We start from the raw sequence: 57,671 nt of genomic DNA on the forward strand, positions 1-57,671 counted from the left end.
ATTACCAAGTTCCTGCCCAAATGGGGAATTGAACATAGTTATTTCGATCTCACCAAACCCGAGACCGTAGAGGCGCTGATAAAGCCCAATACGAAAATGATCTTCGTGGAAACGCCTTCCAATCCCGGGCTGGACCTGGTGGACCTGGAGGTGCTGGCGCAGATCGCGAAAAAACACAAGGTGATCCTGAACGTGGACAACTGTTTTGCCACCCCGGCATTGCAGCGGCCCATCGAACTGGGTGTGGACCTGGTGACGCATTCCGCCACCAAGTGGATAGACGGCCAGGGCAGGGTACTCGGCGGCATCGTATTGGGCCGCAAGGAACTGGTGGACGAAGTGTATGCCTTTTGCCGCAGCACCGGCCCCAGCATGAGCCCTTTCAACGCCTGGGTGCTGAGCCGCAGCCTGGAAACCCTGCATGTGCGCATGGAGCGCCACTCCGCCAGCGCATTGAAGCTGGCGCAGGCACTGGAAACCAATGGCCACCTGGAATGGGTGAAATATCCCTTCCTGCCCAGCCACCCGCAGTATGCCATTGCGCAGAAACAAATGCTGGCGGGCGGCGGTATCGTATGTTTTGAGCTGAAAGGCGGATTGGAAAGAGGCCAGCGTTTCCTGGATAAACTGGAGCTGCTGAGCCTCACGGCGAACCTGGGGGACAGCCGCAGCATCGCTTCCCACCCGGCCAGCACCACCCACGCCAAACTGAGCGAGGCGGAAAGGGTGAAGGTAGGCATCACGCCCGGCCTGATCCGTATTTCCGTAGGGCTGGAGCATGTGGACGATATCATCCGGGATATCACGCAGGCGCTGGAAAACAGCAAATAATACGACGGGAACGTACACAATGATAACCAGCTACGGCTGAAACAATAATTCTCCGTGTTCTTCTGAAGTGATGCGGGTTAATTGCGAAGAATACCTTAATTTTCTTCCTGATTACCCTGCATCACTTTTTTAATTGGGCTTATGCGTTTTGTACTTGCTCTGATCCTCACTATTATACTCGGTTACATCCTCGGGCTCTTCCTGGACTGGTGGAGCATCTCCCTTGCGGCATTTATCGTAGCGCTTTTCTGGCAGCAGTCTCCCGGCCGCGCCTTTGGCAGCGGCTTCCTGGCGGTATTCCTGCTCTGGGGCACGCTGGCGCTGGTAATAGACGTGCGGAACGAACATATCCTGTCCGCCCGCATGAGCGAGCTCATCCTGAAAACCGGCCTTCCCGTGGTCATGATCCTCATCACAGGCGTGATAGGAGGCCTCGTAGGCGGTGTAAGCGCGCTTTCCGCCAGCGTCTTAAGACCGGCGAAAAGATCAAGATAAACAATGTTAAAATTGCCCTAAAACGGCACCGGGGGCCTATAACGTTTATAGGTATCCGTTACTTTTACCATATGACCAAATATCTACCCTTATCTATTTTAATCCTGTTTGTCTTACCAGCCCATGCCGCTTTGATCCGGGGCACCGTTACCAGCAACAAAGGCGAGCCGCTGCCGTTCGCCACCGTCATGATCAAAGGCACCACGCAGGGCACCACCGCCAACGCCGAAGGCGCTTACCAGCTTGATATACCGCAGGGCAGCCACGTGATCGTATGCCAGTACATGGGCTACCGCAAGGAAGAAAAAACCGTACGGGCCGGCGACGCCACGCAGGAGCTGAATTTCGTGCTGCAACCCCTCAGTATGCAGATCAAAGAAGTAGTGGTGAAATCCGGCGGGGAAGATCCTGCCTACGCCATTATCCGCCAGGCGATAAAAAAACGTTCCTTTTACCAGTCGCAGGTAAAGAATTACACCGTGGAATCTTACATCAAGATGCTCGCCAGGCTGCGGTCCGTGCCCAAACGCGTGTTTGGCCAGAAGATCGATAAAGAAGAGATTGGCGTGGATTCCACCGGCAAAGGCATCGTATCGCTTTCAGAATCCGTTACAAAAATATCCTACCGAGCGCCGGATATGAAGCTGGATGTGCTTTCCAGCAGGCAGAGCGGGGGAGGGCTGGGTTTCAGCATTCCCATGATGATCAGTTTTTATGACAACAATGTGGAAGCCGTAACCTCCCAGCTGGGGCCGCGCGGTTTTATCTCGCCCATATCGGAGAATGCATTGTTCTATTACAAATACAGGCTGGAAGGCACTTTTATGGACGACAACAAACTCGTCAATAAAATAAAAGTGATCCCCCGCCGCAAATATGAACCGGTATTCGCCGGGTATATCTTTATTACGGAAGATGACTGGCGGATCCACAGCACGGACCTGATGCTTACCAAGGAATACCAGCTGGAGCTGCTGGACACGCTGGTGATCAGGCAGACGCATGTGCCGGTGAACGCGGATGTGTGGCGTACGAAGGACCAGGTAGTGTATGTAGCCACCAAACTTTTCGGCTTCGATGTCGTGGCCAATTCCGTGAACGTATATTCCAATTATAACCTGAGCCCCGTTTTCCCGAAAGGATATTTTAACAAGGTGGTGATGAAGTATGAAAAAAACGCGGAGTTCAGGGGGATCAACTACTGGGACAGCATCCGCCCCGTGCCGCTGGAAGTGGAAGAGCAAAAGGATTTCAGGGTGAAAGACAGCACCGCGCAGGCCCGCAGGGATTCCGCCAAATCGAAATATCATCTTGATTCGCTCAGGGCAAAACCGCAGCCGGTAAAACCGACCGCGATACTGTTCGGCGGATGGGGCCATACCTGGTACTTCCAGCGGAACAGCGACTCCACTATTTCCTCCCACCGCTTTAATATGGGCTCGCTCATCAGGGGGCTGAGTTACAACACGGTAGAAGGCGTTTCTTTGTATATCACACCCAGCGTGGTATTCAGCCTTCCCAATAAAAGGACGCTGGGCTGGCATAACAATATCCGTTACGGTTTTAACAATACTCACCTGAATGCCTACACGTCACTGGTCTATGCCGGCAGCGGGGAAGGGGAGTACGGCACGCGCAACGTATGGAACCTTTCGGGCGGCAAACGTATCACGCAATTCAACAGAGGTGAGCCTATCGGCCCAATTATGAACTCGTTGTACACGCTGCTGCTGAAAGAGAATTATATGAAACTCTATGAGAGCTGGTTTGGCAGCCTGAACTTCAACCGCAACTTTGAAAGCACCTTTTCATTCGGCCTGGGTGTGACTTACGAAAACCGCCGGCCGGTGGAGAATACCACGGATTTTGTATTGTTCAAGAACGCGGATAAAACCTTTACGCCCAATCACCCGGAGGAGCTGGCAAACATCCCGTTCGTCCGGGAAGAGGTGTTGTCTATCGGCGGCAGCCTGAGTTACCAGCCAGGGCAGCGCTTTATCGAGTACCCGAACCGCAAGGTGGCCATGGGCTCCAAATACCCGACCTTCACCGCGTCCTACCGCAAGGGCCTGCTGGATGCGGACTTTGATAAATGGAACATCGGCATAACGGACAACATGAATTTCAAACTGTTCGGCGAGCTGCGTTATCATTTCACAGGAGGCGGTTTCCTGAACAATAAAAAAGTGAGCATTCCCGATATGCAGCACTTCAACGGCAACCAGACTTTCCTGAACATCCGTTACCTGAACAGCTTCCAGCTGGCGCCGTATTACCAGTACAGCACCACCGCGAATCTTTACGGCACCGCGAATGTGGAACATCACTTCAATGGTTTGCTCACCAACCGCATCCCGTTGTTCAACCGCCTGAAATGGCACCTGGTGGCTGGCTCTAATGCATTTTATGTGAACAGGGACAATAACTATGTGGAGGTGTTTGCGGGCCTGGAGAATATCTTCAAAGTGCTCCGGGTGGATGTAGTGGCCGGTTATCAAAGCCAGGCGGATACGCGTATCGGTGTAAGGCTGGGTTTTGGCGGGCTGCTGGGCAGTGCGTTCAGGTTCGAATAAGGAACTCGTCTTCAATCAAAATGCCGGAAGGGTTGGATAAACCACCTCCGGCATTTTTGTTTATTTCATCCGCTGAAATGCGGTGTGTATGTTATTCAGTTTGTTTATTTCCGTCTTCTTTTGAAGCAGAATTCCTCCTGCGTTTGCGTTTGTTGAACAGCATCAGGCCTTTATCAATTCCTTTGCGCAGCTCGGCCTGCTGCTCTTCCGGCAGCGCCAGCACTTCCGTGCAGGCATCGCTGCAGCATCCGTTATATTTCGCTGCGCATTTTTCACATTGGATAAACAAAAGGTGACAGCCTTCGTTCGCACAATTGGTATGGGTGTCGCAGGGCTCGCCGCATTGGTGGCACTGGCTGATGATCTCTTCGGAGATACGCTCGCCGAGGCGATCGTCGAATACGAAGTTTTTACCCTTGAACTTGTTGGGCAGGCCCATTTCCCGCGCTTTGTTCGTATACTCAATGATCCCGCCTTCCAGGTGGAACACATTTTTGAACCCCTGGTGGAGCATGTAAGCGGAGGCTTTTTCGCAGCGGATGCCGCCGGTGCAATACATGATGATGTTTTTGTCCTTCTGGTCCTTCATCATGTCCACGGCCATGGGCAGCTGCTCCCGGAAAGTGTCCGAGGGTACTTCCAGCGCCTGGTCGAAGTGGCCCACCTCAAATTCATAATGATTGCGCATGTCTATCACCACGGTGTCCGGGTCGTCCGTCAGGCGGTTAAATTCTTCCGCGTTTACGTATTTCCCCCGGTTATCCATGCCAAAAGCGGGGTCCGTGATGCCGTCCGCCACGATCTTTTCCCGCACTTTGATCTTTAAAACCCAGAAAGACCTGCCATTGTCATCCACGGCAACGTTCAGGCGGATATCTTTTAAGAAGGGAATGGTGTCCAGGTGTTGACGGAATGCTACAAAATGTTGTTCGGGGATGCTCACCTGGGCATTTATACCCTCATGCGCCACATAGATCCTTCCGAAAACGCCGAGTTGAAAGAGGGCCTCGTAAAGACTATCCCGGAAGGCCCGGGGGGCTGCTATTTTGGCGTACTGATAAAAGGAAACAGTAACGCGTTTGAATGTTTCTTCCGCCAGCTTTTGCTTAAGCTCTGTGGCAGACAATCTGTTATGTAAAACCATGTTTGAATTTTAAGGACCAACGCCGGTGGAACAAAATTCCTGACATAGCACATCCGTGTTATGACGCCGCAAATTTACGATAAATTTTTTTGAGTCAGTTTACCCCTCAGGCAAAAGTATTGGGAATCAAAACACATAAATCAATTAATTCATTTATAGCTGTTTCACATACGAACCGGCATTAACAAACATGGCACGCTTTTGGAAAATAGGGAAGTAGAGTAGGACAAGACCCCGTGAGGACAGTCACTTAAATACCCCTAAAAGCACCTATATGAATGTGTATACGTATTATTTCGTCGCCGCTATTGTTGCCCTTTGGTTATACCGGCTCGCGGCCTATCACTTCGGTGGAAATGATCAGAAGGCGAAAAGCTCAGAAGCAAGAAGCAATCGGAGAAGAGGAGGCCGGTATTGATCTGAAAATTTTTACATCTGGCAAGCAAAGATAAAAAGCTGTCCGGCAAGAGAAGCCGGGCGGCTTTTTGTCTTTTAAAGGGCGGCCCTCACCGTTTCAGGAACCTGTTGTGCAGGATCTTTTCCATGACTTCGTCCTTCAGGTTACGGCTGATAGGGATGTGATGGCCGCCGATGATCAGTTCATTGCCCTCGATGCTTTCTATTTTGTCCAGCGCCACAATAAATGACTTGTGTACTTTCAGGAAACGTTCCCCGGGCAGGTATTCCTCCACTCCGTTAAACGTCAGGTAGGTGATGTATTTCCGCGTAGGGGTATGGATGGCCACATAATTCTGCAGCGCTTCCGTGTACAACACTTCCGCTAAAGCTATCTTTTCCAGTTTATTATCGCATTTGATAAAAAAGTACTCCGCCGTTTCCTTTTTCAGCAGGGTTTTGGCTTTGTTCACGGCTTTGAGGAACCGTTCGAAAGACACTGGTTTCAGCAGGTAGTCGAACACGTCCAGCTCAAAACTTTCCACGGCATAATCCGCATAAGCGGTGGTGAGTATCACCAGGGGATGCTGCGGCAGGGTGCGCAGCAGTTCCAGCCCGGTCATGCGGGGCATTTGAATATCGAGGAACAGGATGTCCACCTGTTCTTTATGCAGGAAATCCACCGCTTTGATGGCGGAATCGCATTCGCCCGCCAGATCCAGGAAACTGACGTCCGCGATATATTCTTTGAGCCCTTTGCGGGCCAGTGGCTCATCGTCCACTACGAGGCACCGGAGGTTCATACCTGAAGCGTTAAGGTGACGGAATAGGTGTCCGGCTCGGTGCGGATCACCAGTGAATGTTTGCCATTATACAACAATTCCAGTCTTCTTTTCACATTGGCCAGGCCGATACCCCCGTTTCCCGCGGCGGGTTTGGGCTCGCGGGTATTGTGCACGCGGAAGCGGAACTCGCCGTCATGACGCTCCATTATAATATGGATTGAATTGGCGCCGTGATGGGATACGTGTTTGAAGGCGTTTTCCACGAAGGGGATGAGCAGCAGCGGTGCAATGGCAAAGTCTTTCACCCCCGGGGAATGTTCGAACACGATATCGTACTGTTCCCCGTGCCGCAGCCGCTGGATGGCCACGTAGCTGCGGAGGTACTGGATCTCCCTGGCAATGTCCACCCGTTCGGTATTACATTCATACAGCTGGTAACGCAGCAGCCCGGAGAACTGCATCAGCGTGTCCCGGGCTTCGCGGTTGTCTTTGTCTATCAGGAAATAAATGGTATTGAGGGAGTTGAACAGCGAGTGCGGGTTGATCTGGGAGCGGAGGAACTGCAGTTCCTGTTCGGCCCCGGCGCGGAGGGCGCCTTGCAGGCGGTGGAGCGTCCTGAGCTGGTCGATATAGAATTTGATGCCCGCGGCCGCGCCCACCATAAAAAAGAGGGGGATATACACATCGTAGAGCTGTGAATTCAGCGTGGCATTGGGCCAGTGGGTGATGGTGGAGGCGTAGGGCCGGAGTATCAGGTTCAGCACTTTGATTACGGCAAAGCCGGTAACGGCCACCAGGGCGGTAAAACTGAGAAAAAAGGCGATGTACCGCCTGGTGTAGAGGTATTTCGGGATCAGCACGTAATTGGTAAAATAGACCGCTCCCGCCAGGGACAGCACTTTGAGGAGACCAGCCAGCACGGTGGGCGTGAGGTCCGGGTAATCGTCTATCCGCAATGTGATCCACACCACAAAGAATGCGGCCCAGAACAGGATATGATGCAGCCGCCAGTTGTAGATCTTTTTCAGGAAGTTCATACCGTAATTTAAATGTACGGCATTTGGCGGATACCTGTATTACATGAAAAGTTGGATCGGCTTGACGAATGGGGGGCCTGACGGGACAAAAACAAAGGCAACCATTTTACTGATTGCCTTTCACAAGGATGACGGGTTACGGCCCGCCCTCTACAGTTAATTCATCATGACGGATTCAGAATTTTAATCAATATCCGGAGAACTGTGCCCAATCCTGAGACAGCCAGTAAGCGCCGGATGCATCAAGTGCACCACCTTTCCAGGTTACGGTGTCGAAAGAGAATACGCCGCTGCAGGCAACCGGAGACAGACCGCAGAAACGAACCGGGAGAGTAGCCGGTGTAGCTGACGGAGCCAGTGCTTCGATCAGCGGATCGAAATAATCCAGCATGCCGCTGGTCAGGAACGGTGAGTTCAGACCGATGTTTGACGGGTTGGCGGCAATAACAGCGCTGCTGTGACGGGGAGAAACGTTCAGGTACTCGATAGCGCCTGTAGTTTCAACAACGTCGTTAAAGATGTAGGTGCTGTCTGGGGCTGAACGGCAGGTATCTTTATCCAGGCCGGCGTTATTGGCGTGTCCACCTTCCAGGGTGATGCCAGCTAAGGGGTAACCGTAAATGATGCTGTTACGGAACACTACATGGCTGTTTCCCTTGATACGCGCACCATAAGGAGCGGGCTGGAAGTAGGAGTTTCAGCACCTACGATGGTCATGTTGGAGATCACAGGACGGGTGTGACAAACAGATTCAGGGATGATCACAGTACCGGTGCCACCGTCTGATTCGATACCGTTGGAGTTGTTGTTCGCATAAGCGACCGCAGGGTCGATGATAGACACCAGGAACTGCAGGGAACCGCGATAACCGAAGTCGAAATCGAACTGGTCATCGTGGTTGGCTACCGCCAGGAGGTATTTAGCATTTACGTTGCCACCGAAGAACTCGAAACCATCATCAGCCCCATAATAGGTCGCAATATGGTCCAGTTTGGTGCCGCAACCTACGCCACCCAGGGTCAGGCCGTTCAGCTCATTACCTTGGCTGATCACAGCGCCGGCGTACTCGATACGCACATAGCTGAATATACCAGAGGTGGCATCGGCAGTAGTACCACCATAAGTGTAAGTCACACCTGGAGGAGCAGCTGTAATACCTTCGATTTGTGCAGTACCTGTGGGAGTGCAAATTTTAGCATTACCTAAGATCACAACACCACCCCAATCGCCCGGTACGGGAGAAGTTTCGTTGGAAGTGAATACGATCGGGCAGGTTTCAGTACCCTGTGCGTTGATCTGTGCGCCGGTGGTGATGATCAGCCCAGAAGCCTGTGCAGGTGTGCTTTTTTTAACACCTTTAATAACGGTGCCGGGTTCAATGGTGAGGGTACCGTTTTTTACCCAGGTTTTACCATCCAGCAGGTAGATAGTATCGTTGGACAGGGTGCGGTTTCCGCTAATGATTTCCGGCAGGTCAACAGGGCCAAAGGCACCGGTGCAGGGAGTGTTGATGGTACCGGCAGTCAGTCCGCGGTCATCAGCACCTGCTACTTCTTTTTCTTTTTTACAAGCCGTTGCAAATACACCGGCTGCGAGGGCAATTAACAAAACATGTTTTTTCATAAAAGTGTTTTAAAAAGCAGTTAACTTATCGGTTTTATCATGATGAATGAACTGTGGATTTTCGCATTGCTACAAGGTCCACGTTGTTTGCCCTGCTGTATTCCAACCCTTTTAATAAGTGTTTAAGATGATGATATTGGGCGGTTGTCTCTTAGGCCGGTGCAGCATAGCAGCAGATACAAAAAACAAAGGCAACCATTTTACTGATTGCCTTTCACAAGGATGGCTAACATGGACAAAGAGGGTTTTTACTTACCAACGAGTTTGGAATAAGGGCTGGTCATGAAATTTGTTTCTTCGTGCGGCGGGAGCATCGGCTTCACCCCACTTGAGGATGGTAGTCACTATTTTAAAATTGGGGAGGCCGTTTGAAGCCTTGGTACTGGTGGCGCTCATGGTTTCTGTATAACCGATGGCATTGGCCAGTACGGTGCTGGTAATGGAGATATCCTGCACCATTTCGCCCGTTTGGGCATTGATGATCTGGAAAAGGAAATAAGTATTTCTGCCGTAGGTATCCATTTTCAGATCAAGATAGGAAGAGAATTCCGAGCGTTTTACAACCAGTTCGGCAACGGAAGGTTGTTCGTATGTAAAAGGCCTTACGTTTGGATTGCCACGGTAAAAGATCATCTTAATGGAATCGGGGAGTTTGGGATCAGAGTAATAGTATCTGATCTTTGTATTGCTCCTGTCGGCCGGGTCAGCTTCTTCGCTACCACCACTATTACCTTTCATTATCTGGGGCCTGTCTGTGGGGTCAATGGCCAGGAGTTGCAAGGTAGTTTTACCACTTATTTCAAAAGTAGTGTCCAGCACGGTGCTGTCCGTTTCATTTACCTTCAGCACCAGTCTTTTCATGCCTTTAGTGCTGCCGGAAAGTACTTTGGTAACCAGGTTGTAGGGGGCGCTGCCATACATCAGGCTGTCTGTCAGCTTCTCGCCTTCTACTTCAACGCGGTATGCGGTGAGGTTGTTCGGAGTGTAAAACCATTTGAGGGTGACTTCGAAATATTCAGGAGAAGTAAGCAACTCGCCTTTTTTCTGGCAGGAAGCAAATAAAATGATGGTTAGCAGTGTAAAAATCGTTTTGTTCATATTTGTATTTTATTTAAATAGAGGACGGGTTACGGCCCGCCCTCTTCAGTTAATTCATCATGACGGATTTAAATCTTATTAATATCCTGAGAATTGTAACCAGGAATCACTCAGCCAGTAGTTACCAGCTGCGTCAAGTGCACCACCTTTCCAGGATACGGTGTTGAATGAGAATACAGTGCTGCATGCAACAGGAGACAGGCCACAGAAACGACCCGGGAGCGTAGCCGGTGTAGTTGAGGGGGCCAGTAATTGAGAGAACGAATCAAAGTAGTCTGACATAGTGGTAGAGAAAGGACCATTCAGACCAATGTTACCCGGGTTAGCGGCGATTGCTGCGCTGCTGTGACGGGGTGATACGTTCAGATACTCGGTAGTGCCTGAAGTTTCTACGATATCATCGAAGATGTAAGTGCTATCTACAGCAGAGCGGCAGGTATCGTTTGCAGTACCGGCGTTGCTTGCTATTGAATGTGCAGATTCCAGGGTGATACCAGCTGCAGGATAGCCAGTAATGATGCTGTTACGGAATACGATATGGCTGTTTACTCTAACGCGAGCACCATACAGGAGCGGGCTGGTAGTAGAACCTTCAGCACCTACAATGGTCATGTTGGAAATAACAGGGCGTGTATGACAAATCCTTTCAGGATTTGTTACTACAGTGCCGCCATCTGATTCGATACCGTTTGAGTTGTTGGCTGCATATGCAGCAGCAGGGTCAATGATAGACACCAGGAACTGCAGGGAACCGCGATAACCGAAGTCGAAGTCGAACTGGTCATCGTTGTTGGCTACTGCCAGGAGGTATTTAGCATTTACGTTGCCACCGAAGAATTCGAAGCCATCGTCAGCACCGTAATAAGTAGCAACGTGGTCCAGTTTGGTGCCGCAACCTACGCCACCCAGGGTCAGGCCGTTCAGCTCATTACCTTCGATGATCACAGCGCCGGCATACTCGATACGCACATAGCTGAATACACCAGATGTCGCATCGGCAGTAGTACCTCCATAAGTGTAAGTCACACCTGCGGGAGCAGCGGTAATACCTTCGATTTGTGCAGTACCTGAGGGAGTGCAAATTTCAGCATTACCTAAGATCACAACACCACCCCAGTCGCCAGGGGCAGGTGTAGCTTCGTTAGAAGTGAATACGATCGGACAGGTTTCAGTACCCTGCGCGTTGATCAGTGCGCCAGTAGTAACGATCAGCGCAGACGCGTCGGCTGCGGTAGCTTTTTTTACACCTCTGATAACAGTACCGGGTTCAATGGTGAGGGTACCGTTTTTTACCCAGGTTTTACCATCCAGCAGGTAGATAGTATCGTTGGACAGGGTGCGGTTTCCGCTAATGATTTCCGGCAGGTCAACAGGGCCAAAGGCACCGGTGCAGGGAGTGTTGATGGTACCGGCAGTCAGTCCGCGGTCATCAGCACCTGATGCTTCTTTTTCTTTTTTACAAGCCGTTGCAAATACACCGGCTGCGAGGGCAATCAACAAAACATGTTTTTTCATAAAAGTGTTTTAAAAAGCAGTTAACTTGTCGGGTTTTATCATGATGAATGAACTGTGGGTTTTCGCATTGCTACAGGCGGTAGCTAATGGTGAATGTAAAAGCGGTACCTCTTTTCGTACGTTTCAATTTCCAGTCTGAATCCGGGTTATATCCCATGCCTTTCGGGTCATCTACATTACTGAGACCTGAAGGGGAAGTGGGTGGGTTAGCTTCAGGTACTTTATTGAAATAATCTATATAGTATTGGTTCAGCAGATCGCTTACATTAAAACGTATCTCCATTTTCTGCTTCAGCAGGCGCGCGCTCAGCTGAAGATCGATCACATCGCGCGGGTTTTCGTAGATATCGTCATAATCATCTATCCCGGCAAATAACACGCGGCGGCCGATGCGGTTGTACGTAACGTTTGCGCCGATGATATTACCCTGGTAAGAAAGCCCGCCGTTGATGATGTAAGGGGACAATCCCTGCAAAGGCCTGGTGCGTATGGTAGCAGCGGAATCCATGCTCGGATCGTAAGGGATGCTCTGCGCTTCCGCTCTCAGTTTCTTTTCATTGTAGCTCACCTTGCTCTCCATGATCGTGAAGTTCGCGCTCAGGAAAAGATTCTTCCAGAAGTTGGATGTTTTTTTGATAAAGGAGAAAGAGTGGCGGTAATCCAGTTCCAGCCCTCTATTCTCAGCGTCTTCCAGATTAAAGTAGAAAACGGAATATTTGTTGTCGGCCATCTGGTTGTTCACCGTCTCCACCGGTTTTTTGTATTTTTTATAGAAAGCGGTCACAGACAGTATCTCTACCGGGCTTGGGTACCATTCAAAACGAAGGTCCACGTTGTTTGCCCTGCTGTATTCCAACCCTTTGGCACCGATCACGGTCTGGCGAAGGCGCAGGTCGTAATACACGAAGCTGGCGCGCTCTCTGAAGTCCGGTCTTGCGAGCGTTTTGCTGTAAGCCGCTCTCACATTGATCTTCGGGGTGAGGTTATAAATGATGTTCAACGAAGGCAGCCAGTCAGATTCGCGGTAGGTCACCGTGGTGTCCAGCAGGTTGGCGCTCTGAGCGTCCGCGAAGGAAGCGAAATTGTGCACCCGCATCATATTGTTCTCATACCTTATACCAGCTATAATGTGCAGTTTTTCCAGCGGCTGAAGATCGGCCATCAGGTAGGCGGCATGCAGGTTTTGTGTGCCGTCGTAATAATCCGCCGCGCTCACGCCGGTAGCGGATACGGGTTTGTAATAAAGCAGGCCCGCCCCGAAATTCTCCGGTGTATAGATTTCATAATCCGCTCTGCCGAAACCGATGGAATCGGCTATCTGTGTGCCTCTTGGCGCTCTTTCAACCGTGGTTGGGATCAATGTGGCCTGCTCGTAGGTAGCCTTTCGAAAGGTGCCCCAGTAGCCGGTCTTGATCTTCTGTGCCAGTTCACCTACTTTGAAGGGAATGGTAAAATCCCCCCCGATATTCTGCTTCTTTTCTTCCAGTGCGTAGGTGAATACCCCGCCTTCGTTGATGTTCGACGCATCGGAGCGGAGTACATCCCAGCGGAGTCTTTGTTTTCCGGAAGCCTCGTCAAAATCCTCTATCTGCGCCTGTGAATAAATCGTGTGCGGCTGTTCTTTATTTACTTTGGCATGGTCCGCAAACCAATTGAATTTGATACCGCCTTTGCTGAGCAGATGTTCGCCTTCCAGCCTTGTCTGGAAAAGGTCGCCGGTTTCCAGGAGGGATATATATTCCCGCTGTGTGCCAAAACGTCCTTTATCGGTGGCATTCTGCACGATGTTGTCGTGGTGGAAACGGCGGTTAAAGATATTACGCCATACCAGCTTGTGTTTTTTAGTCTGGTAAGCAATGTTGCCAATGGCACCGACAGAGGTGATGAACTGGTATTCGTGCGCTGTGTCCACGATAGTTGGGCTTGCGCGGAACCAGGCGTCATAGTTCTCAATGTTCTCTTCATGGCGGTAAGTGCCGGCCAGTACCAGTCCCAGTGTTCTGCCTTCACCTACTTCCTTGCTGCCACCCAGGGAAAGCTGGTATTGCTGCATGGGTTTGGCGGTGTATTTATGCAGACCGTAGAAGTTCGGCACCTTCGCATTCATGGCGTTGATGGTGGCGCGGTCATTGTCGACTATTGCCGCCTGGTAACCAGCAGGTTTCCATTCTTTGTTGAACCAGCGGCGTTCATCGCCCGCGGCGCCCCAATAGTCGCTATTCAGGCGGCGGGTGCTGTAGAAGTCCTTGCCGGTGCTGTTGTTGTTCCATCCGGTACCTGCCTGGAACAGGATAAAATTCTGCCTCGGTATATCGATCGTGTTCACCTGCACAAGGCCGCCCGTGAATTCGCCGGGCATATCCGCAGTGGCGGTTTTGTTCACCACTACATTGTCTATGAGGTTGCTCGGCACGATATCAAAAGAAAAGTTGCGGCGGTTGGGTTCGGAGCTGGGCAGTGAAGATCCGTTCAGCAGCACGTTGTTATACCTTTCACTCATGCCCCTTACTACCACAAATTTATTGTCCTGTACGGTGAGGCCGCTGATGCGTTTTAACACCTGCGCCACGTTGTTGTCCGGTGTACGGCGGATCTGTTCCGCGCTGATGCCGTCGCTGAGGGCGATGTTGTTCCGCTGGCGGGCATACAGCGCAGAGAGTGTTTCTCTCTGGGCCGTGCCTACCACTTCCACGCCTTTCAGCGTGCCTTTGGCCAGGGATAAAGTGATGTCCAGGGTTACCACCTGTCCTGTGGTGATATTCACCTGCGTGATCTTTTTATTATTGTAACCGACAGAGCTGATCTCCAGTGTATAGCTGCCTGTGGGGAGTTCGAGTATATATTGTCCTTTTACGTCGGTAACGGTGCCTTTGCTGCCGGTGCGCACGGTGGCGCCAATGATGGGCTCGCCGGTCTTTTCGTCCAGCAGGGTGCCGGCTACTTTGCCGGTGTTCACGCGGGCGGGCGTTTCCTGTTTTTTCCGGATAATGATCATCCGGCCGTCCAGCTGGTAACTGTAATGTGTTTGCTGCAGGGCGGATTTTAAAATTTCTTCGGTGGTAGCCTGTTGTAAATGAAGGCTTACTTTGTCCTGGAGGTTCACTTCATCTTTGAAATAATTCACGGCATAGCCGGTTTGTGCTTCAAGAAAATCAAATACTTCCTTTAATGGTGCGTGCGTAAATATTGCATCCATTCTCTTTTCTGTTGGTTGAGCGCTGACCCTGAATCCTGATATGAGGGTGAACAGCATCAAAGCGAGACATAACATTCCCACGCCCTTCCTGATCAAGGGCATCTGTAAAGTTTTTTTCATTCGTACAATTTATTTTATAAGGGAGGTTTTATTTTTGAGATGAGCGTATATAAACAACAGAATCTTTTACCGTATATCTGAACTGCCCCATTTTTCCCAGTACTCTCACGATCTCATTCACCTTCATGTGTTTGAAGGTAGCTTTCACTGGCCTGTCTAATAAGTGTTCATCGTCCGTGCGGAACTCAAAACCATATGCATAATGCAGCCGGCGGAGCACGTCACGGAGTGGCACATCATCGAAATAAAATTCTTTCCTGATCCAACCATCGTGTTTGCTTCTATTTTCCCGCATACTCAGCAAGCGCCCTTTTTTCTCAAAGGTGCCCATGGTGCCGGGCGTAAGTATTAGTTCATGGGGTGTTCCCGTGAGCTGCATTGCCACTTTACCGGATTGTACGGCTACCGTAGCAATGTGCTCTTCCGGGTAACTGCGCATATTGAAGGACGTGCCGAGTACATTTACCCGTACAGCGTCCATTTCCACCGAAAATGGCTTGGTTGGGTCATGGGCTACTACTACAAATGCCTCCCCTTTCACCAGCCTGATACGCCTCCCGTCTTTATCGAATTGCTCCGGTATCTGCAGGGTAGTGGCGCCGTTCAGGTAGATCCTGGATTCATCGGCCAGTGTGATCACCCTGTTTTCTCCTTCTGAAGTGGAATAGGTATTCCATCTCGCCAGGTCGTTAACGGTTTCTGTGGCGGGGCGCTGTTTTTCGTAAGCCCAGTAAAGCGAGCCCGTAAGCAGTAATGCCACTGCCGCGCAGGCGGCTCTCCATATGTAAATATGTAAAACCGGGGTGTGGCGTTTCCCGGTGACTTTGGTATATACTCTATCCAGTTCCCTTTGGCTGACGGGCGCGGGCACTGTTTCCTGCCATTCAGCCTCCGGGTATATCTCCAGCAGCTCGTCTTCCGTAGCGGTCCCGAGCGTCTGCAGCAGCCATTCTTCCTGCTGCCGGTCCAGCCCGCCGGCTGCCATTTGTTTGAGATAAGATCGGATCAATTGTGTGTCCATACCAATAACACGCATCTGAGGGTGGGCAACAGACAAATTTTGTATTACCAAAATGTTAACTCAGGTAAACAGCCTGATAAGCAGGATTACATACAATGTTTTTACATCCAGACGGCTGCGGAGGATATGTTTGATCTCGCGGATGTAACGCTCCACCGTCTTCACGGATATACCTTCTTTCTCTGCTATCTGGCGGTAGGTGAGGCCTCCGTCCCAGTGCAGGCGGAAACATCTTTGTTTGTCCATTTGGATATTGCTGAGGGTTTGTTCATACACCTGGATATACTCTTTCTGTTGGATCCTTTCCGAAGCGGATTCTTCCTGGGCATGTTCTTCTTCGCTGGATTCGCGGAGCACTACCGTCTTCCGGGTCTTTGCGCTACGGAAATAGGAAATGATGGTATGACGCACGATGGTGAACAGGTACGGGTCTGTGTTCAGGGAATGATCCAGGGTATCCCACTTATTCCATAGTTTAATATATACTTCCTGTGCGATATCGTCCACATGCAGGTTGGTGTCCAGCACATTGGCCAGGTAAGCCTTTACCCGCGGGTAGCTGGCATCGAAGTACCGGCGGAAAGCAATGTCCTGTTCTGTAGGCGTCATAATAATTCAGATTAATGAATGATAACGGGAGAAGCGTGCCTGGCCTGTTCTGTCGCGGCATCATATATTAATTTGACGGGCACGCGCCTGAGCTGTACGGGAGGGGCAGGTGGCATATGCTCGTAAATAAGCCCTAAAGCGGCGGCTGTCAGCGGTTCGTTTGTTGTACCCAATTCCGCCAGCGGCAGGGTGGCCAGCTCGGTGATACGGTGCTGCGGCACCAGCCCGTTGCTGTAATCCCCCTGGTTACTGGCATTAAATAATTTATATACGGTTGGCTGGATCTGCCACGGGGCCTGTTGCATCAGAAATGCGGCTTCGTCTTTTCCCATTGTGGTTTCTCCTATTTGTATCACCTGCAGGTAAGGTTTAAGATTGTTGATAATAAGCTCTGCCGCAGATACGGTGCCTTTGGTGGTAAGGATAAATACCCGCTGCAGATTAAGCTGTACGGTTTGCAGCTGGCTGTAATTCCTGCCCACTGCATTGCCTGATGTATTCAGCACGGCTTGTAAGGTTCTCGGGGCCTTTCCCAACTTTGCATTGCCCGCGTATATCGCGTAATTGTCCGTTGCTTTGAGGCCCGAAGCGATCATGGCCGCCAGTTTTGCGCTGCTGGCCACACTGCCGCCCGCATTATAACGCAGGTCTAAGATAAGCTCATTTACGCCGGCATTCCGTAATTTTTGAAAAGCGGTTATCAGGCGCGAATCGTATGCTTCGTTGAAGGAACCGTAATAAAGATACCCGGTGATTTTCCTGTTCTCCGTAAAACTGCGCGTATACAACACGCCCTCTTCCATTCCAAAGTCAGCGGCCAGGCTTTTTTCCGCACCGGGGGTCAGCACGCCATTGTCCCATACCGCGGGCGTGATCCGCAGGGGCGTAGCGCCGTGCCCGTTCATCCGGGTGTTCACCGCCTCCAGGTTCTGCGCCGTCACCGCGTTGCCGTCCACTTTTATAAAACAGCTGCCCCGTACCAATCCCGCCTTTGCCGCCGCGCTGCCCTGGTTCACAAACGTCGCTACACCCACGAGCCCGTCGGTGTAGCCGGGCAGGGAAATAAACGCGTAATGAAGCCCGTAGCTGAAATAAGCATTGCCCGGCGGCAATATGGTCCTTGCATCGCTGATCCAGGAAAAACGGTCCTGCGGAACCAGCAGGCTGCTGAAAAAATCCGGCGGGGATAAGGTATAGTCCGGGTGGTTGGGAAGATGATCGGACCAGTAATAATACCGTTTCATGCTGTCCAGCACCCATTTGTTCACCCGGCCGATGCTGTCGGTGGGCATGAAAGGCGCATCTTGCTTATTACAGGCGGTAAGCCCGGGCAGGAGTAGATAACAAGCAATGCAATACAAAACAAGCCGCTTCACAGGGTGGAAAGTTTAAGTAAAAATTACCAAGTTTTGGACGATAAACAACTTTAATGTGTTAAGTTAAAATTAAGACTGTGAGGGGGAAAACGGAACGTATTGAGGATGAAGGGGTATGCGCTAAATACAAAAGGGCCGGGGGAAAGCCCTGAAATACAAAAGACCGCGCTGCCAGTGCAGTGCGGTCTTTTAATTCAAACAAATATGATTCTATCCCTGCATTTTCTCTTCCAGTTCCATTACCTTTTCAAATATGGTTTCGTAATCGGAATTGAGTTTTGCCAGGTCTGCATTGGTCTTTTTATAGGCATCTTCCGTTGCCCGGAACTTGTCTTTGTTCGCGTAGATCTCCGGCTCCGCCATATCTGCTTCCAATTGCTTCAGTTTGTCTTTTAACCCGGCGATCTGCTGCTCCAGCTGCTGAAACTGGCGTTGCTGCTTTTGCAGCTCTTTTTGCAGGTCCTTGTCTATGGCCGTTTTGGGCGTAGAAGCCGGTTTAGCGGGCTGCGGCTGGGCTACTGAAGGACTTTTTTTTTCCTTCTCAGGTTTGGCCGGTAAAGCAGCCAGTGCCTGGCGCTTTTTCCATTCTTCCCACTCGCCGTAGGTGCCTTTGAATTCTTTGATCTCCCCGTCCACGATCTCCCAGATCTTGTTCGCGGTTTTGGACACAAAATAACGGTCGTGGCTTACCAGCACCAGGCTGCCTTCGTATTTACCGAGGGCGTCTATGAGCATTTCCACGGAATTGATGTCCAGGTGGTTCGTGGGCTCATCGAGCATCAGGAAGTTCGCTTTGCCCACAATCACTTTTGCCAGTGCCACACGCGCCTTTTCACCGCCGGAGAGTATGCGGATCTTTTTGAACACATCATCGCCCTGGAAAAGGAAGCACCCGAGCAATCCACGTAATTCCATTTCCGTAAGGCCGCTACCGCAGCCTTTCAACTCTTCGAGTATCTCGTTTTCGAGGTGAAGCGATTCCAGCTGGTGCTGTGCGTAAAAGCTGGTCACCACGTTGTGACCCGGCACGCGTTCGCCGGTGTAAGGCTCTGTGCCTGCGATCACGCGCAGGAGGGTAGATTTACCCTTACCATTGGCCCCGATGAGGGCTATTTTGTCTCCGCGGTTGATCTCCGCGGAGGCGTTTTTTAGAATTTCCAGCTGGCCAAACGCTTTACCCACGCCGTTCAGCGTGCAGAGTATCTTCCCGGGCATTTTGTCCACGGAAAAGTTCATCCTGATCTTGGCCGGGCCGCCGTCCACCTGTTCCACGCGCTCGAGTTTGTCCAGTCTTTTGGCGATACTCTGCGCCTGGGCGGCTTTGGAGGCTTTGGCTTTAAAACGTTCGATAAAACGTTCCTGCTGGCGGATGTAATCCTGCTGGTTTTCGTAAGCGCGCTGCTGAAGGTCGCGGCGCATTACTTTTTCTTCTTCGTAGTCGGAATAGTTGCCGGCATAATGGTGAAGCTGCTGCTGGTAGAGTTCTACCACCTTGTTCACCATTTTATCGAGGAAATAGCGGTCGTGGCTCACGATGATCACGGCGCCGTTGTAGTTGCTGAGGTATTTTTCCAGCCATTCGATGGAGGGAAGGTCAAGGTGGTTCGTCGGTTCATCGAGCATCAGCACGTCCGGCTGCTGCAGGATGAGTTTGGCGAGGAGTACACGCATGCGCCAGCCGCCGGAGAACTGGTTGTAAGGGCGCTCGAGGTCTGCGGTGCTGAAACCGAGGCCTTCCAGTACGGTGGCGGTTTTGTGGCGGATATTGTAGCCGTCCAGCGTATCGAATTCATGCAGTTTGTCCGCATATTCATGCAGCAGCGCATCATCCTGCGAGTGTTCCAGCTTTGCGGTGAGCTCTTCGAGCTCTTTTTCCACTTTCAGCGCCTGTTCAAAGGCGGTCATTCCCACAGAAATCACGGAATTCTCCGTTTCGAAGCTCAACAGATCCTGGTTGAAGAACCCGAGGCTCAGGTTCCTGATCTTGTTGATACTGCCTTTCGAGATGGTATAATCCCCGTTGATAATACGGAGCAGCGTGGATTTGCCGGTACCGTTCAGGCCGATAAGGCCTACCCGGTCACCGGGAATAATGTGCCAGGAAGAATCCTCTATAATGGTTCTTGCGCCAAATTCAAATGTTATGTCCTGCAGGGCGATGAGCATACCTAATTGCTATTAAACCCGCAAAGATAGTATATTTTTTGGTCCTATATTTGAGGCAAAATGCACCGCATGAGAATTAAACAATATTTATGGATCATAGCCGCCGGCGCGGTATTCACGGCCTGCCAGCAGGGCGGGAAAGAGAATACCGGGACGGATTCCGCGGCTGCGGCCAATACTTTGCAGGCCCCGTTTACGGATGAATATTATGATTCGCTGAAAGTAGCCATGGCAGCCTATTACCAGCTCAGCAGCGCCCTGGTGAAGGGGGATACCATGGGGGCGGATATCGCCGCGATGGCATTAAAGTATCATATGGACAGCCTGCCCATCGCCCGGCTGGGGATAGACAGCAGCCGCGCGGCGGACCTGGCGGTGAGCACCGGCAGCATTTCCGCGGAGCTGGCGGGCCTGATCATCGAAAAAGGCGGGCTGGACAGCCGCCGGTCTTCTTTCCAGATGGTAAGCGACCAGCTGTACGATCTGCTGCAAACCACCGGTTTTAAAGGCAGGACCGTGTACCGCCAGCATTGCCCCATGGCATTCAACAACCGTGGCGCGCACTGGCTGAGCGATACCACAGAAGTCGTAAATCCTTATTTCGGGGATGAAATGCTGCATTGCGGGTCCGTGACGGATACTTTACAGTTCCAATAGCCGCACGCACCCTTTTTAACAGCAATAAAGCAGCTTCCTATAGACCCGTTACTTTTTTGATAAATCCGGCGGCGCCGGGAACAATATGCCGGCGCCGCCTGTATATACCATATCAGTTGATAAACCTGTAACCATGCCCCGCACCGCCGTAAGGATCTTCCTTTTCGTATATGCATGGCTGTTTGCACAGCAGGCTTATGCCCAGCAAGGGTATACAGTGAGCGGCTATGTACGCGACAGTACCACCGGCGAATCCCTCATTGGCGCAAGCATCGGCATCAAAGGCACTACCAGGGGCGTACAGACCAACACCTACGGTTTTTTCGCCGTCACGCTTCCCCCGGGTGAACATACGCTTGTTTTTACCTTCATCGGTTACCAGCCGCAGGAGCGGCCCGTAAAGGCCGGCGCGGACCGGAATGTGACCGCATTGCTGGTGCCCCGTTCTTTCCAGGCCAAAGAAGTGGTGATCACGGACCGGCGGAAGGATGAAAACATCAAAAATACGGACATGGGCAAGGTGGAGCTGAGCACCGAACAAATGAAAAAACTCCCCGCCCTTATGGGCGAAGTGGACCCGCTGAAAATACTACAGCTGTTGCCCGGCGTACAGGCGGCGGGAGAGGGCAACGCCGGTTTTTATGTAAGGGGCGGCGGGCCGGATCAGAACCTCATCCTGCTGGACGAAGCGCCCGTGTACAATACCGGCCACCTGTTCGGTTTTTTCTCCATTTTCAATGCGGACGCCATCAAAAACGTCACCCTCATCAAAGGCGGTATGCCAGCGAATTACGGCGGCAGGCTTTCCTCCGTGGTGGATGTGACCATGAAAGACGGCAACAACCAGCAATGGCAGGCGGAAGGCGGCATCGGCGCCATCGCTTCGCGGCTGAACATACAGGGGCCGCTGCAAAAAGACAAGTCCAGTTTTATGATCTCCGCCCGCCGGACCTATGCCGATCTGCTCGCCAAACCTTTCGTACGGAAAAGCAGTTCCTTCTACGGTTCCGGGTATTATTTCTATGACCTCAATGCCAAAGCAAACTACCAGTTCTCCGCCAAAGACCGAATCTTCCTGAGCGGTTACCTCGGCCGCGATGTATTCCGCTTCCGCAACGGGGACAGAAGTTTTGAGGCGCACATCCCCTGGGGGAACAACACCGCCACGCTCCGCTGGAATCATGTGTTCAATAAAAAACTCTTTGCGAACACCTCTCTGATCTACAACGATTATAAATTCTCCTTCGGCGCCATCAATGAAGGGTTTACTATTCAACTGAATTCCGGCATAAAAGACTACAATGGCAAGCTGGACTTCGACTATTTCCTGAACCTGAAACATCATATCAAATTCGGCGGCAATTATATCTATCACACCTTTACACCCAGCTCCGTATCCGGAAGGCAGGACACTACGGTATTTCAGCCGGACAATGCCGCGCGTAAATACGCCCATGAAGCCGCGCTGTACATCCAGGACGACTGGGAGATCAGCCCGCGCCTGAAAGCCAATATCGGCCTGCGGTACAGCGGTTTCCGGCAGATAGGCCCCTATACCCGCTACACCCGCAACCAGGATGGTAACAAACTGGACAGCACCGTATACGGGAGAGGGCAGGAGGTGCGCAGTTACGGCGGCCTGGAACCCCGCCTGCTGCTTCGTTATGCCTGGAACGACCGCGAATCCGTGAAAGCCTCCGTGACGCGGAACAACCAGTATATCCACCTCGTGACCAATGCCGGCAGTACCTTGCCTACAGATATCTGGGTGCCCAGTACCTACCTCGTCAAACCGCAGTTCAGCTGGCAATATTCCGCCGGTTATTTCCGCAACTTTGCGAACAATAGCTGGGAAGCCTCGCTGGAAGCCTATTACAAGGACATGCGCAACCAGGTGGAATACCGCGAAGGATATACGCCTTCCTTAAAGGACCCTGAAGAAGAATTTGTATACGGCAAAGGATATGCCTATGGGGCGGAGCTGTTCATCCACAAAATAAAAGGAAAACTCACCGGCTGGATAGGTTACACCCTTGCCTGGACCTGGCGGCAATTCCCCGCCTTGAACGGTGGCAAACGTTTCCCCGCCAAATACGACCGCCGTCATGACCTCGCCGTGGTAGCCAGCTACGAGCACAGCCCCCGCTGGACGTTTTCCGGGGTGTTTATCTTCGGCTCCGGCAACACTACTACTTTACCCGAGAAGTTTTATTTCCTGGACGGCGTGCTCACCCAGGAATACGGTGATCTCAACAGCTACCGCATGAAACCCTATCACCGCCTGGACCTCTCAGCCGTGTATACCCCCAAAAAGAAAAACCCGAACCGCAGGCTCACCAGCAGCTGGGCTTTTTCCATCTACAATACTTACAGCCGGATGAATCCTTATTTTATCTATTTCGACCAGACGGGGAACGTGCTGGACGGGAGCCTGGAGATCAAAGCGAAACAAGTGTCGCTGTTCCCGATCATTCCTTCCATTACCTGGAATTTTAAATTCTAATCTTCCCTGCCAGCACTGAACGCCTCCATGTACTTATCAATATATTCCTGCTTTTTCTTCAGCTTGTACTGCATAATGAACCGTGGATGTTCTAAAGGAATAATCCGGTCGAATAACTTTTCCTTTTCATTGAGGCGTAAAATGAAGTCGGCATTTTTGCCGGTGCCGAGGCAATAACCTACCGCCCGGTCTATGCCGAAGGTGGTTTGTTTGCGCAGATTTTCCAGCATAAAATCATACACGGCCTCTGTAAGGGCTTTGCTGTCGTAGTAATTATAGTTCACGACCTTTCCGCCGGGTTTGTCCACCGTAAAACCCAGCGGGCTCATGGCGCCGATATAAAAGTCTTTGTAAAAAGCGGCCGGGCCTCCATAGGCGGCAATCACATCATAGACATATACGCTGCTCACTTCGTAGGCCGGCGGGCCTGGGAAATGAATACCACAGGGATCTTCCAGTCTTTTGGAATCCGTGAAAGGCACGCCGGTGAGCGCCGCGCCGAAACGCCCGGGGTTAATGCCGATGATCATGCGGCGGGTGTGGGTATCGTTGTAAAATTTCCGGTAGAACTGTTTCATGACTTCCACTACCATGGGCTGTTCCGCAAAGGGGTTCATGATGTTCACGCCTTTGGGCAGCTGGCCGGTGTAATGGAGATGGGTGTTGAAGTGGATGATCTTGTCCGCGAAAGTTTGCATCCCCAAAAATAAGGTTCCGGGAGGAAAAAATGTTCGCTGCATTTGCGGCCATTAAATTATTTAATATTTTTACCCGCATGATGAAAAAATCCCTGCCTGGAGTTTTGATAATTATCCTGAATGTTGGATTCACTTACCTGATGTTGTTCGCCTGTGTTTTAGCTGATTTTTTTTGGTATGGGGAAGGCGCAATGTCCGTTAAAAATATGCATGTAATGCCCAGGGTCTTCGCGGTTATCCAGATATTGGTGCTGTCCCTGTTGTTCTGGCGAAAGAAACTCATACATGACTTTACCACCTGGCTTATTTGTATACTCACCTTGCTGGTGCTGTTTAAAATTCATACCTAGCCTGGTGATACCGGGTATGCCGGTTCATGCCAAATGAATAAAGCCCCTGCAATCGCAAGGGCTTTACTGTTTATTTACCAGCCTTCGCCTCTTTGAAATAGTCCGTCACTATTTTCTGGTTCTTCCGCATAAGCTCTGCCTGTTCGGCCGGCGTCATGTTGAACTTGAGAAGGTCTGTGCCGGTAACGTCCAGCTGGATGATGTGTTTGTTGTACTGGTAACTGGTTTTGGTGACCTGTCCGGCGCCGCTGCCAAACAGTCCCAGTTTGAGGTACGTACTCATGTAATGCCCGAAGTTCGTGAGGGTATTATCTTCGGCGCGGGGGCCAAGACGGAACAGCAGGGCGCTTTCACCGGGGAATACGCGGATGGGCGCGTTATCGAAATACCCGCCGTCCACCCAGAGCCCTTCCCATATTTTACCTGCATCCGCGCGGTCCTGCGGCGGCACGATTTGATCCGCAAAAACCCTGTCTATGAGTACCGGCTTAAAGATCAGCGGCAGGCTCATGCTCATACGCACAGCCGTGGCTATCGGCAGGTTCGGCGTGGTATCCCTGGACAATATCTGCACATTGCCCGTCCTGAAATTCACGGCGGTAAATTTCAGGTCTATCCCGAATTTATCCACCACTTCTTTCATCGTCCACCATTTTACGCGTGCGTCGTGTGTGTACTGGAAACTGCTGGACCAGTCGATGAGTTTCTTTTTGGGATCGGGGCGCATTTTCATGTCCACGACATGGTTGAAGAAATAATGGATCTTCATCCCGTTGAATATCCCGAAATCCATAAACACGCTGTCCCTGAAGTCACCCAGGTTCGCCATGATCTGATTGAGCAGCCGCACCTTGTACACCGGTTCCGTCCGGAGAAAGTTGGCGTGCCATTCGCTGCTTTCGATCTTGTCGCGGAGGGATTGCCCGTCATCCATGATAAAACTTTTCAGCAGCCACCTGAGGATCCAGTCCGGCACCACGGGTATCATATGCAGCAGGGTGTTCACCAGGTGTTCCTTTTCGATCAGGAAACGCGAGAGTGCCGGTTTGTTCGGCACGAAGTTCATCCGCGTGCCGGGTTTGAATACCATGGAGGGATCGGGCCCGTCAAAGAAGTCTTCAAAATCCGCTTTCAGGATGTTGGCGATGTCCAGGCTGGAATGCCCGGTGCCGAGCAGCATAGCGGTGATAGCGCCCGCGGAAGCGCCGGATATGCCTTTGATTCCGGCGGGCAGGCCGTTTTCCACGCGCAGGATCATGTGATCTTCCAGCGCCCTGATGGCGCCGAGAAAAGCATTGCCCTTTCCGCCTCCGCCTTCAAAGGAAAGGTATTCCACTTCCTCAGGGCTGAGGGGTTTATCTAATGAAGTCATTGTATTATAATTTGGGCCGGTGGTCAATTCTGCGTGTTACGGGGAAGGGTAGCATCTGGTTGCAGCATTACCAGGCTGGTGGGCAGGGAGTATTCCCATGGCTCGTCCACCGGTGTGCCTTCGGCGCCGCCTTCCGTCTGCTCCTGTATCTCCTGGACAATGGAGAGGTACAGCGGATCGTTCACCTGCGGCACCTGCCCGCCTTTCCAGATAATGCCGGTGGCCAGGTAAAATGCCATCGCTTTTTCAAAATTGCTTCTCACCGGTACTACCACTCTTGCCGCGCCCGCGTCCAGGAAAGCGCCGAACTTCGGGTCCTGGTGACCTTCTGCGGTCAGTATCTTCGGCCACTCGGCGGCATCGTTGTAGAAGTAAGGATAAAGGGCGAAGGTGAGGTTCTGCCATTCAAAGGCCTGCTCGAACCACTGGATATGATCGCGCTCCATACGGGCCACGTCGAAGTTGATCTTCCCGTTTGTCACCGCCTGCTGGTTGAAAGGCGGCTGGTCAAAATAATGCTGCTGCAGCATGGCGATCACGGAGCGTTTCAGTTCGGTCCTTTCCGTGATGCGGTTGTCCGCCGGGTTTTTACCCTGTACTGCTATGATTTTCTCCATGCCGGTGGTGGCCAGGAACTCGCGTACTTCCTGCTCGTATTGCAGCTGCTGTTTGTTCAGGTGGTCCATGATCTTCGCATAAGCGGCCAGTTGCCATTTCTCCAACTGCTCTTTGCGCAGCACACATTCTATCACGATGTTGCAGGTATACCCGTAGAGCGATTCGCAGCGGATGCTTACCGGCACGCTCTGGGTCTGTACTTCCCCGAAATCAAAAATGCCCAGGTGGCCTTCCGCGTCACCGTCGCCGGTGACCTGTTTGTTGATCCACTGGTTGCCGACGGAGAGGGCAAAATAACCGCCGTTTTCGGTATGCGTCCAGCAGAGGTAAGTGGCCCAGAAGCGGCGGCCTTCGTATTCTGCGGGGATGGTCAGTTCGTTGTTGGAAACGAAGTTGCGCACAAAGTCCTTATTCTCTTCGTCGCTGAGGTGCAGGGCCTTGCTCACGGTCACCAGCTCAGGCTGCGGCGCATCCAGCTGCGGGCCGTATTGTTTGCTCAGCTCCAGGTAGTTGCCACGGGTGATGGAAGAGGGCTGGAAATCCGGACCGGGAAACACGGGTTTCTTTTTCTGAATGTGCTCAGGTATTTCGGGGTTGTCAAACTTTCCGTTCACTGCTTTTTTGAGGAATGCGGCGGGCTCGGGCACGATAAATTCCAGCAGCATACGTTTTCCGTAGTCGAACACCTGGGCTTTGTACTTTTTGTTCACCCAGCGGTAGATGCCGGTGACATGCCTGTCGCCGCGGCTGTTGTCTATCGTGTGGCGGTTGTTTTCCTCCATGGTCACGACGGTACGCACGGTGCGCTGCTCTTTGATCCGTTCGTTCACGCGTTCGGAAGAGCGGGCCGTGATCTCTTTGGCGTATTGGGAAGACGTTTTGTTGGACTCCTCGCGGGAAGTGCTGGTGGCATAATCGAAGGTGGCGGTAGCTTCTTTGATCACGCCGTAGGAGGCGGTTACGCTGGCGCCGATGGACATATCTGCGTCTTCGGCCAGGGTGCGGCTCACTTCGGACTGCATTTCAAAACGGTCCGTAGTTTCCAGGTCGCGCTGGGTGGTTACCTCCGTTTCCGTTTCCACGAACACGGTTTCTTCGCGGGTGGAGCTGAGCTTGTGCGTACGTTCGCGGCTTTCGCCCCGCAGCGCGTTTTCGATGTGGGCCACTTCGCCCAGTTCATAACTCACCCATTCTTCTTTTACCACGCGCAGGTCGCCCATAGAAGGCTGGCGGGAGAGGGCGTTGCCGGGCGCGTTTTCGAGGCGGGGCAGCACCATGATGCCCTGGGTGAGGAAGTTAAATACATAATCGGCATCCACGCTGTAGCTCACGTTGTTCCCGGTTACTTTTTCGGCTTCCGCCAGCTTTTCCAGCAGGCTGAAAATGTAACGCGCACGCAGCAGTAATTCCCGGAATGCTTCGCGGCTGGAAGGGGTGGATACCACGCCCCAGAGGAGGTTTGAAAGTTGGGTTAACTCACTTTTGAATGAATCAAGCTTCACGAGGTCTTTCAGACGCAGATTGGTTTCCTTTTTAACGGTTTCGCCGATGGTTTCGGCACGCAGGCGGTTGTTGCATTTGAGCAACGCCTGGTCCACCTGGTAAATGGGGGTGATGAGGTTGAGCTCTTTAATGTCTTTGGGGTCCTCGTTGTCGTCCAGGAAAATTTTCACTACTTCCGCTGCGGCGGCGCGGGTAATGGGGGCTTCGTGAGCGAGGGCGGGGGACTGGCCGGGAGGGAAAAGGGTAATGAGTTGTTGTTTCTCATTGTCTTTGGGCATACGTTGTACAGACCGCTTGGACACAAAGCGGAACAGATCAGTTCTCATTGTTGGGTGTTTTTTTGAGGTTAAATAAAATACCAAAGGGTTAAATGCTTCCTTACAGGGGTTATATGCGGCTAACAAATTTGAAGATGCAAAGATAGGGTGGGCATCAACCCCTGACAAGAGAAATGGTACGCTGAAAAAAAATTGCGTAGAAATACGGGTGGTAAAAAGACGATAAGGGTTTGCGGGGAAAAATTGCGTTTAAACGGTGTGCTGACGGGGCTTTTTAAGCTGCGCTGTTTGTACCGGGGGAAATATTGATTTATTTTAACGTACAGAATGCAGAATAACGAATAAGGAAACTATTTTTTTTAATCCCACCATATGATTAATACGAACCTCCTGGGCAGCCTTTGCCTTGCATTGACCATCCTGGCAAGCGCCTGCTCAGACCATGGCAGCGGAATGCCCATGAACTACGAACCGAGCCCCACAGTACGCAAGAAAACCGCTCCGCCCGCCGATATAAATCTCGGCAAAAAATACCCTTCTTTCGGGAAGTATGACCTGAAGCGGTTCAACGCCCAGTTCGACAGCCTGCGGGCTATTTACACGCATATGAGCCCCAACATCGTATTTATTGCGGAGAGAAGCGCCACTACCGCCAGTGTGCTGGTGATCAACGGCACTAACGCTTATTTTTACGATCTCACCAAAGGAACGGGAAGAGATTATTCCGGGTTCGATATCGGGAAACTATACAGGCTGGGCCACATCTCGTACACCGGGCTGGAAGGGCTTTCTGCTGTTCCGCTCGACAAACTCCCGAAAAAACTGGAGAGCGATTACAACGTGTATTTTTATATCGCATCCAAAGGAGAACTGCTTGAGTTCACCGGTTCGCACCTGGCTTCTGCGGAAGATAACAGGGTGAAGGAATTGTTCGCGGCGTGTGAAGAGAAGTTCAGGTAATGGCTGTGTATCAGCGGCCATACGTACATACCAGGTAAAAAAACAAAGTATGGTATAAGCGATAAACAGCAGGCTTATTTTATTGCTGGCACGCATCATTTTCCGCGTGCTGTTGCGTTCGTGCTCCTCATAATCCGCCGGCCACTTCAGGGTAAAGGCGGAGAGGAGGTATGCTGGCATGTGGGACTTTCCGGCCAATCCGGTGAGGCCACGGAACTCTTCTTTTTCGATCCTGTCATAGATCAGGTAGTTCAGAATGAAGTGGACGCAAAGATTCCGGCCCAGCTCCAGTAAACCCAGGCGCTGTAAGTTGTTAGAAATTCAATCATGCTGATTAGCTTGCAAACAATGTACAAAATCTCCGCAATTCGGAGAACTTCCCGCATTTCATTTTTCTCCCGCAAATTCAGTTAAATTGAAGCAATGATCTGCAAGAAATACCAGCTACTACGGCGATATCCAAAAACTTTTCTTAGAGAATAATGTGGTAAAATTTATTTTTACAGATCATGCGCCTCACCCACCATCAACATTTCCCCGGCATCCCCTCCGCAAGTGGCCTCACTTTCCACCAGGCCCACTATTACATCATCGGCGATGATGCCACTCAACTATTCCTCCTAAACGCCGACCTTACCCCCGCAAACCAAATCCCTCTTCCTGGAGACACCACCCAAAAGCGCCTTCCAAAACCAACAAAACACGACTGGGAAAGCCTCAGCACCATCACCACAAATGGCAGAACAGCATTATTAGCCCTCGGCTCCGGCTCCCTCGCCCCATACCGAAATGCCGCCCTGCTCTTTTACCCGGATACACAAAAGATCGAAACAAAAGACCTCAGCAGCTTCTACCAGCAAATCAGCCGGGGCACCGACCTGAACATAGAAGCCGCCACGGAGATAGGAGAGAAACTCCTCATCGGCAACCGCGGCCACCTCGGGAAACCTGAGAACATCCTCATCCTCTGCGATACCCAGGAAATCTGGCAGAAGGAGGTACAAACCCGCACCTGCCAGCTGATCCTACCCAAAGAACCCAACTTCTCCGGCATCTCAGGCCTCGCATGGCTCCCGGGGAAAGACTGGCTCTATTTTACCACCTCCACCGAAGAAACCGCCAGCACCTACGACGATGGAAAAATAGGAGAGAGCCGCATCGGCATCATCAAAAACGCCACCAAAGCCTTGCGACAACCAAGGGTAGGCCCTGACGAATGGTTCCCTCTCGAAAAAGTTCATCCCGTTTTCAAAGGCCAGAAGATCGAATCCATCTGCCTGCGGGAATTAAAAGACGCACTCGAGATCACGCTTGTGGCGGACAACGATGATGGCGGCAGCCATCTTTTCCGGTTGTTGTTTTAATATCACAAACCGCATAAAACAAAAAGGCTGACGTTCTCACGCCAGCCCTTTTGAATGTCATAAGACCCCTTCATCAAATCGCCGGGTCCGGCGGTGTCACGGGGTTGTTATCCCTTTCTATCAGCGGATACGGATAAAAATTGCGGTTCCTTTCTTCGCCCGGCTGGTTAGGCCCGGGGCGGCCAAAACGGCGGCTGTCTTCCAGCTCCTGGCCGCAGAGGAATAATTCCAGCCTTCTTTGTTTATAGATGTCCGTGAGCAGCGCCGGCTGTGTCATAGCCCCGCTGTATGCCGGCTGTGCGGCGCCGATACCGTAGATGTCGGTCGTTTTCGTGCGTACAATGTCCAGTGCGGTTTTGGCCTGTGGGAACATGTTCTGGCGCGCGTAGTTTTCAGCGGCGATCAGGTCCATTTCACCAGGCAGGTACACCGGGTAATTGGCCGTGGTATTCAGCGCAAAGGCTTTCAGCGGGTAGGTGGTGGGGCCGGTGCGGCTGATATAAAATCCCACGCGCGGATCGGTGGCGGCGGGTACCGGGGCAAGCCCGTTGCGCAGGCCCAGCGTGGAATCGATAGCGCCGAACACATTCACGGTAAAGTTCCATTCGCCCAGCGGGTTGGTGGTGGCGGTTGAAAAGCGGAACTCCGATTTGATCAGCCTGCTGGCGGCGGCGGCGGATGCGATGGCCTTATTGCCAATGGCCGGGTCGTAGGTGCCGGTGATCATGCTTTGGATGTTGTAATACCTGGCCAGTAGGGCTTTTACTGTATTTTTTACATCGATGCCCGGAGGTACCTTACCCAGGAACTTTGTGCTGGGGGCGGTGGTGGTAAGGTCCGCATCAACGGCTTCCAGCAGGGCAATGGCCTTTTTCAGCGCCTCGGCACGCGGGCTGAATGCGGCGTTGTCTTCCGTTACCAGCGGTATCTGCTCGTAGAATTGTACCAGGGTGCCCATGCTCAGCGCGTAAAAGATGCTGGCGTATGCTTTCAGGCCTACTTTATCGCCGGCGTCCGCGGCAACATTCAGGTTGTCGAGTACCGTCTCCGCTTCCACACGGGTGAGGAGGCATTGCGTCCACATTTGCGTGACCACGGAGTTGTTCAGCGTAATGGCGCCTTTGCCGGTTTCCAGTTCCTTTTCGGTGGTATTACCAATGTTCAGCGTATATAATGCATACACACTATAGGCGCCGCCAATGGGCGCGCAATACAGGGGGCTCTGGCGCCCGATCGTAAAGCGCCGTTGAAGCCCGGCGCAGAGCGTCATTAATGCATCCGGACTGGTCGTTACACTGGGTACGGAAGCCGCGCTGGGGTTGATATACTCTTTATTGCACGACACAACCGGGAAGAGGCCTGCCAGCAGCAGCATTAAAGCGGTTCGTTTTATCCTTTGATTTTTCATGATGTTAGCTTTTTGAGATTAGAAACTGGCCCTGAAGGTGAACTGGAAAGTCCTGGGAATCGGTACGTTCCCGAAGTCGATGCCTCTCAGCACGGAGCTGTTGCCGCCTGCGTTCGTTTCAGGATCGAAGCCGTCGTAGTTGTCAAAACTTACCAGGTTGCGGCCCACCAGTGATACGGACGACGTGCGGATGAACTTTGCGAAAGCAGGCAGCTCATAAGAAAGCGACACTTCGCGGAGTTTCACATACGAGGCGTCTTCGATCCGCCATTCTTCCGTGTTGTATACTGAGAAGATATATCCCCTGGGCAGTTCCCCTTTGATCTCCCTTTCGGAATAATCGCCGATGCCTACACCCTGGCGGGTCCTTCTGTCCGCATTAAATACGTCTTGCCCCAAAGCGCCGTCGAACAGGAAACTGAAGCTGAGTTTTTTATACGTCAGCAGGCTGTTGAAGCTTAAAATCCAATCCGGGTTCGGGTTGCCGATCACTTTACGCAGCAGTACCTTCTGTGCGTTGATCGCCGCGATGGGCCGCCCTTCGGCATCCAGCGCCATGGTTCCTTTGCCGTCGCGTTCAAAATAGTTGCCGTAAAAAACACCTACGGACTCACCCGCCAGGATAACGGAGCCCGATCCTGCGGCATTAGCGAGCGAAATGGGCGTCACCTGGCTGGAAGCCGTTACCAGGTTTTTGTTCCTGCTCAGCGAGCCGCCTACATTCCAGGAGAAGTTTTTAGTGTTCACCGGCATGGCGTTGATGCCCAGTTCCCATCCTTTATTGGTGAGATCACCCACGTTTTCTACGCGTGTGCTGCCGCCTGAGGACGGCGCCAGCACACGGTCTACCAGCAGGGAATTGCCCACGATCTTTTTGTTGTACACCGTAAATAGGATGCCCAGCCGGTTGTTCAGGAAGGAAAGGTCCGTCCCGAATTCGAATTCGCTGGATCTTTCAGGTTCTACCAATGCATTGCCCAGGGCCGTATTGATATTGTAAGTGGCCACGCCGTTCAGGCTGCCGGAGATGTAGTTGGAAAACCGTTCGTAGGAGCCAATGCCGGTGAGGTTGCCCGCCAGGCCCCACGAAGCTCTCAGGCGGGCGGAGTTAAACCATTTGCCACCCATATCCTTCCAGAAACCCATATCGCTGATGTTCCAGGAGCCGCTCACTTTGGGATAGAAATAGGTCCGTGTATCCTCCGGGAAGGAGGTGCTGCCGTCTATACGGCCGGCGGCGGTCAGGAAAACAATGTTTTTATAACCGAAGGTCTGCTGTAAAAAACCACCGAATACCTGGCGCTGATCGTAGCTGTATTGCGGATCCAGCTTGGTGGCGGCGCCATTGATTGTAGTGATACCGTTCAGCAGGTCGCGGCCCTGGTTGACCAGGCCGGTAATCTTCTGGTATTGGTGATTGAATCCCGTCGTGGTAAGAGAGGAGAAATCTCCCAGCTGTGCGTTGTAGGAAATATTGATATCGTTGTTGATCAGGAAAGAATTGACCATCGCGCTGGATACATACCCCAGGCCTTCCTGCGCGGAGATGTAAGGGTATCTTTTGATCAGGTTGCTGCCTTCCTGGCTGAAGTTGTCTATACCGAGAATATAATCGATACTGAGCCCTCTCACTGGTTTGATCTTTATTTGCAGGTCGCTGATGGTCCTGCTCACGGCCTGGGTAAGGTCCATGTCTTCTATCACGCTCAGCGGGTTTACACGGGTGGGCTCCACGCCTTTGAGGTTGCCGGCTGCGTCGCGTTCCTCTATGTTATAGAGATTGTTCGTGATGTTTACCGAATTGATCGGGCTCCAGAATACGTTGCCGTTGGGCTTTTCGTTGGAAAAGCTGTTCGTGTAGGCTACGCCGCCGGCCACAGTGATGTAGTCGTTGATCACCTGTTCGATTCTCGTTTTGAAATTGAACCGCCTGAAATCCGTATTGCGGATAATGCCTTCGTTTTTATAAAAACCGCCGGAGAAAAAATATTTCGTTTTTTCCGTACCGCCACCGAGCGAAATGTAGTTATCGGTGCCGAGGCCGGTCTGGAAGATATCGTCCTGGTAATCGTAGCGGGTCACGTCCACCAGGTCTGTGGACAGTTTCCTGACCTGCCCGTCCGGCCGGGTGTAAGTGATGATGTTCCCCGGTCCGTCGCTGATATTGCCCAGGCGTAGGGCTGCGGAGCCAAACTGTTTGCCGTAGGTGGAGATGTAGACCTTTTTACGGAGCTGGTTCATTATGATGCCCGTACTGAAATCTATCGTGAGCCGCCCGGCCTTCCCTGACTTCGTGGTGATGAGCACCACGCCGTTGCTGGCCCTGGAGCCGTAAATGGCGGAAGCGGATGCGCCCGGTATGATGTCTATTTTTTCAATATCGTTAGGATTAATGTCAGCCATGCGGTTGGTACCCACTTCGTTTGTGGGCGGATTACTGGACACTACGCCCGCGGCGGCGCTCACGTTCAGGTTATTCACATTTGTAGTGGCATTGCTGACGATTACACCGTCTATCACGTACAACGGCTCAGAAGAACCTTTGATGGTACTGGTGCCGCGCATCCTGACGGAAATACCGCCGGAGGGGTCGCCGGAGGTCTGCGTGATCTGCGCGCCGGGCACTTTGCCCTGCAGGGCCGCGCCAATGTTGCCGGAGCCGGTGTTAAGCAGCTGTTTGGCGTTCACGGAATTGACCGTGTTGCCCAACTGTTTCCTGGATTGCCGGAGAGAGGAGCCGATCACCACGATCTCATCCATGTTCAGTACGTCCTCTTCCATGATGGCATCAGCAGAGGCGGCGGCGCCGCTTACGCTTATAGCTTTATGGACGGTTTTGAACCCGATACCGGTGAACTCCAGCGTATAGCTGCCCGGCTGGATGTTGGCCGTAAAATTATACTGGCCGTTTGCGTCAGAACTGGCGCCTGTGGTGGTATTACGAAGCTGTACCGAAATGCCCGGTACCGGCGAACCGTCCGCCGCCGTCACCTTCCCGCTGATACGAACCTGGGCCATGGCCAGCGTGGCTACCAGTTGCAGCAGGAGTAGCAGCGGAAACGTTTTCCATCTTCCATGTTGCTTTTTTAGTGGATTTGTCATAACGAATAAATTTTGGCGTTGTAAAAAAGATAGTATTTCACCTACAGGGCGTAGGGCACGGCATGCCGGTTGACGGGGCTATAGCCGCTTTCTCATTGTTCACATTTTTATCTTACAGCATTTCTCAGAGTACTTCCATGCCCGCTTCACGGTATGGTTTCAGGAGTAAATCGTTTGGGTCCAGTTCCGTAATGAGTGTATCTATATCCGTTGCGTCGCAAACTTTGAGCCGTTGGGAAGTATTGATCTTTTCTGAAATTGAAAGGGAAATAACCCTGGATGAAGATTCCACCATCGCCTTTTTGATCTGTACCACGTCCAGGTCGTTGTCCGTAAGGCCGGCGTGAATGTCTATGGCATTGGTGCCCAGGAAACAAAGGTCCGCCTTTACCTGGCGTATCTGCGCGATAGCCGCGCCGCCCACGGTGATCCTGGAGTTTTTGGAGAGCCGGTCGCCGATGATGATCACGTCTATATGCGGATGCGCTACATACTCAAAAGCCGCCGGCAGGCTACCGGTAAAGAAAGTAGCGCGCAGGTTCTCGGGGAGTATCCTGGCCATTTCCAGGATAGTGGTGCCGCCGGTGCTGAATACGAACATACCGTCCTGTATCAGGTTCACGGCTTTGCGTGCGATCAGCCTTTTTTCGGCGAGTGAATAAATGTCTGTGTGGGATGAATTGTGGAACGACCTGGAAAGTGCGCCGCCATGTACTTTGATGATCCTGCCGGCCTCCGCCAGTTCGTTGAGGTCCCTGCGGATAGTGTCTTCGGACACGGTAAGCTTTTCCACGAGGTAAGTGGTAAGCACCTTGTTGTGGACGTTGATCTCGTGAAGAATAAAGTTTTGCCTTTCTTCCTTCAGCATATAGCAGGGATTATGCTAATGAATATAGGAAAAAACATGCAGATTCCGGCAAATAAATGCATTATTCTGTTCTAGTACAGGCATAATCCGGCATCATATATGCATGTTTTTGCATTTATAGGCGGGGAAATCCTGGTTTACGGGATGCGCCGGCGAACCCTGAGGGGTGCGGATCAGGCATTTACACAATCGTGATTTTGATAGATTAGTGATTAAATTCTTTTTTGATCCTTACCAGGAAATCCTTCACCGGGAAAAACTGGTTCATCTTACCCCGCGCCCGCATGTCCAGCAATCCCTGCTCCATTAGCCCCATCAGATCCGTGCGCGCGGTCTGGTTGCTTACGCCGTACCGGTTCTGGATCTGTTGTACGGAGAAATAGACATCCTGGTCCTGGATGATCTCCCGGATAATGAGGATCTGCCGGTCGTTGAAGGACGTTTCCCGCAGCAGCACCAGCGCGCTTTTCTTTTCTTCTGCTTTGCGCGCAAGGTATTTTTTCAGGTCTTCCAGCGCGGTGGCAATGGATTTGAGGTTGTAGATGAGGAAATAAGTAAGATCGTTTTCGTCGGCCTCCGTATGCAGGTAGGCTTTGGCGTATTGTGCCTTTGAGCCGAGGATAATGCGTGAAAGCGGCATGTATTCGATCAGCCAGTAGCCCTTTTTCACCAGGTACCAATAGAACACCGTACGCGCCGTGCGCCCGTTCCCGTCCGAAAAAGGATGGATATATCCCAGCATAAAATGCAGGAATATCCCTTTCAGGATAGGGTGTATAAAAAAGGGATGTTTTTCTTCATCGTTGGCAAACCGGCAAAGATCCGCCACCAGCTGATCCAGCTGATCGTGTGGGGGAGGGGTGTACACGGTTTGCCCGGTCTGCACGTCCACCACGTTCACTTCGTCATCTTTCCTGAAAGCTCCTTCTTCCGAGGGCTGCGGCAAGGTCTGGCTGGTAATGATGGCATGCAGCGCGCGGATGGAAGCAGGGGTGAAGGCTGCGTCTTTATTCGCCAGTATCCATTTCATGGCCTCGTAATTGTTCAGGATCATCTGCTCTGAAAGATTTCTCGGTTTCCGGTTGTTCTCCAGCATCTCCCTGGCTACTTTCCGCGTGGTGACGGAACCTTCCAGCTGGCTGGAGGCAATTGCTTCCTCCATCAGTGAACTGGCGAGGTAACGGGTCCTGTCTTCGTCCGATATGATGCCATCACCCTGTAAAGCGCCGGGCAGTGTAAGATCAAAGGCATGCAGGTAGTTCTGTACTATGGAAGGGGTGCCTACCTGGAACACAAATCCTTCCAGCGCGGAGAACTGTATCCGCTGGTTACTCACCCGCAGGGATTTTACCGCCGCCCAGAGGCGTTTTTCATCCATGCCCCAATCTTTGGCGGCGTATTTCCATTTGTCCCAATAGGGATATTTGTTTTCGTTCAGGTCCAGGAAATGCTGAAAACGGCCTTTCTCCCTGAGCTCATCCAGGATGCTCCGGTAGTTGTATTTGCTGGAAATATACGGGGGACGTTCCGGTCGTTTCATATTTGTTCCTAATTTATACAAAATTAGGAGTTATTTGGAAGAAACGTGATAAACAATCTCCAGGCGGGTCGGGGGCCATTTTTAGAACTGCAAATCCATTCCGCAAGCGATAATTCCCGATTCTTTTACCACCGCCGCCCCATATCAGTCAGATGACCGTATTTCATCATCCGTAAATACAGGCAATTGTGCGATCAATTTCGTAATTTCGCATGCATTTTATTTACGAACAGGATTTATGATCAACATTACATTCCCGGATGGCGCAGTCAGGCAGTACGAGCAAGGTATTACAGCACTGGACATTGCTAAATCCATCAGCGAAGGCCTCGCCCGCAAAGTATTAGCGGCAAAACTTAACGGACAGGTGATAGACGCTACCCGCGCCATCACGCACGACGGCACCCTCCAGCTTCTTACCTGGACGGACGCAGACGGTAAAGCCACCATGTGGCATTCCTCCGCCCACTTGATGGCAGAGGCGCTCGAAGCCCTGTACCCGGGAGTGAAGTTCGGCTACGGCCCCCCGCTGGAAAACGGCGGCTTCTTTTACGATGTGGACCTGGACGGCCGCGCCATCTCCGACGAGGAGCTGCGTAAGCTGGAAGCCAAAATGAGCGAACTGGCCAAACTGAACAGCGTGTATGTACGCAAAGAGGTTCCCAAAGCCGACGCCATCAAATATTTCACCGAAAAAGGCGATCCCTACAAGATAGACCTCCTTCAGAAACTGGAAGACGGCTCCATCACCTTCTATACACAGGGCAACTTTACCGACCTCTGCCGCGGGCCTCACATCCCCAGCACGGGTTTTATAAAAGCGGTAAAACTCACGAACATCGCCGGCGCGTACTGGCAGGGCAATGAGAACAATAAGATGCTCACCCGCATCTATGGTATCACTTTCCCTTCCCAGAAAGAGCTGGACGAGTACCTGACCCTGATCGAGGAAGCCAAAAAACGCGACCACCGCAAGCTGGGGAAGGAACTGGAACTGTTCGCCTTCTCCGAAAAAGTAGGCCTCGGCCTGCCTTTGTGGCTGCCTAAAGGCGCCATGCTGCGCGAACGCCTGCAGAATTTCCTGCAAAAAGCCCAGATTGAAAGCGGTTACCTCCCTGTAGTAACCCCGCACATCGGCAGCAAGCAGCTGTACGTGACCAGCGGCCACTACGAGAAATACGGCAAAGACAGCTTCCAGCCCATCCATACGCCGGAAGAAGGAGAGGAGTTCATGCTCAAACCCATGAACTGCCCCCACCACTGCGAGATCTACAAAACGTCCCCGAAATCCTACAAGGACCTCCCGGTCCGTTTTGCGGAATTCGGCACCGTATACCGCTACGAGCAGCACGGCGAGCTGCATGGGCTTACCCGCGTCCGTGGCTTTACCCAGGACGATGCGCACCTGTTCTGCCGCCCGGACCAGGTAAAAGAAGAGTTCGAAAAAGTGATCGACCTGGTGCTGTATGTGTTCAACAGCCTGAGCTTTACTGATTTCACGGCACAGATTTCGCTGAGAGATAAGGAAGACCGCAGCAAATACATCGGTTCAGAGGAAAACTGGAAGATAGCCGAGCAGGCCATCATCGATTCCGCTGCCGAAAAGGGCCTTACCACCGTGATAGAATACGGGGAAGCGGCTTTTTACGGCCCCAAGCTGGATTTTATGGTAAAGGATGCCCTGGGCCGCAAATGGCAGCTGGGTACCATCCAGGTGGATTACAACCTGCCTGAGCGTTTCGAGCTGGAATATATCGGGGCGGACAATAAGCCGCACCGGCCGGTGATGATCCACCGCGCGCCCTTCGGCAGCCTGGAGCGTTTTATTGCTGTACTGATCGAACATTGCGCCGGGAAGTTCCCGCTGTGGCTCACTCCCACACAGGTAAAAATCCTCCCGATCAGCGATAAGTTCGTGCCATATACAGAAAAAGTAGCAGAATTGCTAAAAAAAGCGGAAATTCGCGCTGAAATTGATGACAGGAACGAAAAGATCGGCAAGAAGATCAGAGAGGCGGAATTAGCGAAGATTCCCTACATGCTGGTGGTAGGGGAAAAAGAAGAGGCGGAAGGAAAGGTATCCGTGCGCAGGCAGGCAAAAGGCGACCTGGGCGTGATGAGTATCGAAGAATTCACTGGCATCGTGAGCGAAGAAGTGACCAATCGCAAACCTTTTGAATGATCCGTTTGTTCTAATAAAACAATTTTAACCATTGCAATGGCTTGCCGGTTTAAAATAAACAGTCCACCGTCAGCGCCATTATTTTTATCTAACAATTCAACATTTTAATGCAACAAGGACCAAGACCAAATTTCCGGGGCAGAAACCCCAATTTCAGAAGAGAACAACAGCAGGAACATCGTACCAACCGTATGATCCGTGTACCCGAAGTGAGGCTGGTGGGCGATAATGTGGAGCCGGGCGTTTACAGAACCGATGATGCATTGCGCATGGCGGAAGACCTCGCGCTGGACCTGGTGGAAATCTCCCCCAATGCAGTCCCCCCCGTATGCCGCATCATCGACTATAATAAATTCCTCTACGAAAAAAAGAAGAAGGAAAAGGAAATGAAGGCCAACGCTCACAAGAGCGAGGTGAAAGAAATCCGTTTTACGCCTAATACAGACGATCACGACTTTGATTTCAAAGCCAAACACGCCGAAAAATTCCTCAAAGAAGGCAACAAGGTAAAAACATACGTGCAGTTCAAAGGCCGCGCCATCATGTTCAAGGAACGTGGTGAGCTCATCCTCCTGAAATTCGCCGAACGCCTCGCGGAAGTAGGCGCCCTTGAAGGGATGCCGCTGATGGAAGGTAAACGTATGATCGCGATCTTCGCGCCCAAATCGGCCAAGAAAAAACCGCAGGGCCCCAAGGAACCGAAGGAAGAACGCCCGGAGCGTCCGGAGCGCGCCGAACGTCCGGAACGTCCCGCAGGTGAGGCCCCCGCGCCGCGCCCGCAACCCAGCGAGCAGCCCCAGGCAGCTCCCGTACGCAGGCCCATCGAGATAAAATACGCGAAGCCGCCGCAACACAAACAGCCCACACCCGCACCGTCTCCCGCACCGGAAGACAAACCCGCGGACAACAACGGCAGCAACTAAGTTTTAAGTGTTATTTCGAAATAGATTCTAATAAAAAGCCCTGGCGATCGCCGGGGCTTTTTTGTGCCTTATGATCAGCCTGTATTTTTAATCCCCGTGGGCGCGTTTCCCGCCGCTCTTTAGCGCACCCAGTTCCTTCAGCGTCCTCATCCCGCGGCTCCTGATGCCCGGCGTGGCTCCTTCCCGCAGATGATCTTCTATCAGCATCACGATCTCCCCCCTGATATCCGGGTATATCTTCGCCAGGTCGCCGAGCACCTTCATGGAAAAGGCTTTCACGGCAATGGTCTCCTTCGGGTCTTCCAGGAACTGGAAACAAAAGTTCATCACCGGCCCCTGCAAGTCCTCAGGAACGGGCATATCGCGCAGTATACGCACCACATTCCGCTTTACAGCTACCGGTATGCCCGGATGGCCCATGCGGTCCACCATGGCCGCCAAATGAGGCTGTATAAGCGCCGGGTGTTTTTCGGCTACCTGGCTCAATATCCAGGCGGCACGCTGTACCACGCGGTATTCGTCGTACAGGAAAAGATCGGCGAGCCGCGCGAGGCGCACAGGATCGTTTCCCACCCATGCGGCGATGGCTGCCGTGTTTTCTTTTGAATGTTCGCGGAGTATTTCAGACCGTAGATCCATATCCCGAAGATAAAAAAAGAGCGGCCACAACGGGCCGCCCTTTTTGAATATCTGATACACCGGGATCTTATTGCACGATCAGTGCGGATACGTTTGGCGCACGGACGCCCGTGGTGCCTTTGTAACCGCGTGAGAAAAATGTATAGATGCGCTGGTTGCTCGTGGCAATGCTCCTGCTGGCCAGTATCGCGCCGGTAGGGCCGGTGCCCGCCTCACGGATGTAATAAATATACGTGCCGTTCGGAACGTTCCTGTACTCCGTCACCTGTTTGTACGCCACATTGGCCGCAATCAGCACGGTGCCCTGGTAGAAGTCCACCGCCGCCACGTTCGGCATCAGGTGAAGGCATTTGATACGGGCCAGGCTGTCCGGCGCCTCGGTATCATCGTCCACCATTACGCCCACGGCATTGGGTACAGTATCCGTCACATACAGCGTGTACCGTTTATTGGCCGCCAGCGATTGGGAAAAGTTCAGCACATTCACGGAATCCACATCCGTGCCTACTTTCGGCGCGCTCACGTCCACGTTCGTTTCGCCGGGCGCTACGTTCAGGTAATCGCTGTTATTCGACCCGCCGGTGTTCAGCCCGCCGCCGGGAAATGGTGTGGGATATGCCACGATGCTGCTTACCCGCTGGCCGTTCACTTTTATCTGTACCCCGGGATTGTTCACACTGGGAGTGAAGATGCCCACTTTCAGCCTCACCATATTTTCCACGGGCGTACGCTCCGTGATATGGAAAGTATTTTTTTTGCAGGCCGCCGTCATAAAACAAACGCCCGCTATTAATCCGATGATGTATGTTGCTTTCATATTTAGACAGATTTACGTTAGGGAACCATGAACCACATTGGTTTTGTATGATAGTTTATCTCCAGTGCGCCGATGCGAGCCAGCTCGTCCTGGTTCCAGACATACTCTGAATTGTACCTGGGCCTCGCCCTGCATACCAGCAGTCCTAAGTTCTGCGAGGAGAGGGTAGCGGGCAACACAAATCCTTTGTACACCGGCAGGCCGTTCCTCGGGTCGGGTATTACGCCGTAGTAGAACCGGCGCATGTCCACCCAGGTTTCGGTAAAGCCCCATCCCCAGAGCGCGATATATTTCTGCAGCATAATGTCCGCCATGGTGAGATCCGCCGCCGTCCGTTTTACGTTCGGGCTGTTCAGGTAAATGTCCCGCTGTGTGTTGGAAATAGTGGAACCGTTGTAGAGCACGTTATTGTTCCGCGGCATTTTGGAATTATTGATAAAAGCAAAATGCGCTTTGATCCCCTCGGTGTATGCTGCCAGCGCCGTGGTATAATCCGCCATGCGGTAAGCCGCTTCGGCTTTGATAAACTGTATCTCGGAATAGGTCATCACCGGCGATACCACTTTATCCCTGAAAAGATATTTACCACCATTCGGTGTAAATACGTTGGCGCTGGGGTTTTCATAGATGCTGTCTCCCCAGGGCACTGCCACGCGTTTCCTGGCATTGGCCGTGCCGGAAGCGTTCGGGTCGCCCGCGCCGGGGTCCACGCCGCGGTAGCCGCCGTTGCCGTTCGTCGTGTCATTGCTGGTGGACAACATATGACGGATACGCGGGTCGCGGTTCTCATACACGCTGGTATCTCCCGCCAGGATAGTCCCGTCCAGCAGCTGCACGATAAAATTGCTTTGCCTGAAAAACGTCAGGTTATTCCGGTAAGGGCCAAAGAAATTGGTATCGTCGTTTTTGGTGGCGTCGAAGGGGATCATGAAATCATCGTCGATAGAGGCCAGGGAGGCATTGCAGTATGCGATCACTTTGGCGGGGTCGTATATCGTTTTGTTGGAAAGATGGTTGTAATTGCGCGCCAGGATGCCGTTCACAAATTTGATCCACTTCTGGTTGCTGCCGCCAAGGGCGTAGTCGCCACGGCTGAGTTTGTTGTTCGCCGGGTTCAGGTCGGTACGGTTCAGGTAAAACAACGCGGAATCGCACCATACGCGTACGCCGTTGTATACCGTATCCTGCCCGTCGAATTTAAAGATGGCCGTGTTTTCCTTGAACGCCTCGGTGAAGATGATTTCTCCATGGTGATCGGTGCAGCTCTGGAACATAAAGGCCATCAGCGCGTAAGCAGCGCCTACGTAATCCCACTGGCCTTTGTCGCGGCCCACGGTGATGATATAACGCAGGTTTTGCCCCAGCCCGAAATAGGTCTGCCGCCATATGTCGCCATTGGCGTCGCTGGCGCCGGTGTACCCCATCCTGTCAAAGTTCACGTCCGCGGCGCGGGTGCTGAGATCTGAATTCCAGTTCTGGATATAACGGCCAATATACCTGGCGTCATATTGTGTCCCGCGTGGTATGCCCGCCAGCTGCGTGGGAAATACGGATGCGGCGTCCGGGTTCTGCGGGGTATCGGGATCGCTGTTCACATCCAGCCACTTTTTACAACCCGCCAGTACGGTGAGTAAGAAGAATAGTATGATGAATATTCGTTTCATGGTAATGTTTTTTAGGTCTTAGAACTGCACTTTTACGCCAAAGTTGATCCCCCTCGGGGTGGACAGGGAGCCGAAGTCGATTCCGGCCCCACCATACCCGCGGTTGGAAGCTGTGTTCGCATTCACGCTGGGGTCCGCGCCGGTGTAATTGGTGATCATGAACAGATCCGTGCCGGTGATGAACACAGAAGCATTGGATATCACTTTCTGACGGGCCAGCAGCGTACGCGGCAGGCGGTACATCAGCGTCACATCGCGCAGGCGCATCCAGTCCACGGATTCGATGAAGTCCGCTTCTGTTGCGGAAGTAGAGTTCCAGTAATCAGTTCTGTAATAGGGGTTCACCGCGATGTTGTTGGGCGTGGGTTTGGCGGATTCTTCCAGCCCGTCCAACAGCACGCCGTTGATCACAAATTGTTCCTCGCGGTTCAGCGTGCGTTTGCTGAGGCCGGCCAGGTACAGGTAATATTCGTTGCCGTTGAACACATCGCCGCCTTTGCGGAAATCCAGGTTAAAGCTCAGGCTCCAGTCTTTGTATGTGAACTCATTGATAAGCCCCACTTTAAAATCAGGCTGGCGGTCGCCCACGATCACAAAGTCCCCGGACGATACAGGCAGCCCGGATGAAGGATTGATCAGCAGCTGGCCCTTGCTGTTGCGGCGGAGGCTGTAACCGCTCAGGTTACCGGTGAACGCGCCTTTGTATGCCTGGGAACGCAGGTTGCCGAACACCCAGGTGTCCGAATCATAATAGGTTGGCAGGCTGGCGGGCATTTCCAGTATCTGGCCCCTGTTGCGGTCAAAGTTGGCCAACACATGCCAGCGGAAATTGGTCGTCTGGATCGGGTCGCCGGTGAGCTGAATCTCCAGGCCACGGTTTTCCACCAGGCCGCCGTTCAGGTATTTGATCACATACCCGGTGCCATAACTGGCGCGGGCAGACAATATCTGGTTGCTGCTCCGCAGGGAATAACGCGTGATGTCTATGCCCAGCCGGTTGTCAAAGAATTTTAGCTCGGCGCCGAACTCGAAGTTTTTGGTCTTTTCCGGTACCAGCCCCTGGTTGTTACCCGTAAAACCATAGGCATAACCGCCGCCCGTGGTGATCTGCGACTGCATCGTGTAGTCGATCACGTAAGGCGTAGCGGGGCCTTTACCGGTGGTGGCGTATGAAATGCGCGCTTTGGCATAACTCAGCCATTTCCAGTTCTTCAACAGGTCGGAGAATACAAAACTCAGACCCGCCGCGCCGTAGTTAAAGAAAGGATCTTTGTCCACAAACCGGCTCATAAAAGTAGAGTTGCCTTCTCTTGAACCCGCCAGGGATAAATACAGCAGCCGGTTCCAGCTCACCTCGTAGTTGCCGAAGAAACGCATCTTGCGGATGTTGGAATAAGTGAGTTTGGCGTCACGGCTGAGCGGGTCCGTATTGTTGATGGAGATAAATTCCGGTTCGTAAAAACGTTCGCCTTTATACGCATTGATCTCCGTGGTGAAGTCATCGAATGCAAAACCGGCGGTGAGGATGTTGCCGAACTTGCCCCAGGTTTTGTTCGCGGTTCCACGGATGATGCCGCTGAAGTTACGTGTCAGGATGTCCTGCCCGGAAAGGAAACCGTTGCTTGCAAAACCGTAGCGGGATTGCGGATGCGTCATAAAGAACCCGTCGGTGGTATAGATGTCCGCGCTGGCGATACCGCTGAAGGTGAGCCAGTTTGTTGGGTTGAGATTCAGCGTGAGGTTACCGGTGAAACGTTCCGTATGGTCGTTGGACACGTTTTTGTTCACGTCCCAGAACGGGTTGTCGAACTCCGAGTTGTACGCCACACCACGCAGCGTTTTACGGCTGCCGTCCGGGTTCATATAATTGCGTACATCATCGTCCACCGGCCAGGTAAGCAGTGTCAGGAAATAACTGCCCGCACCTTTAGAACCTTTGTCCGTAGTGGAATTGGTGTAGGTAAAAGAGCCGTTCATATCAAACACCGGGCTCACTTTGGCGGAGCCGGAGAGACGTACGGTTCCGCGGCTGAAAGAGGTGTTGGGCACCACGCCTTTTTGATCCAGGTAGCTGGAGCTCATGCGGAAAGTATATTTTTCATTGCCGCCATCCACCGTCAGGCTGTGCCGTTGCTGGAAGCCGCTCTGGAAGAAGTTGTCGAAGTTGTCGTAGAACTGTGTGGTATCCATGTTGTACTTCGGCCCGAAAAAGGCGGACATGGCGCCGAAGGAAAACGGGTTCACGGTGGCATTGTCGTCCGCTACGCCGTTCAGCCCGCGGCTGTAGGTAGTTTGTACATCCGGGAACATGTATACGTCTTCAAAACGGAAATTGTTGTCGTAGGTAACGGTCGCCCGCCCGCTTTTGCCGCGGCGGGTGGTGATGAGGATGGCGCCGGAAGCACCGTCCGAGCCATACAGCGCGGCCGCTTCGGGGCCTTTTAATACAGTGATGCTTTCAATGTCTTCGGGGTTGAGGTCCATGGCGCGGTTGCCATAGTCGGAGTTGCGGTTGGCGAAAGATACGCTCTGGCCGCTGATAAGCGATTCCTGGTTCAGCGTCTGGTTGTCGAACGGTACGCCGTCTACTACGAACAGGGGCTGGTTGTTGCCGCCGATGGAGGTGGCGCCGCGCAGTACGATCTGCGAGCTGGAGCCCGGGGCGCCGGAAGTGCCGGTGATGGTAGCGCCGGCTACACGGCCGGCCAGGCCGTTGATGAAGTTTTCACGCTGCGTCTGCGCTACGTCCGCGCCGTCCACTTTTTGAACGGAGGAGCTAAGCGAGCGCGGATCTTTGGAAATGTTGTAAGCTGTTTTTACAAACTCCTGCAGGTTTTTCTGATCCACGAGCAGTTCTACGTGAATGGTATTGTTGTTACCGACGGTCACGTTTTTGGGAACGTAGCCGAGAAAACTGAAAACCAGCACCTGGCCCGGGCTGGCGGCAATGCTGTAGTTTCCGTTGGCGTCGCTGGCCACGCCGGTACTGGTGCCCTGTATGCGCACCGTTACGCCGGGGAGAGGGGCCCGGTCTTCGGCGGCCGTTACAGTGCCGCGCACCGTGTTCTGCGCCTGTACAGCGGGAATGATCCCCAGCAGTAAAAGGAAGAGGAATAGACGTCTCATCATTTTGACAGAGATTTTGGTAGTTATGAAATAAAAGCGATTCGACCCGTTAAATACTTAAAGGAACATTGGGGTTTACTGAACACAATATGCCGGCATACCCCGGTTCAGGCCGGAGTAAAACTGGTGATGGATGCCATAAACATTTGGTTCTTTCTCTATTACTGTCTTGTGTCGGGTACTTGTTAGCTGTAGCTTTAGACTTTGATTTTAGCGAAATTAGGAATCGGGCAATCTGTTCAACTTCATCTAATTTAATGAAATTAAACGGAATAAAAAACCCTTCCAAAGTGGCATTCTCGCTCATTTTATCTTTTCTTTGCTGCTGTTACCAACAAAACTGAACTTGATCAGGAAAGAACTGCGGATCATACTGCTATCCCTCGGCATCAGCCTGTTGCTGACGGTTGCCAAGTTCGTGGCATATTTTTTTACACATTCCGTGGCCATCCTTTCGGATGCGCTGGAATCCATTATCAATGTGGTGGCCGGAGGTTTTGCCTGTTACAGCATTTACCTGACCGGGAAACCGAAAGATGAAAATCATCCGTACGGCCATGGCAAGGTGGAATTCTTTTCCATAGGTTTCGAAGGAGCCATGATCTTCATTGCGGGCATTCTCATTCTTTTTAAGGCTGGCCAGTACTTCATCATGCAGCCGGAACTGGAAAAAATAGGCCACGGCATCTGGCTGATCACCGGCACTTCCGTGGCGAACCTCCTGCTGGGGATCTACCTGGTGAAGAGCGGGCGGAACCTGCGTTCCATCACCCTCAGCGGCAACGGGCAGCATATCCTGACGGACGCTTACAGTTCCGTGGCCCTCATTGCCGCGCTGGTCATCATTCATTATACCGGCCTCCGCTGGCTGGACCCGGCCGTGTCCGCAGCCATGGGCATACTCATCCTGCGGAAAGGTTACCAGCTCATGCGGCAGTCTATCTCAGGCCTCATGGACGAAACCGATATGAAGGTGGTGGACCAGGTGATCGGCATCCTGAACCGTCACCGGCACGAACATCCCAACTGGATTGACGTACACAACATGCGCGTACAGCAGTATGGCAATAATTATCACATAGACTGCCACGTAACGCTGCCATATTACCTCGAGCTTACCCTCGTGCACGAGGAGATCAAAGCCATGGAAAACCTGGTGAACAAAGAACTGGAAGGCCACGAAGTGGAGTTTTTTATCCATGTGGACCCCTGCATTCCCAGCAGCTGCCCGCACTGCACCCTCATGGAATGCCCTGTGCGAAGCCATCCTTACGAACATACCATCGGCTGGACGCGGGAAAATGTACTGCCCAACAGGAAACATACTGCGTAAAATCTGCTACCAGTCTTATTATCGGGTATATCAGCCCAAAACATACCGCTTGATATTTGCTACCAGTCTTATTATTGGGCATATCAGCCCCAAACATTCATTTTGACATCCGCTACCAGCCTTATTATCCGGGCGTACCGGCCCGGCGGGAGCATACCTTTGCTCCGGCCGCCAACAGCAGCCACATACATAATAGACAAACAGGGCATCCGTTACCGTTACTCCGTATTTGTTTTTTCCTTTCCCCGGCCGCCCGGATTATTCAATTTTTCCTAGCTTAGCAGATTATGCAAAGGATCCTGATCGTGGAAGACGAAGTGAAAGTGGCCAATGCGGTCAAAATGGGGCTGGAAGAAAACGGCTTTGAAGTGGACGTGGCCTATGACGGCCGCATCGGCAAGGGACTGGCCGCCAGCCAGGATTACGACCTCGTGATTCTCGACCTCAACCTGCCGCATCACAACGGCTATGAGATCTGCGAAGTGATCCGCCGGCGAAACAGCAAGGTGCCCGTCATCATGCTTACCGCCCTCGGCGGCATGGATGACAAAATGCAGGCCTTTGAGCTGGGCGCGGACGATTACCTCGTCAAACCCTTCGATTTCCGGGAACTGCTGGCCCGCATCCGCGTATTCCTCAAACGCGCCGGGGCGGACGTATCCGCCACACAACGCTACAAACTCATCATCGCGGACCTTGAAATAGACCGCGAAAGGAAAGAAGTATCCCGCGCCGGTAAAAAGATACCCCTCACCGCCAAAGAATTCCAGCTGCTGGAGCTGCTGGCCCTTCACAAAGGGAAAGTGATCTCCAAACTCTCCATCGCCGAGAAGGTCTGGAATATCGATTTTGACACAGGTACGAACGTGATAGAGGTATATATGAATTTCCTCCGTAAAAAAATAGACAAAGACTTTGAACTGAAGCTGCTCCATACCAAAACAGGCATGGGGTATTATATTTCAGAAGAACAATAGCGCCCGGTTTGAACATAAAGTATAAAATAGCCGTCTATTACACACTGTCCGCCGCATTACTGCTGATCGCATTTGCCGGGTTGTCCTATTATTTCTCCGCGGAAAGCCGCAGGGCAGAGTACCAGGACCGCCTGGAATACCGCGCCCGCTCCATTGGCAGCGTAATCATCGAAAACGATCATGTACAGATCAGCCTGCTGCGCAAGCTGGACAAAACCACGTTCCAGGACCTCTACCGCGAAACCATCCTCGTGTACAGCGAAAATTACGACCTCCTGTACACCAATATGCGGGATACGGCCGTACGCACGCCCAAACACCTGCTGGATTATGTCAAACAGCATAAATCCTATCTCCACAACGACAGCGAGGGCGAAACCGCCGGTATCTTTTATACGGAGGACAATGTGTCCGTACTCGTGATCGTGTCCTCCTTTGACAAATACGGTTTCCAGAACCTGCAGAACCTCCGCCGCATCCTCGTGATAGAGCTGCTCGTAGCCGTGCTGCTGCTGGTGGGAGTGGGGTACTTCTTCGCCAAAAAGATGGTGCAGCCCATAGACAGGCTCGTGCAGCAGGTGGACTCCATCAATGCGAACAACCTCCAGGACGTCAAAGTAGACGTACATGGCAAAGATGAAATAGCCCAGCTGGGCGCGAACTTCAACACGATGTTGCAGCGCCTGAGCCATAGTTTTGACCTGCAGAAAAGTTTTGTCAGCAACGCCTCCCACGAGCTGCGCACCCCGCTGGCGGCTATTATCAGCCAGCTGCAGGTAGCATTGGCCAAAGACAGGACAGGGGCGGAGTACGCCGTGGTATTACATTCCGTACTGGAAGACGCCCAGAGCCTGTCCGATCTTTCCAACGGCCTGCTACAGCTGGCACAATCGGAGCTGAGCCGCAAGGAATTTGTATTCACCCCTGTACGTGTGGACGAACTGCTATGGGAAACCGGCGAGCAGATACGCGAAAAAAGAAGACCCGTGGGCAAGGTGGAGATCCAGTTCCTCCGCGAGCCCGAGCTGGATACCTATCTCACCAGCAATGGCAACGAAACGCTGCTGAAAGTACTTTTCCTCAACCTGCTGGACAATGCCTGCAAATTCTCCGAAGACCAGTCCGCCAAAGTTACCATCGACTTCAACGATAAATACATTATTGTACATGTAAAGGACCACGGCCTGGGCATCCCACAGGAGGAGCAGAGCCGTGTGTTCGAGCCTTTCTTCAGGGGCAGCAACGGGCAGATGACGAGAGGGCACGGGCTGGGGCTGTCCATCTGCAAAAAGATCATCGAGCTGCATGAAGGGAAGATCAGCCTGTTTTCCATACCGGGCGAGGGTTCCACGTTCACCGTGCAGTTGCCCCACGTCTGAAAAATTCCGTATATTAGAGAGTAACCTTTTTAAACACCCCACAAACCCGAGGAAATGAAATATATGCTGATCATTGGAATGCTCTTGTTGACCGTATTTGCTAACGCGCAGCAGCCCGCCCAAACAACCAAACCGGACGTCATCCTCAAAGTGAATGGCGATGAACTGACGGGAAAAGTAACCGAGATCACCGACGACGAAGTAAAATTCGTGTATGCGAACGAAACGCTGGTCTACGCCATCAAAAAGGCCGAGATACAGAAAATAACCTTCAGCAGCGGCAGGATAGAGTTTTTTAACAAACCCGCCGCCCCCGCCGCGGGAAATGCCAATACCGGCGGAGCGCCCGCCTCCGGGGAATCGCATCATAACAAGGTAGCCATCCTGCCGTTCGGTTTCGTGAGGGACGGGCAGAATGCCGCCGATGAAATAAGCCTGAAAGTGCAGAATGATTGTTTTTCCTACATGAACAAACACGCCGGCCAGCTCAGCATACTGGACCCCCGTACGTCAAACGCCATGCTGGCCAAAGGGGGCGTCACCAGGGAGAACATCAAAAACTATACGATGACCGACCTCTGCAACCTGCTGGGTGTGGAATACGTCGTGGAAGGCACCGTACTGATGAACAGCACCACGCAAACGAGTTATTCCACCGCCAATGCCGATGTGAAGGATAAAGACAAGGATAAAAAAGTGTCCGGCTCCACCTTTTCCTCCAGCCAGCAGAACTTTGAAACGAACCTGAACCTGAATATCTACAACGACGCCGGCGCCACCGTGTACAGCCAGTCGCGCAGGTCGTTCTTCAATACGCAGGACGCTTACCAGAACACACTGGAATATTTATTAAAAAGAACACCGCTTTACCAGAAATAAAAAACCCGGACCGGCATTATATTCCCGGGCACAACCAGCATCATGGCGAAACTGTATAAACGATCATACATTTTTATTGGTTTATTGTTCCTCTTCCTGCACGGTTTTCTGCCGCTGATGGCGCAGGATGCCACGGATTCTACGAATACGGGCAACCGGGCAGCGCCGCCAGTATCCATAGCACAGTCGGTACTGGATTCATTGGCGGGGGATACTCTCCGTCCTAAATGGATCGATGATCTGCAGCGTTTTGGGGAGATCGAAGAGGTGAAAAGCCAGCGGGAATATAAGGAAGGCCGTATCTCTATCCGGCAGAATGAGCTGCTGAGCCTGTTGAAAAAAACGATCGGGGAGGCGAAGCTGTACCTCAGGGATGGAATAGATACGGTGGGCGTGGCCCGCGAGCTGGAGAAAAGTATGGCATATTTTGCTATCGTAAAAGACGGTGTGTTTGAAAACAAAGGCAGCAACCAGACGCAGCGGAACCTCAGCGTGTCCGCGTCGATTCTCGCCGAGCTGTATAAAACCATGGCGCACCGGCAGCAAACGTTGAATAAATACGCCAACGACCTGATCGGGTTTAAAGATAAACTCGATTCGCTGAACAGCGACCCGGTACTGTACCGTTTTTCTTCAGACTCCGCCACCACCGTGCATTATGTGGGCCGGCTGCTGCTCACCGCCCGCGAAATAGTCCCGGCGGACAGCAGCCTGAAACAGGCTATCACCCGTGTGCAGGACCTTCAGCTGAAGCTGGACCCCATGGTATTTACACTACGGTCCGCACTGGAAGACATAGAAAGATACCGGAAAGACCTGTCCGAAAAAACTTTCAGCAGGGAGTTTAATAACATCTGGGGGCCGGTCGGTTATTCACGCCCTTTCCGGGAGATCCTGCAATTCTCATGGGCCAAGGAAAAACTGGCCTTCTCATTTTACATCCGCGACTATGCAGGCCGCTTTATGCTCTTTTTTGCGCTGCTCGCGCTGTGTTACCTGTTTATCCGCGCGCTCCGCCGCAGTATCCTGAGGGAAGGCCTGCATGAAGGAACATCGGAAGCACAGCTGGTGACAAAGTACCCCTTGCATTCCGCTATCCTGGTGGTATCCGGCATCTTTCAGTTCATTTTCCCCAGCCCTCCGTTTGTGATCGCCTGCCTGTTCTGGCTCGCGCCGGCCATCAGCCTCTGTTTTATATTCAGCAACTACGTCACACCATACTGGATGCGTTTCTGGATCACGTTGATCCTGTTTTTTGTATTGGCATGCGTGGTCAACCTCGTCCTTCAGGCTTCCAGGACGGAGCGTTATATCATGCTCGCACTGGCCTTTGCCGGCGCCATTTACACGGCCTTCGTACTGATGAGCAAACGTAAGAATGAACTCCGTGAAAAATACATCCTCTATTTTATCGGCTTTGTAACCGTAATGGAAATAGCGTCCGTCCTGTTCAACGCCTTCGGGCGGCACAACCTTGCCAAAACTTTCCTGATCAGCGGGTTCGCCGGCGTGGTGATCGCCATCCTGTTCCTCTGGACCGTGCGGCTACTGAACCAGCTGCTGCGCCTCGCCAATGTCGTATACCGGCACACGGATCAGAAATTCCAGCTGCTCAATTTCCAGAAAGTAGGTACGGAAGTGCCGCGTTTTTTTTATGTGCTGCTGGTGCTGGGCTGGTTTATACTGGTAGGCAGGAATTTCTACAGTTTCAGGATGCTCTCGGACCCGCTGAACAGCTTTTTATCGCGCGAACGCACGCTCGGGCAATATGACTTTACGATCAACAGCCTGCTGATATTCACCCTGATCCTGGTCTGCGCCACCCTGCTGTCCCGCATCGTGTCTTACTTCGCCACGGAAACGCCCACTCAGGGTGACGCCAAAAAAGGCCGTCTCGCCTGGGGCAGCTGGATATTACTCATCCGTATCTTTATTATCTGCCTTGGCCTGTTCCTGGCTTTCGCAGCCACCGGCATACCGATAGACAGGATCACCATCATCCTCGGCGCATTGGGCGTAGGCGTGGGCCTGGGCCTGCAAAGCCTGGTGAACAACCTCGTGAGCGGGCTGATCATCGCATTCGAGAAACCCGTAAACGTGGGAGATATCATCGAAATAAACGGCAAATCCGCTACTATGAAATCCATCGGGTTCCGGAGCAGCATCGTGGTGAGCGTAGACGGCGCCTGCATCATCATACCGAACGGAGAACTGCTGAGCCAGCACCTGGTGAACTGGTCCATGAACAAAAACATCAAACGGGTGGAACTGGACGTGGGCGTGGCGTATGGCACCAACCTGGAAAAAGTAAAAACCATCCTGACCGATATACTTTCAGACGACGACAGGATCATGCCCGTGCCTGTGCCGCTCGTGGTGGCGCGCTCCTTTGGGGACAATTCCATTAATTTTAAAATGATCTTCTGGGTGCACAATATCCGCGAACACCTCATGGTGACCAGCGACATCATTTCCAAAACAGACCGCGCATTTACATCATCCGGCATCGTGATCCCTTTCCCGCAAAGAGATATACATGTGCGGGATATGCCCACCACGCCGCCAGCGAAGCCGGAGGCATAATATAGCTCCGTCTTGAGTTTGGCGCGTCGTTGTGAAAAGCTCGTCATTGCGAGGAGCAGCGGGGGATCTGTGCAGGAGCTGCGACGAAGCAATCTCCAGATACTGGCGTACATCCATTCGCAGCAGGAGATTGCTTCGTCGCCCCACCCACTTTAGCGCTGCTGCTCCTCGCAATGGCGGGCTTTGCACTTTCAGTGCAGATTATTTTAATTCGTACCCCCCTTAATTTTTTTTAATCCCTTTTTAATCTCCTTTAAAGCCCGCTTTAATTCGCAGTATGGAGCTTTGTGTCAATGAAACGGCTCCGGATTATAGTACTGATCATTCTCACTACAAAAGCAGCGATGGCGCAGGACGCTCAGCCGCTTACGCTACCGGAAGCGGAAAAACAGTTCCTGCAAAACAACTTACAGTTACTGGCCCAACGGTATCATGTGGACGCGGACAACGCGCTCATAGACCAGGCCCGTAAATGGAACAATCCCTCTTTTTCGACCACCCTGGGCTTTGGTACCCTCAATAAGGTGCAGCCCTTCAATATAGGCAGCGGCGGACAGTTTGAAGGCAATATAGACCAGCTGATCTTACTGGCAGGCAAAAGGAACAAACAGGTACAACTGGCTCAATGGAACGCAGCTTCGTCCGCCGCCGCCTTTGATGAATTGATGCGTACCCTGCGCCTGCAATTGCGCAGCAGTTATTACGAGTTGTATTTCCTGAAAGAAACGGAGAAGACCCTCCGTGAACAGCTCAGCAATCTCCAGAAAATTTTAGATGCCTACCGGGAAGCCGATAGCAAAGGCAGCGTGGCCCATGCGGATGTGATCCGCCTGCAAGCCCTCCAGGTGGGCATCGCCAATGATTATACCGATCTGCGCCAGCAGGAACTGGCTGCTTCGCTTAACCTCCAGACATTGTTGGGAAGTCCGCTCCCGGTAACGCCAGTGGTGGCCGGTGACGTATTGCAGCAATATACGATAGGGTCATTCACGCTGCAATCGCTCACCGATACCGCCCTGGCCAACCGGCCGGACCTTGCCCTGGCAAACACGCAGTTGCAGCAGGCGAACGTGAACTACAGGCTGCAAAAAGCCCTGGCTGTACCGGACCTGCATGTAGGCGCCACCTATGATAAAAACGGCAGCTATGCCGCCAATTTCGTGGGCATGACGCTTGGCATCGATCTCCCGCTCTGGAACCGGAACAAAGGCAATATCCGCTCCGCCGCCAGCGAAATAAAAGCGCAGGACGCGCTCTTTCAGCAGCAACGCCTCAACGTAAGCGCGGAAGTGGCCAACGCCCTTACCAGGATACAGTTCCTCGAAAAAGGCTCCGGCTGGCCCGATCTTAAATCCTTCAACACCGAATACGATCAGCTGATCGCCGAAGTAGCGTCGAACTTCCGCAAGGGGAATATCTCCCTGCTGCAATTCATCGACTATTTCAACAGCTACAGCGATCACGTAAAACATACCAACAAGTTCCTGAACGATCGTGTGCTGGCATACGAAGAACTGAACTACACGACCGGCACCCAATTATTCAACACTGTGAATTAACGCTTTGACAATGAAAAGATATATACTTCCCATTGCGCTCATCGCCGCCATCGCCGGATGGACGGGCTGCAGGCATACGCAGGCGGAAGACACGGCCGCCACCACCTTTGTGCTCAGCGACACGATGATGGCGTCCATCAAAATAGATACCACCGTGATCAAACCCGTGGAAAGCGAACTGCGCCTTTCCGGCAAGGTTACGCCCGATATGAGCAAAGTGCTGAAACTATACCCCCTGGTGAGCGGCTACGTAAAGGATATCAAAGTACAGCTGGGCGATTATGTAAAAAAAGGACAGGTGCTGGCCGTGATCCAGAGCGGGGAAATAGCCGGTTATGACAAAGAGCTGTCCCAGGCCGGATCCGACCTGGCCGTGGCCGAAAAGGGCCTGAAAGTGGCCCAGGATCTCTATAAAAGCCAGCTGTCCACCGAAAAGGACGTGGTAAACGCGGAAGGAGAGCTGAACAAAGCCAAAGCGGAAATAGCCCGGCTCAATGAACTGTTGCAGATCTACCGCAAAGGCAGCGGCTCCACATCCATCGTGACGGCCCCCATCAGCGGATACGTGATAGAAAAGAACATCAACAACGGGATGGAACTGCGCTCGGACAACAGCCAGCACATGTTCACCATTTCAGAACTGGATGATGTGTGGATCATGGCCAACGTGTTCGAAACGGACATCTCCCGCGTCAAAGAAGGCTACCCGGCGGATGTTTCTACCATCAGTTACCCGGACAGGCTTTTCCATGGCCGGATAGACAAGGTATACAACGTACTGGACCCGGATACCAAAACCATGCAGGTGCGCATCCGGCTGGACAATGAAGGCATGCTGCTCAAACCCGAGATGTTCGCTTCCGTGCTGCTGCGCTACCGCGAAGGCACCGAAATGCCCGCCATTCCCAGCTCCGCCGTCATCTTCGACAAAGGCAAAAATTTCGTGATGGTATTCCGCGACAAATTCAACATCGATACAAGAGAAATAAAAGTGGCCAAGGCGCTGAACGAAACGTCGTACATCAGCCGCGGCCTCCAGCCCGGGGATAAGATCATCTCCCGGAACCAGTTACTGATCTACGACGCGTTGAACGACTAACAGCACATGAACAGATTCATCAGAAATATTGTAGGCTTTTCGCTCAGGAACAAGTTCTTCGTGTTCTTCATGCTGGCGGTGCTCAGTGTCGGCGGGGTAGTGGCTTTCCTCCACACGCCCATTGAGGCCTTCCCGGACGTGACCAACACACAGATCGTGATCGTAACGGAATGGAACGGCCGCAGCGCGGAAGAAGTGGAAAGGTTCGTGACCACGCCCATAGAGATATCCATGAACGGCGTGCAACGCAAGACCAGCGTACGTTCCATTTCCATGTTCGGCCTTTCCGTGATCAAGATCATTTTTGAAGACGATGTGGAAGATTTTTTTGCGCGGCAACAGGTGAACAATATGCTGCGCAACGTGGGCCTGCCCGAAACAGTGGAGCCTGAAGTGCAGCCGCCATACGGCCCCACGGGTGAAGTGTTCCGCTACTGGCTCAAAAGCGACCACCGGGACAGCCGGGGCCTGCTCACTTACCAGAACTGGGTGATAGACCGCCAGCTGCGCAGCGTGCCCGGTGTGGCGGACGTGGTGGCCTTCGGGGGACAGGAAAAGATATACGAGATTACGGCGGATCCTGTGCGCCTCGCGAAATACAACATCACGCCGCTGGAGCTTTACGAAGCCGCCAACAAAAGCAACGTCAACGTTGGAGGCGATGTGATCGAAAAGAACGGCCAGGCGTATGTTGTGCGGGGCATCGGGCTGCTGGATAATATCAGGGATATTGAAAACATCATCGTAGAGAATATCAACGGCACGCCCATTCTCGTGAAAAACGTGGCGGACGTGCGGGAAACCTCCGCTCCCAGGGTAGGCCAGGCCGGCCTCGATGACAACGATGATATCGTGGAGGGTATAGTCGTCATGCGTAAAGGCGAAAACCCGCACGAAGTGCTGGGCCGCATCAAAGCCAAAGTAACCGAGCTCAACGAAAAAGTATTACCGTCGGACATCAAAATGGTTACGTTCTACGACCGCGATGTGCTGATGAGTTATTGCACGAAGACAGTCATGCATAACCTGCTGGAAGGGATCATTTTTGTGACCGTGATCGTATTCCTCTTTATGGCGGACTGGAGAACGACGCTGATCGTGGGCATCATCATACCGTTATCATTATTATTCGCCTTCATTTGCCTGAAGCTGAGGGGAATGAGCGCCAACCTGCTGTCTATGGGCGCCATCGACTTCGGGATCATAATAGACGGTGCGGTGGTGATGGTGGAGGGCATCTTCGTCATGCTGGACCATAAGGCCAAACATTACGGGATGGAACGCTTTAACCGGCTCGCCAAGATG

Annotated in this window: 41 protein-coding genes (2 of these 41 cut by a window edge); 18 read left to right on the forward strand and 23 right to left on the reverse strand. The window is 52.4% G+C overall.

The window, feature by feature from the left end:
* The 3 genes from EG028_RS25950 to EG028_RS25960 form a co-directional block, all read left to right on the forward strand.
* Nucleotides 1-831, forward strand: partial view of a trans-sulfuration enzyme family protein gene (locus EG028_RS25950; protein WP_120515967.1) — the 3' portion only. Its footprint begins 363 nt before the window's first position; 831 of the gene's 1,194 nt are visible here — the last part of the coding sequence; its start codon lies off the left edge, out of view; the stop codon is at nucleotides 829-831.
* 141 nt (nucleotides 832-972) lie between these two features.
* A complete protein-coding gene (locus EG028_RS25955; protein WP_120515966.1) occupies nucleotides 973-1,326 on the forward strand; it encodes a hypothetical protein in 354 nt (117 codons plus the stop codon).
* Between the two features lie 71 nt (nucleotides 1,327-1,397).
* Entirely contained in the window at nucleotides 1,398-3,899 is a 2,502-nt protein-coding gene (locus EG028_RS25960; RefSeq protein ID WP_120515965.1) for a DUF5686 and carboxypeptidase regulatory-like domain-containing protein, read from the forward strand.
* Nucleotides 3,900-3,990: 91 nt separating this feature from the next.
* On the opposite strand, the gene trhO is transcribed toward EG028_RS25960, so the two are convergent.
* From trhO to EG028_RS26020, 12 genes are all read right to left on the reverse strand, one after another.
* A complete protein-coding gene (gene trhO, locus EG028_RS25965; protein WP_120515964.1) occupies nucleotides 3,991-5,043 on the reverse strand; it encodes an oxygen-dependent tRNA uridine(34) hydroxylase TrhO in 1,053 nt (350 codons plus the stop codon).
* A gap of 506 nt (nucleotides 5,044-5,549) precedes the next feature.
* Nucleotides 5,550-6,242: a LytR/AlgR family response regulator transcription factor gene (locus EG028_RS25970; protein ID WP_120515963.1), complete on the reverse strand. Its 693-nt coding sequence runs from the start codon at nucleotides 6,240-6,242 to the stop codon at nucleotides 5,550-5,552.
* On the reverse strand, nucleotides 6,239-7,261 hold the full coding sequence (locus tag EG028_RS25975; protein ID WP_120515962.1) for a sensor histidine kinase: 1,023 nt from the start codon (nucleotides 7,259-7,261) through the stop codon (nucleotides 6,239-6,241). The genes EG028_RS25970 and EG028_RS25975 overlap by 4 nt, the downstream gene beginning before the upstream one ends.
* Before the next feature lie 187 nt (nucleotides 7,262-7,448).
* A complete protein-coding gene (locus tag EG028_RS25980) occupies nucleotides 7,449-7,901 on the reverse strand; it encodes a hypothetical protein (protein ID WP_120515961.1) in 453 nt (150 codons plus the stop codon).
* The gene (locus EG028_RS25985; protein WP_120515960.1) at nucleotides 7,901-8,884 is read right to left on the reverse strand and encodes a hypothetical protein; all 984 of its coding nucleotides are present in this window, start codon (nucleotides 8,882-8,884) and stop codon (nucleotides 7,901-7,903) included. The genes EG028_RS25980 and EG028_RS25985 overlap by 1 nt, the downstream gene beginning before the upstream one ends.
* 252 nt (nucleotides 8,885-9,136) lie before the next feature.
* A complete protein-coding gene (locus tag EG028_RS25990; protein ID WP_120515959.1) occupies nucleotides 9,137-9,982 on the reverse strand; it encodes a hypothetical protein in 846 nt (281 codons plus the stop codon).
* Between the two features lie 78 nt (nucleotides 9,983-10,060).
* On the reverse strand, nucleotides 10,061-11,497 hold the full coding sequence (locus tag EG028_RS25995; RefSeq protein ID WP_120515958.1) for a hypothetical protein: 1,437 nt from the start codon (nucleotides 11,495-11,497) through the stop codon (nucleotides 10,061-10,063).
* Between the two features lie 70 nt (nucleotides 11,498-11,567).
* Complete coding sequence (locus tag EG028_RS26000) at nucleotides 11,568-14,813, reverse strand: TonB-dependent receptor (RefSeq protein ID WP_120515957.1); 3,246 nt, start codon at nucleotides 14,811-14,813, stop codon at nucleotides 11,568-11,570.
* A gap of 28 nt (nucleotides 14,814-14,841) precedes the next feature.
* Nucleotides 14,842-15,834 carry a FecR family protein gene (locus EG028_RS26005; RefSeq protein WP_162946376.1) on the reverse strand — a complete coding sequence of 331 codons (993 nt, stop codon included), beginning with the start codon at nucleotides 15,832-15,834 and terminating at the stop codon, nucleotides 14,842-14,844.
* 60 nt (nucleotides 15,835-15,894) lie between these two features.
* Nucleotides 15,895-16,443, reverse strand: a complete 549-nt coding sequence (locus EG028_RS26010; protein ID WP_120515955.1) for an RNA polymerase sigma factor — start codon at nucleotides 16,441-16,443, stop codon at nucleotides 15,895-15,897.
* Between the two features lie 11 nt (nucleotides 16,444-16,454).
* A complete protein-coding gene (locus EG028_RS26015) occupies nucleotides 16,455-17,735 on the reverse strand; it encodes a S41 family peptidase (RefSeq protein ID WP_123864798.1) in 1,281 nt (426 codons plus the stop codon).
* 294 nt (nucleotides 17,736-18,029) lie between these two features.
* Nucleotides 18,030-19,985 carry an ABC-F family ATP-binding cassette domain-containing protein gene (locus EG028_RS26020; protein ID WP_120515953.1) on the reverse strand — a complete coding sequence of 652 codons (1,956 nt, stop codon included), beginning with the start codon at nucleotides 19,983-19,985 and terminating at the stop codon, nucleotides 18,030-18,032.
* A 69-nt stretch (nucleotides 19,986-20,054) separates the two neighbouring features.
* On the opposite strand from EG028_RS26020, the gene EG028_RS26025 reads away from it, so the two are divergent.
* Nucleotides 20,055-20,642 (forward strand): DUF3347 domain-containing protein, encoded by a 588-nt coding sequence (locus EG028_RS26025; protein WP_162946374.1) that lies wholly within the window; start codon nucleotides 20,055-20,057, stop codon nucleotides 20,640-20,642.
* Between the two features lie 133 nt (nucleotides 20,643-20,775).
* On the forward strand, nucleotides 20,776-23,145 hold the full coding sequence (locus EG028_RS26030) for a TonB-dependent receptor (protein ID WP_120516029.1): 2,370 nt from the start codon (nucleotides 20,776-20,778) through the stop codon (nucleotides 23,143-23,145).
* Here the strand turns inward: EG028_RS26030 and EG028_RS26035 are convergent.
* The gene (locus EG028_RS26035) at nucleotides 23,142-23,843 is read right to left on the reverse strand and encodes a uracil-DNA glycosylase family protein (RefSeq protein ID WP_120515951.1); all 702 of its coding nucleotides are present in this window, start codon (nucleotides 23,841-23,843) and stop codon (nucleotides 23,142-23,144) included. The two genes, EG028_RS26030 and EG028_RS26035, sit on opposite strands and share 4 nt — an antisense overlap.
* Nucleotides 23,844-23,872: 29 nt before the next feature.
* Between EG028_RS26035 and EG028_RS26040 the strand changes: the two genes are divergently transcribed.
* Nucleotides 23,873-24,193: a hypothetical protein gene (locus EG028_RS26040; RefSeq protein WP_120515950.1), complete on the forward strand. Its 321-nt coding sequence runs from the start codon at nucleotides 23,873-23,875 to the stop codon at nucleotides 24,191-24,193.
* 70 nt (nucleotides 24,194-24,263) lie between these two features.
* Here EG028_RS26040 and EG028_RS26045 read toward each other — a convergent pair whose 3' ends face one another.
* Together EG028_RS26045 and EG028_RS26050 are read right to left on the reverse strand one after the other, a co-directional pair.
* Entirely contained in the window at nucleotides 24,264-25,565 is a 1,302-nt protein-coding gene (locus EG028_RS26045; protein WP_120515949.1) for a patatin-like phospholipase family protein, read from the reverse strand.
* 23 nt (nucleotides 25,566-25,588) lie between these two features.
* Nucleotides 25,589-28,012 carry a hypothetical protein gene (locus tag EG028_RS26050; RefSeq protein WP_123864799.1) on the reverse strand — a complete coding sequence of 808 codons (2,424 nt, stop codon included), beginning with the start codon at nucleotides 28,010-28,012 and terminating at the stop codon, nucleotides 25,589-25,591.
* A 324-nt stretch (nucleotides 28,013-28,336) separates the two neighbouring features.
* Between EG028_RS26050 and EG028_RS26055 the strand changes: the two genes are divergently transcribed.
* Together EG028_RS26055 and EG028_RS26060 are read left to right on the forward strand one after the other, a co-directional pair.
* Nucleotides 28,337-28,924: a hypothetical protein gene (locus EG028_RS26055; RefSeq protein WP_120515947.1), complete on the forward strand. Its 588-nt coding sequence runs from the start codon at nucleotides 28,337-28,339 to the stop codon at nucleotides 28,922-28,924.
* Between the two features lie 509 nt (nucleotides 28,925-29,433).
* Entirely contained in the window at nucleotides 29,434-30,288 is an 855-nt protein-coding gene (locus tag EG028_RS26060; RefSeq protein ID WP_120515946.1) for a DUF6929 family protein, read from the forward strand.
* A 73-nt stretch (nucleotides 30,289-30,361) separates the two neighbouring features.
* On the opposite strand, the gene EG028_RS26065 is transcribed toward EG028_RS26060, so the two are convergent.
* The 4 genes from EG028_RS26065 to EG028_RS26080 form a co-directional block, all read right to left on the reverse strand.
* Nucleotides 30,362-31,696 carry a RagB/SusD family nutrient uptake outer membrane protein gene (locus EG028_RS26065; protein WP_120515945.1) on the reverse strand — a complete coding sequence of 445 codons (1,335 nt, stop codon included), beginning with the start codon at nucleotides 31,694-31,696 and terminating at the stop codon, nucleotides 30,362-30,364.
* An 18-nt stretch (nucleotides 31,697-31,714) separates the two neighbouring features.
* Nucleotides 31,715-34,798: a SusC/RagA family TonB-linked outer membrane protein gene (locus EG028_RS26070; RefSeq protein WP_120515944.1), complete on the reverse strand. Its 3,084-nt coding sequence runs from the start codon at nucleotides 34,796-34,798 to the stop codon at nucleotides 31,715-31,717.
* Between the two features lie 124 nt (nucleotides 34,799-34,922).
* Entirely contained in the window at nucleotides 34,923-35,666 is a 744-nt protein-coding gene (locus EG028_RS26075; RefSeq protein ID WP_120515943.1) for a DeoR/GlpR family DNA-binding transcription regulator, read from the reverse strand.
* Nucleotides 35,667-35,871: 205 nt separating this feature from the next.
* On the reverse strand, nucleotides 35,872-37,206 hold the full coding sequence (locus EG028_RS26080; protein WP_120515942.1) for a Fic family protein: 1,335 nt from the start codon (nucleotides 37,204-37,206) through the stop codon (nucleotides 35,872-35,874).
* Between the two features lie 238 nt (nucleotides 37,207-37,444).
* Between EG028_RS26080 and thrS the strand changes: the two genes are divergently transcribed.
* Together thrS and infC are read left to right on the forward strand one after the other, a co-directional pair.
* The gene (gene thrS, locus EG028_RS26085; RefSeq protein WP_120515941.1) at nucleotides 37,445-39,388 is read left to right on the forward strand and encodes a threonine--tRNA ligase; all 1,944 of its coding nucleotides are present in this window, start codon (nucleotides 37,445-37,447) and stop codon (nucleotides 39,386-39,388) included.
* Nucleotides 39,389-39,495: 107 nt separating this feature from the next.
* Complete coding sequence (infC, locus tag EG028_RS27990; protein WP_120515940.1) at nucleotides 39,496-40,311, forward strand: translation initiation factor IF-3; 816 nt, start codon at nucleotides 39,496-39,498, stop codon at nucleotides 40,309-40,311.
* An 87-nt stretch (nucleotides 40,312-40,398) separates the two neighbouring features.
* Here the strand turns inward: infC and EG028_RS26095 are convergent, their stop codons facing one another.
* The 4 genes from EG028_RS26095 to EG028_RS26110 form a co-directional block, all read right to left on the reverse strand.
* Nucleotides 40,399-40,950 (reverse strand): hypothetical protein, encoded by a 552-nt coding sequence (locus EG028_RS26095; RefSeq protein ID WP_120515939.1) that lies wholly within the window; start codon nucleotides 40,948-40,950, stop codon nucleotides 40,399-40,401.
* 67 nt (nucleotides 40,951-41,017) lie between these two features.
* Complete coding sequence (locus EG028_RS26100; protein ID WP_120515938.1) at nucleotides 41,018-41,767, reverse strand: DUF4397 domain-containing protein; 750 nt, start codon at nucleotides 41,765-41,767, stop codon at nucleotides 41,018-41,020.
* Nucleotides 41,768-41,784: 17 nt separating this feature from the next.
* Nucleotides 41,785-43,431, reverse strand: a complete 1,647-nt coding sequence (locus EG028_RS26105) for a SusD/RagB family nutrient-binding outer membrane lipoprotein (RefSeq protein ID WP_120515937.1) — start codon at nucleotides 43,429-43,431, stop codon at nucleotides 41,785-41,787.
* Nucleotides 43,432-43,449: 18 nt separating this feature from the next.
* Complete coding sequence (locus EG028_RS26110) at nucleotides 43,450-46,560, reverse strand: SusC/RagA family TonB-linked outer membrane protein (protein WP_120515936.1); 3,111 nt, start codon at nucleotides 46,558-46,560, stop codon at nucleotides 43,450-43,452.
* A 343-nt stretch (nucleotides 46,561-46,903) separates the two neighbouring features.
* On the opposite strand from EG028_RS26110, the gene EG028_RS26115 reads away from it, so the two are divergent.
* The 8 genes from EG028_RS26115 to EG028_RS26150 form a co-directional block, all read left to right on the forward strand.
* The gene (locus tag EG028_RS26115; RefSeq protein ID WP_120516028.1) at nucleotides 46,904-47,890 is read left to right on the forward strand and encodes a cation diffusion facilitator family transporter; all 987 of its coding nucleotides are present in this window, start codon (nucleotides 46,904-46,906) and stop codon (nucleotides 47,888-47,890) included.
* 287 nt (nucleotides 47,891-48,177) lie between these two features.
* Nucleotides 48,178-48,867, forward strand: coding sequence for a response regulator (locus EG028_RS26120; RefSeq protein WP_120515935.1), 690 nt, complete (start codon nucleotides 48,178-48,180; stop codon nucleotides 48,865-48,867).
* An 8-nt stretch (nucleotides 48,868-48,875) separates the two neighbouring features.
* Nucleotides 48,876-50,246 (forward strand): HAMP domain-containing sensor histidine kinase, encoded by a 1,371-nt coding sequence (locus EG028_RS26125; RefSeq protein ID WP_120515934.1) that lies wholly within the window; start codon nucleotides 48,876-48,878, stop codon nucleotides 50,244-50,246.
* 54 nt (nucleotides 50,247-50,300) lie between these two features.
* The gene (locus EG028_RS26130) at nucleotides 50,301-51,125 is read left to right on the forward strand and encodes a hypothetical protein (RefSeq protein ID WP_120515933.1); all 825 of its coding nucleotides are present in this window, start codon (nucleotides 50,301-50,303) and stop codon (nucleotides 51,123-51,125) included.
* A gap of 42 nt (nucleotides 51,126-51,167) precedes the next feature.
* Nucleotides 51,168-53,708, forward strand: coding sequence for a mechanosensitive ion channel family protein (locus EG028_RS26135; RefSeq protein WP_120515932.1), 2,541 nt, complete (start codon nucleotides 51,168-51,170; stop codon nucleotides 53,706-53,708).
* 293 nt (nucleotides 53,709-54,001) lie between these two features.
* Entirely contained in the window at nucleotides 54,002-55,267 is a 1,266-nt protein-coding gene (locus EG028_RS26140; RefSeq protein ID WP_120515931.1) for a TolC family protein, read from the forward strand.
* A 10-nt stretch (nucleotides 55,268-55,277) separates the two neighbouring features.
* Complete coding sequence (locus tag EG028_RS26145; protein ID WP_120515930.1) at nucleotides 55,278-56,366, forward strand: efflux RND transporter periplasmic adaptor subunit; 1,089 nt, start codon at nucleotides 55,278-55,280, stop codon at nucleotides 56,364-56,366.
* A 6-nt stretch (nucleotides 56,367-56,372) separates the two neighbouring features.
* Nucleotides 56,373-57,671, forward strand: partial view of an efflux RND transporter permease subunit gene (locus EG028_RS26150; protein ID WP_120515929.1) — the beginning only. The gene runs 1,818 nt beyond the window's last position; the window shows 1,299 of its 3,117 coding nt (coding positions 1-1,299); its start codon is at nucleotides 56,373-56,375; its stop codon lies off the right edge, out of view.

It is taken from the genome of Chitinophaga barathri (assembly GCF_003807585.1).
Classification (GTDB): Bacteria; Bacteroidota; Bacteroidia; order Chitinophagales; family Chitinophagaceae; genus Chitinophaga; species Chitinophaga barathri.

What these genes read in the sequence shown, in the direction of transcription:
- EG028_RS25955 (WP_120515966.1), top strand. Translation starts at nt 973, where the DNA reads ATGCGTTTTGTACTTGCTCTGATCCTCACTATTATACTCGGTTACATC.
- EG028_RS25960 (WP_120515965.1), top strand. Translation starts at nt 1,398, where the DNA reads ATGACCAAATATCTACCCTTATCTATTTTAATCCTGTTTGTCTTACCA.
- trhO (WP_120515964.1), bottom strand. Translation starts at nt 5,043, where the DNA reads ATGGTTTTACATAACAGATTGTCTGCCACAGAGCTTAAGCAAAAGCTG.
- EG028_RS25970 (WP_120515963.1), bottom strand. Translation starts at nt 6,242, where the DNA reads ATGAACCTCCGGTGCCTCGTAGTGGACGATGAGCCACTGGCCCGCAAA.
- EG028_RS25975 (WP_120515962.1), bottom strand. Translation starts at nt 7,261, where the DNA reads ATGAACTTCCTGAAAAAGATCTACAACTGGCGGCTGCATCATATCCTG.
- EG028_RS25985 (WP_120515960.1), bottom strand. Translation starts at nt 8,884, where the DNA reads ATGAAAAAACATGTTTTGTTAATTGCCCTCGCAGCCGGTGTATTTGCA.
- EG028_RS25990 (WP_120515959.1), bottom strand. Translation starts at nt 9,982, where the DNA reads ATGAACAAAACGATTTTTACACTGCTAACCATCATTTTATTTGCTTCC.
- EG028_RS25995 (WP_120515958.1), bottom strand. Translation starts at nt 11,497, where the DNA reads ATGAAAAAACATGTTTTGTTGATTGCCCTCGCAGCCGGTGTATTTGCA.
- EG028_RS26000 (WP_120515957.1), bottom strand. Translation starts at nt 14,813, where the DNA reads ATGAAAAAAACTTTACAGATGCCCTTGATCAGGAAGGGCGTGGGAATG.
- EG028_RS26005 (WP_162946376.1), bottom strand. Translation starts at nt 15,834, where the DNA reads ATGGACACACAATTGATCCGATCTTATCTCAAACAAATGGCAGCCGGC.
- EG028_RS26010 (WP_120515955.1), bottom strand. Translation starts at nt 16,443, where the DNA reads ATGACGCCTACAGAACAGGACATTGCTTTCCGCCGGTACTTCGATGCC.
- EG028_RS26015 (WP_123864798.1), bottom strand. Translation starts at nt 17,735, where the DNA reads ATGCCCACCGACAGCATCGGCCGGGTGAACAAATGGGTGCTGGACAGC.
- EG028_RS26020 (WP_120515953.1), bottom strand. Translation starts at nt 19,985, where the DNA reads ATGCTCATCGCCCTGCAGGACATAACATTTGAATTTGGCGCAAGAACC.
- EG028_RS26025 (WP_162946374.1), top strand. Translation starts at nt 20,055, where the DNA reads ATGAGAATTAAACAATATTTATGGATCATAGCCGCCGGCGCGGTATTC.
- EG028_RS26030 (WP_120516029.1), top strand. Translation starts at nt 20,776, where the DNA reads ATGCCCCGCACCGCCGTAAGGATCTTCCTTTTCGTATATGCATGGCTG.
- EG028_RS26035 (WP_120515951.1), bottom strand. Translation starts at nt 23,843, where the DNA reads ATGCAAACTTTCGCGGACAAGATCATCCACTTCAACACCCATCTCCAT.
- EG028_RS26040 (WP_120515950.1), top strand. Translation starts at nt 23,873, where the DNA reads ATGTTCGCTGCATTTGCGGCCATTAAATTATTTAATATTTTTACCCGC.
- EG028_RS26045 (WP_120515949.1), bottom strand. Translation starts at nt 25,565, where the DNA reads ATGACTTCATTAGATAAACCCCTCAGCCCTGAGGAAGTGGAATACCTT.
- EG028_RS26050 (WP_123864799.1), bottom strand. Translation starts at nt 28,012, where the DNA reads ATGAGAACTGATCTGTTCCGCTTTGTGTCCAAGCGGTCTGTACAACGT.
- EG028_RS26055 (WP_120515947.1), top strand. Translation starts at nt 28,337, where the DNA reads ATGATTAATACGAACCTCCTGGGCAGCCTTTGCCTTGCATTGACCATC.
- EG028_RS26060 (WP_120515946.1), top strand. Translation starts at nt 29,434, where the DNA reads ATGCGCCTCACCCACCATCAACATTTCCCCGGCATCCCCTCCGCAAGT.
- EG028_RS26065 (WP_120515945.1), bottom strand. Translation starts at nt 31,696, where the DNA reads ATGAAAAATCAAAGGATAAAACGAACCGCTTTAATGCTGCTGCTGGCA.
- EG028_RS26070 (WP_120515944.1), bottom strand. Translation starts at nt 34,798, where the DNA reads ATGACAAATCCACTAAAAAAGCAACATGGAAGATGGAAAACGTTTCCG.
- EG028_RS26075 (WP_120515943.1), bottom strand. Translation starts at nt 35,666, where the DNA reads ATGCTGAAGGAAGAAAGGCAAAACTTTATTCTTCACGAGATCAACGTC.
- EG028_RS26080 (WP_120515942.1), bottom strand. Translation starts at nt 37,206, where the DNA reads ATGAAACGACCGGAACGTCCCCCGTATATTTCCAGCAAATACAACTAC.
- thrS (WP_120515941.1), top strand. Translation starts at nt 37,445, where the DNA reads ATGATCAACATTACATTCCCGGATGGCGCAGTCAGGCAGTACGAGCAA.
- infC (WP_120515940.1), top strand. Translation starts at nt 39,496, where the DNA reads ATGCAACAAGGACCAAGACCAAATTTCCGGGGCAGAAACCCCAATTTC.
- EG028_RS26095 (WP_120515939.1), bottom strand. Translation starts at nt 40,950, where the DNA reads ATGGATCTACGGTCTGAAATACTCCGCGAACATTCAAAAGAAAACACG.
- EG028_RS26100 (WP_120515938.1), bottom strand. Translation starts at nt 41,767, where the DNA reads ATGAAAGCAACATACATCATCGGATTAATAGCGGGCGTTTGTTTTATG.
- EG028_RS26105 (WP_120515937.1), bottom strand. Translation starts at nt 43,431, where the DNA reads ATGAAACGAATATTCATCATACTATTCTTCTTACTCACCGTACTGGCG.
- EG028_RS26110 (WP_120515936.1), bottom strand. Translation starts at nt 46,560, where the DNA reads ATGATGAGACGTCTATTCCTCTTCCTTTTACTGCTGGGGATCATTCCC.
- EG028_RS26120 (WP_120515935.1), top strand. Translation starts at nt 48,178, where the DNA reads ATGCAAAGGATCCTGATCGTGGAAGACGAAGTGAAAGTGGCCAATGCG.
- EG028_RS26130 (WP_120515933.1), top strand. Translation starts at nt 50,301, where the DNA reads ATGAAATATATGCTGATCATTGGAATGCTCTTGTTGACCGTATTTGCT.
- EG028_RS26135 (WP_120515932.1), top strand. Translation starts at nt 51,168, where the DNA reads ATGGCGAAACTGTATAAACGATCATACATTTTTATTGGTTTATTGTTC.
- EG028_RS26140 (WP_120515931.1), top strand. Translation starts at nt 54,002, where the DNA reads ATGAAACGGCTCCGGATTATAGTACTGATCATTCTCACTACAAAAGCA.
- EG028_RS26145 (WP_120515930.1), top strand. Translation starts at nt 55,278, where the DNA reads ATGAAAAGATATATACTTCCCATTGCGCTCATCGCCGCCATCGCCGGA.